The organism is Shewanella sp. 38A_GOM-205m (genome assembly GCF_000518445.1).
In the GTDB taxonomy this organism is placed as follows: domain Bacteria; phylum Pseudomonadota; class Gammaproteobacteria; order Enterobacterales; family Shewanellaceae; genus Shewanella; species Shewanella algae.
The window spans coordinates 57,672-115,342 of sequence record NZ_JADP01000003.1 but is presented as its reverse complement, the minus strand read 5'-3'; the positions used below and the strand labels follow the sequence as shown (position 1 = coordinate 115,342).

Annotated in this window: 43 protein-coding genes, 1 pseudogene and 1 riboswitch (2 of these 45 cut by a window edge); of the genes and pseudogenes, 20 read left to right on the top strand and 24 right to left on the bottom strand. The window is 55.1% G+C overall.

Annotation, left to right across the window (positions count from 1 at the left end; translation table 11 throughout):
- On the top strand, positions 1 to 1,256 hold the 3' portion of the coding sequence (locus N512_RS0103660; protein ID WP_028779443.1) for a methyl-accepting chemotaxis protein. Its footprint begins 403 nt before the window's first position; the window shows 1,256 of its 1,659 coding nt (coding positions 404–1,659); its start codon lies off the left edge, out of view; it ends in the stop codon at positions 1,254 to 1,256.
- A gap of 283 nt (positions 1,257 to 1,539) precedes the next feature.
- Positions 1,540 to 3,204: a methyl-accepting chemotaxis protein gene (locus tag N512_RS0103655; protein ID WP_028779442.1), complete on the top strand. Its 1,665-nt coding sequence runs from the start codon at positions 1,540 to 1,542 to the stop codon at positions 3,202 to 3,204.
- 87 nt (positions 3,205 to 3,291) lie between these two features.
- Here N512_RS0103655 and fdhF read toward each other — a convergent pair whose 3' ends face one another.
- Positions 3,292 to 7,545, bottom strand: a complete 4,254-nt coding sequence (gene fdhF / locus N512_RS0103650; RefSeq protein ID WP_028779441.1) for a formate dehydrogenase subunit alpha — start codon at positions 7,543 to 7,545, stop codon at positions 3,292 to 3,294.
- Between the two features lie 187 nt (positions 7,546 to 7,732).
- Complete coding sequence (locus tag N512_RS0103640; protein ID WP_028779440.1) at positions 7,733 to 8,710, bottom strand: ion channel; 978 nt, start codon at positions 8,708 to 8,710, stop codon at positions 7,733 to 7,735.
- A 272-nt stretch (positions 8,711 to 8,982) separates the two neighbouring features.
- Between N512_RS0103640 and prfB the strand changes: the two genes are divergently transcribed.
- A protein-coding gene (gene prfB / locus N512_RS0103635) for a peptide chain release factor 2 (protein WP_162206727.1) occupies positions 8,983 to 10,081 on the top strand; the annotation gives its coding sequence in 2 pieces (ribosomal slippage) (positions 8,983 to 9,057 and positions 9,059 to 10,081; 1,098 coding nt in all).
- A 17-nt stretch (positions 10,082 to 10,098) separates the two neighbouring features.
- Positions 10,099 to 11,601 (top strand): lysine--tRNA ligase, encoded by a 1,503-nt coding sequence (gene lysS / locus N512_RS0103630; protein ID WP_028779438.1) that lies wholly within the window; start codon positions 10,099 to 10,101, stop codon positions 11,599 to 11,601.
- A 78-nt stretch (positions 11,602 to 11,679) separates the two neighbouring features.
- Here lysS and N512_RS0103625 read toward each other — a convergent pair whose 3' ends face one another.
- Positions 11,680 to 12,609, bottom strand: coding sequence for a GGDEF domain-containing protein (locus tag N512_RS0103625; protein ID WP_025008955.1), 930 nt, complete (start codon positions 12,607 to 12,609; stop codon positions 11,680 to 11,682).
- 136 nt (positions 12,610 to 12,745) lie between these two features.
- On the opposite strand from N512_RS0103625, the gene N512_RS0103620 reads away from it, so the two are divergent.
- Positions 12,746 to 13,285, top strand: a complete 540-nt coding sequence (locus tag N512_RS0103620) for a hypothetical protein (RefSeq protein ID WP_028779437.1) — start codon at positions 12,746 to 12,748, stop codon at positions 13,283 to 13,285.
- A 36-nt stretch (positions 13,286 to 13,321) separates the two neighbouring features.
- On the opposite strand, the gene N512_RS0103615 is transcribed toward N512_RS0103620, so the two are convergent.
- Both N512_RS0103615 and N512_RS0103610 read right to left on the bottom strand, forming a co-directional pair.
- Positions 13,322 to 14,488 (bottom strand): AAA family ATPase, encoded by a 1,167-nt coding sequence (locus N512_RS0103615; protein ID WP_028779436.1) that lies wholly within the window; start codon positions 14,486 to 14,488, stop codon positions 13,322 to 13,324.
- Positions 14,489 to 14,519: 31 nt separating this feature from the next.
- Positions 14,520 to 15,377, bottom strand: coding sequence for a DUF72 domain-containing protein (locus tag N512_RS0103610; RefSeq protein WP_051472653.1), 858 nt, complete (start codon positions 15,375 to 15,377; stop codon positions 14,520 to 14,522).
- Between the two features lie 333 nt (positions 15,378 to 15,710).
- On the opposite strand from N512_RS0103610, the gene N512_RS0103605 reads away from it, so the two are divergent.
- Positions 15,711 to 16,148 carry a hypothetical protein gene (locus tag N512_RS0103605; protein WP_025008957.1) on the top strand — a complete coding sequence of 146 codons (438 nt, stop codon included), beginning with the start codon at positions 15,711 to 15,713 and terminating at the stop codon, positions 16,146 to 16,148.
- Positions 16,149 to 16,238: 90 nt separating this feature from the next.
- Here N512_RS0103605 and N512_RS0103600 read toward each other — a convergent pair whose 3' ends face one another.
- Both N512_RS0103600 and N512_RS22150 read right to left on the bottom strand, forming a co-directional pair.
- Positions 16,239 to 17,444: an aromatic amino acid transport family protein gene (locus N512_RS0103600; protein ID WP_028779434.1), complete on the bottom strand. Its 1,206-nt coding sequence runs from the start codon at positions 17,442 to 17,444 to the stop codon at positions 16,239 to 16,241.
- A 369-nt stretch (positions 17,445 to 17,813) separates the two neighbouring features.
- Positions 17,814 to 18,703: pseudogene (locus N512_RS22150) on the bottom strand (LysR substrate-binding domain-containing protein).
- 99 nt (positions 18,704 to 18,802) lie between these two features.
- Here N512_RS22150 and N512_RS0103590 point away from each other — a divergent pair.
- From N512_RS0103590 to N512_RS0103570, 3 genes are all read left to right on the top strand, one after another.
- The gene (locus tag N512_RS0103590) at positions 18,803 to 19,270 is read left to right on the top strand and encodes a CidA/LrgA family protein (protein WP_051472633.1); all 468 of its coding nucleotides are present in this window, start codon (positions 18,803 to 18,805) and stop codon (positions 19,268 to 19,270) included.
- 4 nt (positions 19,271 to 19,274) lie between these two features.
- Positions 19,275 to 19,964, top strand: coding sequence for an LrgB family protein (locus N512_RS0103585; protein WP_025008959.1), 690 nt, complete (start codon positions 19,275 to 19,277; stop codon positions 19,962 to 19,964).
- A 733-nt stretch (positions 19,965 to 20,697) separates the two neighbouring features.
- Complete coding sequence (locus N512_RS0103570; RefSeq protein WP_028779431.1) at positions 20,698 to 21,942, top strand: dicarboxylate/amino acid:cation symporter; 1,245 nt, start codon at positions 20,698 to 20,700, stop codon at positions 21,940 to 21,942.
- Between the two features lie 31 nt (positions 21,943 to 21,973).
- Here the strand turns inward: N512_RS0103570 and N512_RS0103565 are convergent, their stop codons facing one another.
- The 3 genes from N512_RS0103565 to N512_RS0103550 form a co-directional block, all read right to left on the bottom strand.
- Positions 21,974 to 22,420: a hypothetical protein gene (locus tag N512_RS0103565; RefSeq protein ID WP_028779430.1), complete on the bottom strand. Its 447-nt coding sequence runs from the start codon at positions 22,418 to 22,420 to the stop codon at positions 21,974 to 21,976.
- A gap of 436 nt (positions 22,421 to 22,856) precedes the next feature.
- The gene (gene ppa, locus N512_RS0103560; RefSeq protein WP_025008962.1) at positions 22,857 to 23,384 is read right to left on the bottom strand and encodes an inorganic diphosphatase; all 528 of its coding nucleotides are present in this window, start codon (positions 23,382 to 23,384) and stop codon (positions 22,857 to 22,859) included.
- 207 nt (positions 23,385 to 23,591) lie between these two features.
- Complete coding sequence (locus N512_RS0103550; RefSeq protein WP_028779428.1) at positions 23,592 to 24,581, bottom strand: class 1 fructose-bisphosphatase; 990 nt, start codon at positions 24,579 to 24,581, stop codon at positions 23,592 to 23,594.
- 183 nt (positions 24,582 to 24,764) lie between these two features.
- Between N512_RS0103550 and N512_RS0103545 the strand changes: the two genes are divergently transcribed.
- Positions 24,765 to 27,002, top strand: coding sequence for a S9 family peptidase (locus tag N512_RS0103545; protein WP_028779427.1), 2,238 nt, complete (start codon positions 24,765 to 24,767; stop codon positions 27,000 to 27,002).
- A 59-nt stretch (positions 27,003 to 27,061) separates the two neighbouring features.
- On the opposite strand, the gene N512_RS0103540 is transcribed toward N512_RS0103545, so the two are convergent.
- Complete coding sequence (locus tag N512_RS0103540) at positions 27,062 to 28,258, bottom strand: cation:proton antiporter (protein WP_028779426.1); 1,197 nt, start codon at positions 28,256 to 28,258, stop codon at positions 27,062 to 27,064.
- Positions 28,259 to 28,366: 108 nt separating this feature from the next.
- Between N512_RS0103540 and N512_RS0103535 the strand changes: the two genes are divergently transcribed.
- Positions 28,367 to 29,236 carry a universal stress protein gene (locus N512_RS0103535; RefSeq protein WP_028779425.1) on the top strand — a complete coding sequence of 290 codons (870 nt, stop codon included), beginning with the start codon at positions 28,367 to 28,369 and terminating at the stop codon, positions 29,234 to 29,236.
- Between the two features lie 12 nt (positions 29,237 to 29,248).
- Here the strand turns inward: N512_RS0103535 and N512_RS0103530 are convergent, their stop codons facing one another.
- A complete protein-coding gene (locus N512_RS0103530) occupies positions 29,249 to 30,130 on the bottom strand; it encodes a LysR family transcriptional regulator (RefSeq protein ID WP_025890103.1) in 882 nt (293 codons plus the stop codon).
- Between the two features lie 95 nt (positions 30,131 to 30,225).
- Between N512_RS0103530 and N512_RS24315 the strand changes: the two genes are divergently transcribed.
- On the top strand, positions 30,226 to 30,366 hold the full coding sequence (locus tag N512_RS24315) for a hypothetical protein (RefSeq protein ID WP_156018842.1): 141 nt from the start codon (positions 30,226 to 30,228) through the stop codon (positions 30,364 to 30,366).
- A 110-nt stretch (positions 30,367 to 30,476) separates the two neighbouring features.
- Positions 30,477 to 31,505, top strand: coding sequence for a GGDEF domain-containing protein (locus tag N512_RS0103520; protein ID WP_028779424.1), 1,029 nt, complete (start codon positions 30,477 to 30,479; stop codon positions 31,503 to 31,505).
- A 9-nt stretch (positions 31,506 to 31,514) separates the two neighbouring features.
- Here the strand turns inward: N512_RS0103520 and N512_RS0103515 are convergent, their stop codons facing one another.
- Positions 31,515 to 31,775 (bottom strand): DUF5062 family protein, encoded by a 261-nt coding sequence (locus tag N512_RS0103515; protein ID WP_025008966.1) that lies wholly within the window; start codon positions 31,773 to 31,775, stop codon positions 31,515 to 31,517.
- Positions 31,776 to 32,113: 338 nt separating this feature from the next.
- On the opposite strand from N512_RS0103515, the gene acnA reads away from it, so the two are divergent.
- Both acnA and N512_RS0103505 read left to right on the top strand, forming a co-directional pair.
- Complete coding sequence (gene acnA, locus N512_RS0103510; protein ID WP_028779423.1) at positions 32,114 to 34,786, top strand: aconitate hydratase AcnA; 2,673 nt, start codon at positions 32,114 to 32,116, stop codon at positions 34,784 to 34,786.
- A 121-nt stretch (positions 34,787 to 34,907) separates the two neighbouring features.
- Positions 34,908 to 35,381 (top strand): hypothetical protein, encoded by a 474-nt coding sequence (locus N512_RS0103505; protein ID WP_025889971.1) that lies wholly within the window; start codon positions 34,908 to 34,910, stop codon positions 35,379 to 35,381.
- Between the two features lie 63 nt (positions 35,382 to 35,444).
- Here the strand turns inward: N512_RS0103505 and N512_RS0103500 are convergent, their stop codons facing one another.
- Entirely contained in the window at positions 35,445 to 36,377 is a 933-nt protein-coding gene (locus N512_RS0103500; protein WP_028779422.1) for a LysR family transcriptional regulator, read from the bottom strand.
- A gap of 96 nt (positions 36,378 to 36,473) precedes the next feature.
- Here N512_RS0103500 and N512_RS0103495 point away from each other — a divergent pair, with 96 nt between their 5' ends.
- Entirely contained in the window at positions 36,474 to 37,466 is a 993-nt protein-coding gene (locus tag N512_RS0103495; protein WP_028779421.1) for an aldo/keto reductase, read from the top strand.
- Positions 37,467 to 37,730: 264 nt separating this feature from the next.
- Here the strand turns inward: N512_RS0103495 and N512_RS22145 are convergent, their stop codons facing one another.
- Positions 37,731 to 38,234, bottom strand: a complete 504-nt coding sequence (locus N512_RS22145) for an imm11 family protein (RefSeq protein WP_197021425.1) — start codon at positions 38,232 to 38,234, stop codon at positions 37,731 to 37,733.
- An 848-nt stretch (positions 38,235 to 39,082) separates the two neighbouring features.
- Between N512_RS22145 and N512_RS0103485 the strand changes: the two genes are divergently transcribed.
- Positions 39,083 to 39,718 (top strand): class I SAM-dependent methyltransferase, encoded by a 636-nt coding sequence (locus N512_RS0103485; protein WP_028779420.1) that lies wholly within the window; start codon positions 39,083 to 39,085, stop codon positions 39,716 to 39,718.
- 102 nt (positions 39,719 to 39,820) lie between these two features.
- Here N512_RS0103485 and N512_RS0103480 read toward each other — a convergent pair whose 3' ends face one another.
- From N512_RS0103480 to N512_RS0103445, 8 genes are all read right to left on the bottom strand, one after another.
- Positions 39,821 to 40,261 carry a nitrate reductase cytochrome c-type subunit gene (locus tag N512_RS0103480; RefSeq protein ID WP_025889974.1) on the bottom strand — a complete coding sequence of 147 codons (441 nt, stop codon included), beginning with the start codon at positions 40,259 to 40,261 and terminating at the stop codon, positions 39,821 to 39,823.
- Positions 40,258 to 41,190 carry a quinol dehydrogenase ferredoxin subunit NapH gene (napH, locus tag N512_RS22140; RefSeq protein ID WP_037474093.1) on the bottom strand — a complete coding sequence of 311 codons (933 nt, stop codon included), beginning with the start codon at positions 41,188 to 41,190 and terminating at the stop codon, positions 40,258 to 40,260. The genes N512_RS0103480 and napH overlap by 4 nt, the downstream gene beginning before the upstream one ends.
- Complete coding sequence (napG, locus tag N512_RS0103470) at positions 41,187 to 41,930, bottom strand: ferredoxin-type protein NapG (RefSeq protein ID WP_028779419.1); 744 nt, start codon at positions 41,928 to 41,930, stop codon at positions 41,187 to 41,189. The genes napH and napG overlap by 4 nt, the downstream gene beginning before the upstream one ends.
- Before the next feature lie 10 nt (positions 41,931 to 41,940).
- Positions 41,941 to 44,424: a nitrate reductase catalytic subunit NapA gene (napA, locus tag N512_RS0103465; protein ID WP_028779418.1), complete on the bottom strand. Its 2,484-nt coding sequence runs from the start codon at positions 44,422 to 44,424 to the stop codon at positions 41,941 to 41,943.
- Entirely contained in the window at positions 44,421 to 44,720 is a 300-nt protein-coding gene (locus tag N512_RS0103460; protein WP_025889977.1) for a chaperone NapD, read from the bottom strand. Before N512_RS0103460 ends, napA begins: the two co-directional genes overlap by 4 nt.
- Before the next feature lie 257 nt (positions 44,721 to 44,977).
- Positions 44,978 to 46,156 carry a lipocalin-like domain-containing protein gene (locus N512_RS0103455; protein ID WP_028779417.1) on the bottom strand — a complete coding sequence of 393 codons (1,179 nt, stop codon included), beginning with the start codon at positions 46,154 to 46,156 and terminating at the stop codon, positions 44,978 to 44,980.
- Entirely contained in the window at positions 46,156 to 48,741 is a 2,586-nt protein-coding gene (locus tag N512_RS0103450) for an FtsX-like permease family protein (protein WP_028779416.1), read from the bottom strand. Before N512_RS0103450 ends, N512_RS0103455 begins: the two co-directional genes overlap by 1 nt.
- Positions 48,734 to 49,399, bottom strand: coding sequence for an ABC transporter ATP-binding protein (locus N512_RS0103445; RefSeq protein WP_028779415.1), 666 nt, complete (start codon positions 49,397 to 49,399; stop codon positions 48,734 to 48,736). The genes N512_RS0103450 and N512_RS0103445 overlap by 8 nt, the downstream gene beginning before the upstream one ends.
- Positions 49,400 to 49,754: 355 nt before the next feature.
- Positions 49,755 to 49,855, top strand: a riboswitch (glycine riboswitch).
- A 117-nt stretch (positions 49,856 to 49,972) separates the two neighbouring features.
- Between N512_RS0103445 and N512_RS0103435 the strand changes: the two genes are divergently transcribed.
- On the top strand, positions 49,973 to 51,340 hold the full coding sequence (locus N512_RS0103435; protein ID WP_028779413.1) for an alanine/glycine:cation symporter family protein: 1,368 nt from the start codon (positions 49,973 to 49,975) through the stop codon (positions 51,338 to 51,340).
- On the opposite strand, the gene N512_RS22135 is transcribed toward N512_RS0103435, so the two are convergent.
- On the bottom strand, positions 51,325 to 52,233 hold the full coding sequence (locus N512_RS22135) for a LysR substrate-binding domain-containing protein (protein ID WP_051472632.1): 909 nt from the start codon (positions 52,231 to 52,233) through the stop codon (positions 51,325 to 51,327). The two genes, N512_RS0103435 and N512_RS22135, sit on opposite strands and share 16 nt — an antisense overlap.
- 90 nt (positions 52,234 to 52,323) lie before the next feature.
- Here N512_RS22135 and N512_RS24310 point away from each other — a divergent pair, with 90 nt between their 5' ends.
- Together N512_RS24310 and N512_RS0103425 are read left to right on the top strand one after the other, a co-directional pair.
- Positions 52,324 to 52,473: a hypothetical protein gene (locus N512_RS24310; protein ID WP_156029044.1), complete on the top strand. Its 150-nt coding sequence runs from the start codon at positions 52,324 to 52,326 to the stop codon at positions 52,471 to 52,473.
- A gap of 249 nt (positions 52,474 to 52,722) precedes the next feature.
- Positions 52,723 to 57,671, top strand: partial view of a PAS domain S-box protein gene (locus N512_RS0103425; RefSeq protein ID WP_028779412.1) — the 5' portion only. The gene runs 355 nt beyond the window's last position; 4,949 of the gene's 5,304 nt are visible here — the first part of the coding sequence; the start codon lies at positions 52,723 to 52,725; its stop codon lies beyond the right edge, outside the window.

Sequence of the window (57,671 nt, the reverse complement as noted above, 5' to 3'; positions counted from 1 at the left end):
GCAGTGGTGACGGTATTCTCACCTATTACTACCAAAAACCCGGCACCAACGAGCTGGTGGAAAAGATAGGTTATGCCGCCATGGTTCCAGGCACCGACTGGATCATAGGCACCGGCGCCTATGTGGATGATATCGAAGCCTCAGTGGCCGAATATCGACAGACCGCATTGGAAGACATGGAAGGTAAGCTGTGGCTGACGTTGATGATAGTCATAGTCATCACTCTGGTCACCGCAACGCTCATATTGTTTGCTGCTCAGCGCACTGTGACTCCTATCCGCAACATGCTGGATAACCTCAACGATATCGCTCAGGGGGAAGGGGATTTAACCAAGCGTTTGCAGGTGCACGGTGAAGATGAGATTGCCCAGCTGGGGCAGGCATTCAACCGCTTTGTCGACAAGTTGCAACACATCATCCGTGACGTGACTACCGCTACCCACGAGGTGCAGGATGCCTCTGGTTCCATTCATGCCCAGACTCAGGCGATAGCGGCGCAGTTGGCCAACCACAACAATGAAACCGATCAGGTGGTGACTGCCATCACAGAGATGTCTTCCACTGCCCAGGAAGTGGCGATGAACACCACCCAGGTGGCGGAGGCGACCCATGTGGCGAGCGATGAAGTGGCCAAGGCCCAGGAATGCGTTGATACTTCGCTGACCGAGATCTCCACTCTGATGGCGGAAATCAACAGCGCCGCCGACCATATTCAGTCGCTCAACGAACAGTCGCAGAAGATTAACAGCGTGCTGTCTGTCATCGGCGGCATTGCCGAGCAGACCAATCTGTTGGCACTCAATGCGGCCATTGAAGCGGCTCGTGCCGGTGAGCAGGGGCGCGGTTTTGCCGTGGTGGCCGATGAAGTACGCAGCCTGGCGAGCCGCACTCAGGCCAGCACGTTGGAGATCAACGAGATGCTCAGCGAGCTGCATCGTCTGGTGAGCCAGGCGGTGAGTGCCATGGAAGAGAGCCAGCAAAGCTGCCATCGCAGTGTCGAATCTTCCAGGCTGATTTCCGAGAGTCTGGGAGCCGTCACCAGCTCTGTCACCTCCATCAATGATATGAGTACCCAAATCGCCACCGCTGCCACAGAGCAGAGTTCGGTGACCGAAGAGATCAACCGTAATATCTACGCCATTCAGGAGATAGTCGCCGAGCTGTTGCACTCCAGCGAAGAAGCGGCCAGAGTCAGTCAAACCGTGTCTCACAGTGGTGATAATCTGGGGCAACTGGTCAATCAGTTCCGGGTTTAATCATTCAATATGAAGAAAACAGAAACAGCGCCATTTGGCGCTGTTTCTTTATCTCGACCGTCCAGCACAAGATTCCGTACCGCTTATGACGTTTCCCAGTAACCATTCCCCGGCAATCGTGGAACCTTTCGGTTGGTCGTAAGGTAAAAAAGTAATTTGTGTAACATTTTGAATCATTTGTTTGTTAATTGTTTTATTTGTAATCATATTGATATTGCATGTTGGGGCGCGGGACTATACTCAGTAAAGAGTGTCTGACAGCTACTGGGGGGAAGTTATGTCCTTGTCTGCTCTGAGCTTGAGAAGCAAATTCTTGCTGCTGGCTTTACTACCTTTAATTCTGACTTTGATATTGGTGATGGGGTATTCCTATCGTGCCGAACATCAATCACTGGAAAATTCGATCGCTTTGTTCAAACAAAAGTTGATCGATGAACGAAAACAGCAACTCAAGGATGCGACAGGGCTGGCTTTGGAAAACATCAACTATCAACTCGGTCTGGGAGACAGAGGTGATGTCAACGCGGCATTGCGGCAACAGAGGTTTGGCAGCGCCGGATACTTCTTCATTTATGATTTCAATGGGATCAGTGTATTTCATGCGGTTAAGCCTGAGCAGGAAGGCACAGATCAAAGCGGCATGACAGACCCCAATGGTACACAAATTGTGCGCGGTCTTATCGATGCCGCCAGAAGTGGTAAAGGCTTTATCAACTACTTCCATGCCAAGCCCGGAGTGACTGGCCTGGTGGAAAAGATAGCCTATGCCATCCGGGTCCCCGGGAAAGACTGGTTGGTAGGCACAGGTGTTTATGTGGATGACATAGAGGCGGCTGTTGCCGCTTATCGACAAACCGCCACCGAGGAGATGCAGGCCAAGACCATAGGGGTGCTGTTGATGTCGCTGGTGCTGACTCTGGTTACTGTGTTTGCCATTCTCTTTACTGCTCAGCGGATGATAATCCCTATCCGCAATATGTTGGATAACCTCAACGATATCGCTCAGGGGGAAGGGGACCTGACCAAGCGCCTGCAGGTGCGCGGTGAAGATGAGATTGCCCAGTTGGGGCTGGCGTTCAATCGCTTTGTCGAAAAACTGCAGCACATCATCCGCGATGTCACCACGGCCACCCATGAAGTGCAGGATGCCGCCGGTTCCATCCATTCCCAGACCCAGGCGATAGCATCCCAGTTGGTGAACCACAACAATGAAACCGATCAGGTGGTGACCGCCATTACCGAGATGTCTTCCACCGCTCAGGAAGTGGCGATGAACACTACCCAGGTGGCTGAGGCGACTCATGTGGCTACCGACGAAGTGGCCAAGGCCCAGGAGTGCGTCGATACTTCGCTGACTGAGATCTCCACCCTGATGGCGGAAATCAACAGCGCCGCCAACCATATTCAGTCGCTCAGCGAGCAATCACAGCGGATCAACAGCGTGCTGTCTGTCATCGGCGGCATCGCCGAGCAGACCAACCTGTTGGCATTGAATGCTGCCATTGAAGCGGCTCGCGCCGGTGAGCAGGGCCGAGGTTTTGCCGTGGTGGCCGATGAAGTGCGCAGTCTGGCGAGTCGTACCCAGGCCAGTACGTTGGAGATCAACGAGATGCTCAGCGAGCTGCATCGTCTGGTGAGTCAGGCGGTGAGTGCCATGGAAGAGAGTCAGCAGAGTTGCCACCGCAGTGTCGAGTCGTCAAAGCTTATCTCCGAAAGCCTGGGAGCTGTGACCAGCTCTGTCACCTCCATCAATGATATGAGTACCCAAATCGCCACCGCCGCCACAGAGCAGAGTTCGGTGACTGAGGAGATTAACCGGAACATTTACGCCATTCAGGAGATAGTCGCCGAGCTGCTGCATTCCAGCGAAGATGCGGCCAGGGTCAGTCAGACTGTGTCCCACAGTGGTGATAACCTCGGCAAGTTGGTCAATCAGTTCAGAGTCTAATCTTGCTTGAGAGCTCAGTTGCAGGAATGAGCAACTAAAGAAAAATAAAACGGCGCCAATCAGGCGCCGTTTTTTATGGAACTCAGTTTAGGTTTCGGAAGCCAAAGGCGCCTCGGCGCGCTCTGCCTTGACGGCACACACCTTGAACTCAGGAATATGGGCCACGGGATCCAGCGCATTGATAGTCAGCTTGTTGGCCGCGGCTTCCACGAAATGGAATGGCAGGAACAACACCCCAGGCTGGGCCCGGCGGCTGACAAAGGCCTGAATAAAGATTTCACCGCGGCGGCTTTCCAGTTTGAGCCAGTCGCCCTTGCCGACGCCCAAACGTTCGGCATCCTCAACCGAGATCATCACTCTGGGGGAGCCGAGTTCGTCCAGCCCGGCGGTTTTACGGGTCATGGTGCCTGTGTGGAACTGCTCCAGCAGGCGTCCGGTCGACAGCATCAAGGGATAGTCATGGTCCGGCAGCTCAGCCGGTAAACGATAATTGACCGGCTGCAGTCGCCCTTTGCCATGGGTAAAGCTGTTGCGGTGCAATACTCGGGTACCCGGATGTTGCTCATCTGGGCAAGGCCACTGCAACCCGGCCGGATTATCCGTGGTTCTGTGCCAACTGATCCCGGCGTAGCTGGGGGTCAGGGCCGTGACTTCCTGCCAAATTGCCTGTTCATCGCTATAGTGCCAGTCGGCGCCCATGGCATTGGCCAGCAGCTGCAGTATCTGCCAGTCCGGACGGGCACTACCTGGCGATTGCAAGGCGACTTCCAGTCGTTGAACCCGGCGCTCGGTATTGGTGAAGTGGCCGCGCTTTTCGGCAAAGGCCGCTGCCGGCAATACCACATCGGCCATTTCGGCAGTTTCGGTGAGAAAGATATCCTGCACCACCAAAAATGGCAGCTTTTTCAGCGCCTTGAGCACATGTGCCTGGTCAGGGTCGCTCAGTACCGGGTTTTCGCCCATCACAAACAGGCTCTGCAGCCGGCCATCCAAAATCGCCTGCATCATATGAGAGGCCGGAATGCCTGTCTCAGGGCTCAGCTTATCTGTGTCCCAGGCCCGCGCCAGTTTCAGCCGCGCAGCATCGTCATCCAGACGTTGATAGCCACTGAAATAGTTGGGCAGGGCGCCCATATCACAGGCACCCTGGACATTGCTCTGGCCGCGCAAAGGGTTGATCCCGGCGCCGTTGAGCCCGAGGTTACCCAGCAATAACTGCAAGTTGGCAATGGCGGTGACATTGTCATGGCCTGTGGTGTGTTGGGTAATTCCCATGGCGTAGTAAAGGGCGGTCTGTTGGGCGGTGCCCAGCATCTCGGCCATGGCCGCTATTTCGCTGCAGCTGACGCCTGTCACCCTGGCGGCCTGCTCCAGGCTGTAGTCCGGCCGCAACAGCTCTTCGCGCAAGGCCTCAAAGCCTGTGGTGCGGCTGCGGATATAGGCCTTGTCATGCCAGCCGTTGAGTAGTATTTGCTGCATGATGGCGTTGAGCAGCATCACATCTGTGCCGGGGCGATGATGCACAAACAGCTCGGCACTGTCGGCTATGCTGACCCGCTTGGGGTCGGCGACCAGGAGCCTTGCCTTGCCGCGGCTGACGACCGACTTGATCCTCGAGGCTATGATGGGGTGGGCGCAGTCGGTATCCGAGCCCAGGATAAAGATGAGATCTGAATCCTCTATGCCGGGAATATCATTGGTCATGGCGCCGCTGCCGAGGGCATCGTAGAGCCCGGTCACTGTGGAGGCATGGCACAGGCGGGCGCAGTGATCTATGTTGTTGCTGCCGATAACGGCTCTGAACAGCTTTTGCAGCAGGAAGTTCTCTTCATTGGTGGCCTTGGCGGATGCCAGTGCGCCGAATGAACTCGGGCCAAACTGTTCCAATTGTTCTTGCCAGTGGGCGGCAATATAGCTGATGGCCGTTTGCCAGCTACAGGGTTCCAATTTGCCGTTACGGCGAACCAGCGGCTGGGTAAGGCGCTCTTCACTGTTGATAAAGTCAAAGCCGAAGCGGCCCTTGACGCAGAGCATGCCCTGGTTCACAGGTGAGCGCACATCGCCCTCGGCCGCAAGGATACGATTCTGGGTGGTGTCGACCTTGAAACGGATGCGGCAACCCACGCCGCAATAGGTGCAGATGGTGCTGGTCACCTTGGTGTCGGGGGCTTGTCCTTGGGTCTTGTGGCGGGCATCGACCAGGGCGCCGGTCGGGCATACCTGCAGGCAGTTGCCGCACTGAACACAATCGCTGTCGGCCATGGAGACGCTGAAACCGGCTCTGGGGGCCCGGCGTTCGCTACTGCCTCCCGGCAGCGCCGAGAATTGGTTGGCCTCAAAGCTGATGGCCTTGTGGCCACTGCGGCGGTGGCAGATGTCAACGCAGGCACCGCAGCTGATGCAGCGGTTGGCATCGAAACGGATAAAGGGTGTGCTCAAATCCTGGGCAAAGTGTCTGGCCTGCAGCGCCGATTCGCCACAGGCATCCTGCTCAAGCAAGCCCTGGCTGCCGACCTTGTATTCACTGGCGTAGTCCCGCAGGCGACAGTCCATATTGGCCTGACAACCACATTCGAGGCAGCGTTTGGCCTCGGCTTCGGCCATTTGCGGCGTCAGTCCCAGCTCTACTTCGGCAAAGTTACTCAGGCGCTCGGCTACAGGTAACTCCGGCATCTTGACCCTGGCACTTTTGACCTGTGAAGGGAAAAGATCTTTGGGTAAATCCTGTTGGGACTTGAGCCCTATCGCCTTGCTGGCATTGAACGCCACCGGCGTCAGTGGGCAACTGAGCCCCTGATTGAACAGGGCGTCTATAGCCTCGGCGGCGCGGCGACCATCGGCGACCGCTTCCACAGCAGTGGCGGGCCCACGGCGCACATCACCGATAACAAACAGTTTTTCCAACCCGGTGCTCATGCTGATGTCACAGCCGTTGATTGTATTCCAGCGACTGAGCGCCGGAGCGCCTTGCAGCAGACGGTTTTCGGCCTGTTGCAGAAAGGCCAGATCCGGTGATTGGGATACGGCGGCGATCAGGGTATCAAACTCGCAGTCGAAGGTTTCGCCGCTGGGCTGCGGTCGGCGGCGGCCGGAGGCATCCGGTTCGCCTAAAGACATTTTTTCCAATGTGACTCGTGCAAGACGGCCGTCACTGCCGGCATGGTTGGCCACAGGATTGGTCAGTAGCAGGAAGTGGATACCTTCCTGCTCAGCTTCATGAATTTCAAAGGCTTCGGCCGGCATCTCCTCTTTGGTACGCCGGTAGATCAGGGTTACCTCGGCGCCGAGGCGTCTGGCGCTACGGGCACAATCGATGGCGGTATTGCCGCCGCCGACAACGGCTACCTTCTTACCTGTGACCAGCTGGTGGTCCATTGCCAGATCTTTAAGGTAGTCGACCCCGAGATAGCAGCCGGGCAGGTCGCTGCCGGGATAGTCGAGTGGCACAGCCTTTTGCGCGCCCATCGCCAGACAGAGGGCATGATACTCCTCGGCCAGTTTCGGCAGCAGAATGTGCTCGCCTATGACTGTGTTGGTGTGAATGCGGATGCCGCTGCGCTCCAGCAGAGCTATCTCTTTATCGAGTATCGCCTTGGGCAGACGATATTCTGGAATGCCGTATCTTAGCCAACCACCGGCCTTGGGAGCGGCCTCAAAGATGTCCACTTCATGGCCCTGATTGGCGAGGAAAAACCCGGCGCTTAGCCCGGCTGGCCCGGCGCCGATTATGGCCACCTTCTTGCCGCTGGGGTCGGCCTTGGGCGGCTGATAGGGCTCGGTATCGGCCAAGTCCAGATCGGCGGCGTGGCGCTTGAGCTGACGTATCGCCAGTGGTTCATCGATCAGGGCGCGGCGACAGGCACTTTCACAAAATGCCGGGCAGACCCGACCGATAGACAGAGGCAGAGGCAGGGTCTGCTTGAGGATCCGCACCGCTTCTGTATGGTTGCCCTGACCTATGTGATACAGATAAGACTGCACATCGACGCCTGCCGGGCAGGCTTGCTGGCAGGGGGCTTCGCAATCGGCGAAGTGATCTTTCAATATCCGTTTCAGCGTCTGCTGCCGATGGCTGTGCACTGCCTGGGTATGATTCTTGAGCTGCATTCCGGCAATTGCCGGAGTCGAGCAGGCCAGCAGCGGTCTGTCACCATCGGCCATTATCTGGTCGAGCCGGGTCAGTTGGCACAGGTGTTCATCGGCGCCTTCTGTGGTAGCCGAACCGGGGTCTGTATGGTGACACAGACAAGGAATGTCGATGCCGGCCCGATGGGCCGCCTGCAACAGGGTCTCGCCCTCAAAGGCGCTGACGGCCTGGCCGTCGATATAGATCTCAAACATGGGCAGCCTTGTTATTTGCTCACCTTGATGGGGGTGAAGTAGGGACTAATTAAGCTGATAACCATGCAGTATATCGATCGCAGGGTTCGCTTCATTGAGCTGGAACAGGCTTTTGCCGGGGAATTCACAAAGCCTATCGACTATGTGCACTCATCTGAAAAATGGATTTTGGCCAGTGTGATCTGGCTCAGCGGGTCATCTTCTTGACAAACACCACCACAAACAGGGCTATGGTGAAACTGCCGGTGAAGGCTTCAATGGCGGCCACGGCGCGGGAAAAACCCACAGGGGTGAAGTCGCCGTATCCCAGGGTTGTGAAGGTTACCACTGAGTAATACAGGCAGTTGCCGAACAGTGACAGATAGTCTGTGATGGCGCGGCCCGGGGCAAACTGATGGATTCGGCCATCATAACTGACGCCGGTAAAGCAGTAGATGAAGGCACAGACAAACACCAAAGCCAGCGAGAAAATCACCACCCTGAGCGGGTCTTCGCCATAACCGCAGAAGAGATCGATCAACTTGGATAACATCCTTCTGCCGCTCCATTTGGGTAGCAGATGGCGCCGCATGGTGAGCTCGCGGCGAATGTAGAGGCCGGCCATGGCAAACAGGCCTTCACGCTCGGCCGCCTTGCGCAGATCCCGGTAGATCTCTTCGGCCTGTTCAAAGTAGTCGCGGGCGATTTCACGTTCACCGACTCTTTCTGCCTGCAGTGCCATGCGTTCCTGACGCAATAGCTTGCCAGTGTAGATATTCTCGATGCGGGCACCATTCCATTTGGCTCCCAGCAGATTGCAGTTGTTGAGCTTGGCGCAGTGCAGGTTGGCGTCACGCAGGTCGGCCTTCATCAGGCTGGCGTTATCCAGAGTCAGATTGAACATGTGGGCGCCTTGAAGGTTGGCCCGATACAGCTCGGCATAGCTCATGTCATAGCCGGTTTTGGAGTGATGTTTTACCAGATCGATACCGGCCAGTTCAGCACCCTTGAGGCAGATGCCTCTGAGCATGCCGCCGCCGCGGGCGAAGGCTTCGAGCCTGGCCCTGTCTTCGGGGTGGTTTTTGACGATTCTCGGGTCGTGCCAGTAACAGAGGCCTGACTCACCGGCCGGTTCCTCACAGCAAAAGCCCTCGTCTTCCTGATAACAGCAATTTTTCTGCTCCATGGTTGCAAGTATAGCCTGTCATTGAAAGCTGCTGATCGGCATGCTCGTCTGGTTTATTTACTGATTGAGTTGGCATATTTGATTTTTTGTCACAGTTTTTTCACCGCGGAATTGGCTAGAGTGTGTCAGATGCTTTATCGGAACAGACGCGGAATACGGCGCCGACGAAAAAAAAACAAGCTTCTGCCCGCTGTGGCATAGGTTTCAGCGGCTGCTTGGGTTAAAATCCCTCGTTTGCATACGTCCTTAACACCAAAGAAAGTTGAAATCGCATGTTTGAAGTCAATCCGGTAAAAAACAAAATCAAGGAGCTTGCCGACCGCACAATGCTCCTTAGGGGGTATCTTTGACTATGACGCCAAGAAAGAGCGTCTGGAAGAAGTAAGCCGCGAGCTGGAAAGCTCCGAAGTATGGAATGAGCCAGAGCGTGCTCAGGCCCTGGGTAAAGAGCGCTCGGCGCTGGAAGTTGTGGTTAAGACCATAGACGATATGGATGCGGGCCTCGAAGATGTCGAGGGGCTGCTGGAGCTGGCCATTGAAGAGGAAGATGAAGAAACCTTCAATGATGCCAACAGTGAACTGGGCGATCTGGAAAAGCGCCTGGAAGAGCTGGAATTCCGCCGTATGTTCTCGGGTCCACAGGACGCTTCCGACTGCTATCTGGACATTCAGTCCGGCTCCGGCGGTACCGAAGCACAGGACTGGGCCAACATGGTGCTGCGCATGTATCTGCGCTGGGGTGAAGAGCATGACTTCAACCCTGAACTTATCGAAGTCTCAGACGGCGATGTGGCCGGTATCAAGAGTGCCACCATCAAGTTCAGCGGTGAATATGCCTATGGCTGGCTGAGAACCGAAACCGGCGTGCATCGTCTGGTGCGTAAGTCGCCCTTCGACTCGGGTGGTCGTCGCCATACCTCATTCTGTTCTGTGTTTGTTTACCCTGAGATTGACGATTCCATCGATATCGACATCAATCCGGCCGATCTGCGTATTGACGTGTACCGCGCCTCGGGTGCCGGTGGTCAGCACGTTAACAGAACCGAATCTGCGGTGCGTATTACCCACCTTCCGACCAATACCGTGGTGCAGTGCCAGAACGACCGTTCACAGCACAAGAACAAAGACACGGCTATGAAACAGCTGAAAGCCAAGCTGTTTGAGTTGGAGATGCAAAAGCAAAACGCCGAGAAGCAGGCGGCGGAAGATGCCAAGTCGGACATAGGTTGGGGCAGTCAGATCCGCTCCTACGTGCTGGATGATTCCCGCATCAAGGATCTGCGCACCGGGGTGGAAACCCGTAATACCCAAGCCGTGTTGGACGGTGATCTGGACAGATTTATTGAAGCCAGCCTGAAGTCCGGGCTGTAACAGAGAAGAAGCGGAAAATGACTGAACAAGTATTGGATGAGAACAAGCTGATCGCGGAACGTCGCGCCAAGCTGGAACATGTACGCCAGGGCTGCCCGGCCAATGGTCACCCTAACACTTTCCGTCGCAGCCACAAGGCTGCCGAGCTGCAGGCGCAGTTCGCCGATAAGAGCAAAGAAGAGCTCGAGTCTCTGGGCTTCAAGACCGCCATTGCCGGTCGGATCATGGCCAAGCGTGGCCCCTTCCTGGTTTTGCAGGACGTATCCGGTCGCATTCAGGCCTATGCCGGCAAAGAAGTACAGGCTGATCTGAAAGAACGCTATCAGGGCCTGGATATCGGCGACATAGTTGGTGTTAAAGGCACTCTGCACCTGTCCGGTAAGGGCGACCTGTACGTTAATATGGAAGAGTATCAGCTGCTGACCAAGGCGCTGCGCCCACTGCCTGAGAAGTTCCACGGTTTGACCGATCAGGAAACCCGTTACCGTCAGCGTTATGTTGACCTGATCGTCAACCAGGATTCCCGTGATGCCTTCGTCATGCGCTCCAAAGTGGTTTCAGCCATACGTAACTTCATGGTGAAAAAAGAGTTTATGGAAGTGGAGACCCCTATGATGCATGTCATCCCGGGTGGTGCTTCCGCGCGTCCATTTATCACTCACCACAATGCGCTGGATATCGACATGTATCTGCGTATTGCGCCTGAGCTGTACCTCAAGCGTCTGGTTGTCGGTGGTTTTGAGCGAGTGTTCGAAATCAACCGTAACTTCCGTAACGAAGGTCTGTCGCCACGCCATAACCCTGAATTCACCATGATGGAATTCTATATGGCTTATGCAGATTACCGCGATCTGATGGATCTTACCGAAGAGATGCTGTCTTCCATCGCTCAGGATCTGCTGGGTGATACCAAGTTGCCTTACGGTGAGCACAGCATCGATTTCGGCGGCCCTTACGCCCGCATGAGCATGTTGGAAGCGATTCAGCACTACAACCCAGACAACGCCACGATTCAGGCCATGACCTATGAAGAGGTCAAGGATCTTGAGTTTATGCGTAAGCTGGCCAAAGACGTAGGGCTGGAAATCGAATCTTTCTGGACCTGTGGTCAACTGCTGGAAGAGATCTTCGGTGAAACCGCCGAGCCTAAACTGATGCAGCCTACCTTTATCACCGGCTACCCAGCGGACATCTCGCCACTGGCCCGTCGCAACGATGACAACGACTTTATCACTGACCGCTTCGAGTTCTTCATCGGTGGTCGTGAAGTGGCCAACGGTTTCAGCGAGCTCAATGACGCCGAAGATCAGGACAACCGCTTCAAGGCTCAGGTTGAAGCCAAAGATGCCGGTGACGATGAAGCCATGTTCTATGATGCCGACTATATCACGGCGCTGGAGCATGGCCTGCCACCGACAGCCGGTCAAGGCATAGGTATCGATCGTCTGGTGATGTTGTTTACCAACACTCACACCATTCGTGACGTGATCCTGTTCCCGGCCATGCGCCCACAGGCTTAAGTTCAGTCGCTCGAATTAGACGAGTCAATTCAATGAAGAAGCCGGCCAAGTGCCGGCTTTTTGTTTTGACCGTGTTTTTTAGGGCGATTCAGTGCACTCTGGCCCCTTGGCCAGCACAATCCGGTTGCGACCCTGTGCTTTGGCTTGGTAAAGGGCGCCATCGGCCCTGGAAACCACGGCATCTATGCTGGTATCACTGCATTGAAACTCGCTGAGGCCGCCGCTGATACTGGCGCATTCAGCGGCAATCCCCAAGGCTCTGAGGCGCCGGGCACACTCGCTTCGTAGGCGCTCGGCTATGGGCAATGCCTGCTCTGCAGCAGTGTGGGGCATAAGAATGACAAATTCATCGCCGCCGTAACGGGAGGCGATATCCTGAGTTCTGAGGCTGGCCAGGCAGACCTCTCCCAGAGTAACTATCGCCTTGTCGCCCATCAGATGGCCAGAGCTGTCGTTGAGCTTCTTGAGGTTATCGAGATCGAAGATCAATATGCTGGTCGGGGTTCGGTAACGCTGAAACAGGGTTAGGTTTTCTGTCAGCAGTTTGAGCAACTTACGGCGGTTGTAGAGCTGAGTGAGCGGATCGCGCTCGCATCTTTCCCTGAGCTCCTGCTCCAATTGATGGCGGCGGGTAATATTGCTGGCTACCCAGACCACGGCATCTTCACCCTCTATTTGAAAATCCAGCGCCTGTACCCGACCTTCAAACCAGATGGGCTCTGCGGGGCCTTGCTCTGTGAGTCCCTTGACGTCGTTGCCGCCAAGGCTGTATTCCACCACCCAGAGACGGCGGCTCAGCAAGGCTTGCGCTATCTGGCTCAGAAACCATTCGCACTTGGGCTGCTGGATGACCTGGGAGATGTATTGCCCTATCAAGGTTGTGCCGTCGTGATAGTAGCGACTGTCGGAACCTCCCAGTACCGCGGCATAGCGGCCACTGCGGGTCAGAATAAACACCGGATCCGGTAAAGCGGCGAAGATAGATAAGGTCTGGGACAGAGAAAACATTTTGTCTCCTCATGGGGTTTTGGTTTTATCTTAGTCCAATATATTGAATTTACGGGGCAAAATCGATTTTTTCTGCAGAAACTATACTGGAGATCTCGGTGTTGTTGTATCCTAGTTCAACCTGGAGGCTGATTTGATGAAAACTTCGGCTCTAATTTTGACTTTGACCCTATCTTCCTTCGCCAGTGCCACCCATGCCGCACTCACTGAAGCACAGCAGATTATGTTGGATGACGCCCTGAATGCCGCTCCGCCCACCATACGTGCCAGTGTTACCGTTGTTGATTGGAACAAGAATGTGCTGCAACAAGGTGATGGCAGCTACACCTGCTTTCCAACTCCGCCACAGCTCAAGGGAACGGCTCCCATGTGTATGGATGGCCCCTGGATGGAATGGGCACACGCCTGGATGGAGAAAAAACCATTTCAAGCCAAAGCGATAGGTATTTCCTACATGCTGGCCGGTGATGGTGGGGCCAGCAATATCGACCCTTATGCCGAAATGGAAACCGCGGATAATCAATGGATAGTCGAAGGGCCGCACCTGATGATTCTGCTGCCGGATCCTGCCATGCTCGACAGTTTGCCGACCGACCCGGCTCAAGGTGGGCCCTATGTGATGTGGAAGGGCACGCCCTATGCCCACATAATGATCCCGATCGGTGCCAGGAAGTAAGGATTCGAGTTACTCACCTTAGCCCGCAATCGCGGGCTAGTTATTGTGCCAGCGCCACGGCGGAGTTGAGAGCAAATCTTGCCCCTGGACACAAGTGGCCCCCAGCTGTTTATCCAGCTGTAATGTGTTGCAGTCTCCCTGGGTTTCCAGCGCATGGATTAATCTTGCGGCGTGTGACACTATCCAGAGCTGACACACAGAAGAGGCCTTGATGATTAAACGCGCCAGCGCGGGCAAGAGATCAGGGTGCAGGCTGGTTTCAGGCTCGTTAAGCACCATTAATTCCGGTGGTCTGGGAGTCAGTAAGGCTGCCACCAACAGTAAGTACCTTAAGGTACCGTCCGACAATTCACTCAGCGACAGGGGTCTTAGCAGGCCTTGTTGGTGAAATGCCAGTTGCAGCATGCCGGCACCCGTGGCCACTATGCTGATAGTGGCACCGGGAAAGGCATCTTTGATCGCATGATGGAAGGCTTCGGCATCACCTATCTCGAAAATAGTTTGAATCGCCGATACCAGATCGCGACCATCATGGTGCAGCACTGGGGTCAGGGTCGCCAGTTGCGCTCGACGGGCCGGTGCTTGTTGATCGCTGCGGAAATGATCGTAGAAACGCCAGGCTCGAATTCTATCCCTGAGGGTGAGGATCTCTGGGCTGCGTTCAGGATCGGCCAGTTGGCTGAGCATGCTGTCGCCGAGATGGAGATGGTTGTCCAGTAGTTGCCAGCCATGCTCCCCGCGTCTTTTCACCAGGGCACCGCGGCGCTCGACCAACACAGAGGCAGGCCGATAGAGGGAGCCGCACCAGATGGCTTCGCGTTTGATTTGGGGATCCAGGCCAAATAGCGTCGTAGAGTCAGGTTTGGGGAGTCCAAGCTCGATGAGATAACTAAAGTCATCGGCGGCAAAACCCAATTTAAGACGTTTGCTCTGGTGGCGCACGGTTCCTTCTATGTTGGCCGTACCTGCCAACATATCGCGACTGAACTTTTCCGGACCGGCCCAGAAACTGGACTCCAGGCCGCCTTCTTTTGCCAGTGCCTTGACCACGCCACCATCAGCTGTTTGCGCCAGCAGTCTCAACGCCTTGTAGAGATTGGACTTGCCGCTACCGTTGCTGCCTGTCACCAGGTTCAGGCGCTCCAGCGGCAACACCACTTCACGTAACGAGCGGTAATTTTCTATCGCCAGACAACTCAGCATAAGGACCTCGCGGATAAATAGCTTGTGCCGGTCACAGTGCCAGACCCAGCTGTTGGTTTTGGGAGTCAGCCTGTTCAACCAGCTGAAACGCCTGAAGAGGTTGGCCGTGTTTGGCTTGCCAGCGAGTGCTCAGCAGACGCTGCAGGCTTATGGCCAGCTCGGGTGCTTGGGCATTATCCGGGGTGTGGATGAACAGATAGGGTTGGCGCTCCTCTTCCAGCCATTGGCATAGCTTGTCCAGCCAAGGCTTGAAGAAGCCCTGATTGGCCTCAAGCTCAGGGTGGCCGATAAAGCGCACTGTGGGATAGCGGCCGGTGGCTATGGCATGTACCGGTACTTTGGGTTTCTTTTCATGGGCGTCGATGACGGCGGCACTGTTTGGCGGCGCGGCAAATACCGGTCGGGTGTCCATTATGATGCGGTTGACCGAGCGCTGCAGCAGCAAGCGGTTGAGTTGACGCTCGGCTTCCCCTTTGGCAAAGAAGGCCGGGTGGCGCACCTCAACCCCAAGAGGCAACTCGGTTGGCAGTTTGCCAAGAAAGGCGTCCAGTGCCCCAAGGGCTTCTGGGCCAAAATAGGCGGGCAACTGAATCTTCCACAGACCTGTCTTGGCAAACAGTGGCGACATCACCTGCAGGAACTGCCTGAGTTCATCGTCACAGTGCCTCAGTTGCAACTTGTGAGTGATCTCCTGTGGCAGTTTAAAGGTAAAGCGAAAGTCCTCACCCACGGCATCGCGCCAGTTACTGACGCTGTTTGCTGACGGGGTGGCATAAAAGCTGGTGTTGCCCTCCACCGTATTGAAAACCTCGGCGTAGCGCGCCAGACGCTCGGCTTGAGGCGTCCCCTTTCCATAAAGGCTTTGCTGCCACTGGTTATGGGACCACATGGCCAGTCCCAATTTCAGCTCTGGTATCTGTTGCTGACCGCTCACCACGTGCTCCGTCAAATGAGTCTCCGGCGCTATTGTGTCTGCCGTCACTATCGGGGTCAAGTTTGCCAAGTGTGTACAACAGGCGCTGTTGCCGCCACAAAATGCACAGATTTCCAGCAGAGTTCAAATTGATAACACATTGAGTTTGCGACGCTTCTTGATGCTTGCGTATAATGAACCGGCCGTTGTGAACGGCAGTAACCACAGACATAAGGACAAGATGTCGTTAAATTGGGTTGAAGCCGACCCGCGTGTTTCAGCCCATTCCATTCAAATTAAGGATGATTTATGCCCGATCCCCAGAGTGCCTCAGCGCAGGACGAGCCGTTACCCCAGACAGTAACCCTTGCAGACTTACCCGCCGATATCCAATTGGTATTGCCGATAGACAATGCGCCGAGCGCGATAGCCAGGTTGGCCTTTGGGGTATTACTGCTGAGTGCCTCCATTCTCTGGTGGTTGCTGGATGACGCCAGTGCGCTGCAAATAGGCAATCCCATGGTGGCCAATCTGCTGGCGCTGGTTGGAGTCTTGCTTGGCGGCGCCAGTTTTATCAGTGGCAGGAGCGCAATGCAGCAAAGGCAGCAGCGGCGCCAACAGGCCCTGGAACAGCAGCTGGATCAGCGAGTCGTCATCAGTGAGCAAGAGATCCCGGAAGGGTTTGACCTGGTTTTTTCCCAGCTGTCAGCCAGTCGCTTCAGAGTATCGTTGGAACCGATAAACTGAAGGATGAACCAAAATAAAACGCAGCCCGAGAGCTGCGTTTTACTTTAAGAATGGACGGCGGCCAGTTTGCCTACTCCATACAATCCCTTGTTAGCCTACCTTGGTCAGTATCCCGGCCATTTGCAGCAGTTGGCTGAGAATAATCACCACCCCGCACAGCGCAGCCAGCATGAGTGCCGCTTTGCCGCCGCCAACCCGGTAGCTGCCCTCGGACATTGGCTGGCTCCTTTGCTTCCAGACCATGGCGACGGGCAGGAACACTGCCAGTATCACCAAAGCTATCGAGGCATAGCCCAGGGCGGCCATAAATCCCTGAGGGTAGAAGAGGGCAAATCCCAGCGGGGGCAGGAAGGTGATGGCCGCCGTTTGCAGCCTGTGGCCGGCACTGTCGTTGCGGCGCAGAATATCGCCCATAAAATCAAATAGCCCCAGGCTGACTCCCAGGAAGGAGGTGGCCAGTGCCAGGTCGGCAAATATGGATACAGTCTGGCCTATCATGGGGTTATGCAGCAGTTGCCCCAAGCCATTGATGAATTTGGGGAGCTCCTTGGAGGCCATCAATTCACTCTGGCTCAAGGCGCCCTGACTGGCCAGTTGCCAAAGCAGGTAAACCAGCAGCGGCAGGGCCGAGCCGACAATCATGATCTTCTTCAGCGCCTTGATATCCAGCCCCACATAGCGCACCACTGAGGGGATAGAGCCGTGAAACCCAAAAGAGGTGAAGATTACCGGCAGGGCAGAGATGACCAAACCTTGCTGCAACGGCAGCTCCAGCAGGTATCCGCCTTGGGCGTGGGGCAACAGCAGCGCCAACATGATGACCAGGGCAATAATCTTCAAGGCAAATAACACCCGGTTAATCATATCGACCGAATGAGTGCCTATGGCGACCACCAGGGCTATCAGCAGGGCAAAGCCAATGGCACCCACCTGGGGGGGCAGAGTTAAATCCGCATAGCGAACCAATTTATCGTTGAGCTGGGCACCACCACCGGCAATATAGGCGGCGCACAGGGCGTACAGCAGGAACATCATCGCCAGGCTGGCCAGCAACTGCCCCTTACGGCCGAGCAACTTGTGCGCCAAGGTGTGCAGAGTGGCATGAGCCGGGGCATGTTGATGCACTTCCAGCATTAACAGCGCTGTGTAGCTCATCAATCCCCAGAGCAGTAGCATCAGTATTGAGGCGACCCCGAAACCCAGGCCGGCAGAAGCCAGCGGCAGTGCCAGCATCCCGGCGCCTATCGTGGTGCCTGCAATGATCAGCATGCTACCGAAGGTTTTGTTGTTCTTCATTTTATTACTTTCTCAACAAGCATTTTCGTACTGGGTCCCCAGGGTTTTGGTTTGAGGGGGCCCCAAGAGAGCCGGATAACCGGTAACGAAACCTGACAACAAAGCCACAATGGCTCACAGGAGAGGGAAGTTCAGGTCATTATCCCCATCAAAGCCACTGTGGCTTGGGATAGAGATAAAGCTTGTGTATTGGCCGCATTGCGAACCTCGGGTTGTGTAAATGAACCCCGGGCCCATTGGGCCCGGAAAAGTGTGATTCACCTTAGCGGCGCGAAAAGAGGGTGTCAATGAGTTTGTACTGTTGTAACGGTACGCTGTGACTCGGTTGGCAAAAATTAACTCGGCTGCAGCGCTTGAAGCGTCGGGATTTCAGCTCAGCGCCAGCCGTTGTCTGACCAGCTCGACCATGGCCTGGGCGGCAAAAGACAGTGGTTGCCCCCGGCGCCAAAACAGCGACAGCTCCCAGATCAGATCTGAAGCGGCCAGAGGAATACTGATCACCCCGGCCACCGCGTGGCGCTCGGCAATAAAGCTTGGCAGTATCATGGCGCCTGTGCCTGCTGCCACTAGGGCGATACCAAAGTCGGGATGACTTACCCGGGTCACATCTTTGGGGCTGAAGCCGGCTCTCTGACAGGCATTTATCACCAGCTCATGCAGGGCATATTCGGGTTCGAACAGTATCTGTGGAATATCTGCCAATGCCTTGAGGGTCAGCTCTTGGCTATTGGCTAAAGGATGTTGTCTTGGCAATACCACCACCATTGGGTCGCGGCGGATCCTGATGCCATCAAACTCATCCTCAAAGGAGATGATCCCGGTTGCCAGCTCGATTTCCCCCTTCTTGAGGGCCGCGGTTTGCTCTACGCCGCCGCGAACCAAGAGATGCATCTGCACCTTGGGATAACGGCTGCGAAAGCGGGCGATGACAGGAGCAAAGAGTTCGGCACTGCCGAGGGGGGCCAGTCCCAGATGCAGTTCACCCGAGTTGAGACTGCGCTGCGCCGCCAGCTCTCTGAGCATGTTGCGACGTACATTCAATAGTTCCTGGCCGTGACGGTAGACGACCTCTCCGGCTGCTGTGGGACGTAACTGGCTGCCGCGTTTGCCCTTTCCAAGAGCACAAGATCCAGATCCTGTTCCAACTGGCGAATAGACTTGGACAGCGCAGGTTGGGTCAGGTGGATCTTTTCCGCCGCTTTGGCAAATCCGCCGGCATCCACTATCTCAATAAAGTAGCGAACAACTTTCAGATCCAATTGAATAACTCTATGGAATGCAAACTATGCTTAATATTCATTTTTTTTATTGATATTGCAAGCCTAGAATAAACCCCAGTTAAGTTATTCGGTAAAGATATGCACTCCCTCAGCAAACGCCCGACTTCTCCTCACAGAGTGGCCAAAGTCATTTGGCTCCAAGGCAAACACATAAGCGCGACCTTGCTGCAAATTGCGGCTATCTGTTTGCTGGCATGGGCCACTCATGCCTTGGCCGCCGCTTTGCATTCTCCCATTCCCGGCAGTGTACTTGGGATGCTGGTAGTGTTGTTGGCGCTCGGGCTCAAGCTTATACCGGAAAAGGCGTTGCAACTGGGAGCGGCCTGGTTGATTGGCGATCTCTTGCTGTTTTTTATTCCACCCGTGATTTCAGTACTCAAGTATGAAACCCTGCTGGAGGAGTATGGTTTCAATATTATGCTGACCCTGGTGCTCGGCAGCGCTTCGGTATTGCTGGGAACCGGTTTTGTGGTGGATAGAGTGTTTCGCTTCGAGCGGCGCCTCAATTTGAAACGCCAACTGGCCAAACATGGAGTGCAAGGGTAACTCTATGTCTCATACCTTGCTTGCTCTCTTGAGTCTGCTGATCACTCTTATCTGTTATTACGGCGCCAAGGCTTTATATCGCAGGCATCGTAGCTGGTGGTTGGCACCGATATTTTTGGCGCCTTTGGCTGTGCTGGCCGTGGTGCTGCTGTTGGCGATCCCTCTGCCGACCTATTTTGAGTACACCCATTGGCTGATGGCATTACTGGCTCCGGCGACCATAGCTTTCGCTGTACCTATTTACCGCGAGCGCAAGTTAATCCGCCGTTATCCGATCACCATTAGCCTTGGGGTTATGGCCGGACTCATGTTGGGCCTGGTGTCATCCTGGCTGTTGGTCAAGTTGGTGCCTCTGCCCAGTGAACTGAGCCACAGCGTACTGGTACGCTCTGTGTCGACTCCATTTGCCATGGAGGCCACTGGTGCCTTTGGTGGCGTGCCGGAATTAACCGCCATGTTGGTGTTGCTCACCGGCGTGATAGGCATGCTGGTGTGTGAGCCGCTGTTTAAATTGGCGAGGATAAAAACATCTCTTGGGAAAGGGGTGGCACTCGGTGCTTCTGCCCATGGGGCCGGCGCCGCCAAAGCCAGTGAGTTTGGTCAGCAGGAAGGCGTGATTGCCAGCTTGACGATGATCTTTACCGGCATTGCCATGGTGCTCGGCGCGCCCTTATTTGCGTTGATTTTTGTTTGATTTAACCGAATTTGATTCAAGTAGGTGACCTGGCCACAAGGGTTACTGCCGTTTTTGAGTCTATCCATCACCCGATGGCCTTTTCTTGTGGTGACCGCCTGCATCGTCAGGCGTTTTTCCTGAGCCTCTCAGGTAATATGTTGCTTGATTTGCCGGTGCGCCCCACCGGCTTTTTTTTGTCCATTTTTTAGCTAGATGACTATCTTTTCCGATAGCGCACTTATGCTTCCCCTGTCCCGTATTTGTGGTTTCCTCCTTCGCTGTTTATCTCGTATTTTTATGCGTGGTTTGCTCTGTGGCTGCTTTTGTGCCTGAAGCTGTGCAGGCAGGAAATGCCGGTTTGATGGCGAAATTAACAAGCAGGATCTGCAGTAAAATAGCGGCTTGGCTAATTGGCTCACTGCTATTTCTATATTTATTGGTTTTTAATGCTTCTTTGTGTGACTTTTTGGAGTTATTCACTGTCAAGTATTTTGTATTTGTTTGCTATTTGTTTCTGATTTGTGCTTTTGTAAACGCGCCATTCTTGAGTGAATTTATTTGATAAGTTTAAAAATCATTTAAAAACAGGGTGTTCTGCATTTTATTTGACAGCTGCTGCATGTTGCCCAGGCGAGTTTTGATCATTTTGTCATTGAATTTTTGAGTAGCATGTTTCACTATCCCTTCCCAGAGCGAACAGGGAAGACAGTTGTGCATCAGGAACGATGCCGAATTGGAACGTACAATGGCGATACTCAAATCTCTTTCCGGACGGATCTTTATGGGTCTGTTCAGCGGCCTGTTGTTGGGCTCTGTGGTGCAATATGGGCTGGGCCATATCGGCTTCTTTTCCGGCACCCTGGTCGAGGTAGCCACCGCGGCAGGTACCATGTTTGTCAATATGATCATGATGCTGGTGATGCCGCTGGTGTTTGTCAGCATAGTCTGTGGTGTCTGCGAGTTGCAGGATCTCAAGAGCTTCGGCCGCTTGGGCGGCAAGACTTTCAGCTTCTATATCATCAATACTCTGGTCGCCATCTTGGCGGCGGTGTGTGTGTCACTATTGCTGCAGCCCGGTGTCGGGGTTGATATGAGTGGTGGCACGGATGTGGCCATTACCGCGACTGAACTGCCCAATTTGATGAGCCTGATTGTCGGCATAGTGCCAAGCAATCCTGTCGATGCCTTTATGTCGGGCAACATGTTGCAGGTGATCTTTATGGCGCTGCTGCTGGGCGGAGTTATCAAGTCGCTGGATGAAGCCGGCAGCTCAGCTGTCAGAGGCTTTCAGGTCGCCAATAGGATCATGATGAAGCTCATTATGACTGTGATGCAGTTGGCGCCATTTGGTGTGTTTGCGCTGATGTTCAAACTGGGTGCCACCCTGGAAGCCAAAGTCTTTCTCAGTGTGCTGGGTTATATGGCGATTATTCTAACCATGCTGCTGCTGTGGATTTTCATTGTTTATCCTCTGGCTGTGGCTGTGTTCACCCCGGTCAGTGCCAAGAGTTTTCGTGCCAAGACCCAAGAGCAGATCCTTTTCTCTCTGTCGACTGCCAGCTCCAATGCCACCATCCCGGTGACCATGCGAACCTTGACCGAAAAGCTCGGGGTTAACAAAGCAGTGGCAGGGTTTGGCGTGCCTCTGGGTGCCACCATGAATATGGGCGGCGTGTCGATTTATATCACTATCGCCATCTTCTTTGTTGCCAACGCCTTTGGTCAGCCAATCTCCAGCGAACAGCTGCCTACTCTGATATTCAGTATCTTTCTGCTGTCTGTGGGCGCCGGCGGCGTTCCCGGCGGCGGTATGGTGATGATAGGTGTGCTAATCCATCAACTGGGCTTACCCGTAGAAGCTTTTGCGATAGTGGCGGCGCTGGACAGAATCATAGATATGGTGCTGACTTCCTGCAATGTGGTGGGCGACGCTGCAGTGCTTACCATAGTGGACCAAACAGAGAAGGTACATCAGACAGAGGCGGTTAACGCCTGATAAAGAAATCCGGCCACTGGCCGGATTTCTTTTATGGCTGACAGTTGGATTTGAGCTGTGCCAGACTGGTTTGGAAATCACTCATCTGGATAGCCGATGAAAAAGAGCCACCGGAGCGAAACGAGATAACTTCAAGCGAAATTGGCTCACTGTGAAGAGAGGTCAGTTCGGCCCAGAGATCTTCATCGGCGCGGGCCTGGGTGGTGAGTGTCGTCAACGAGCTCACGCTGGCCAGTTGCAGGATCTCACCATCGGCGGTTCTTAACACCAAGACACTGGGATCCTGACTATAGGCATAAGACTGAGGCACCCTCACTATCAATCTCGGCTGGGGTTGTTGCACTGAGCACTGTATCTGCAGTTGAGTCGCATCCTGATGGAAGGATATCTGGTGGAAATGTTCTACATCACCCCGGCAATGAAATGCCATCAAAGCCAACGCGCTTAGCAGAGGTGCAGACAGCAGCAACTTATTCATAGTGTCTCTTGGAAAGGTTAACTAACGGCGTCAAATTAAGTACTTTTGTCAAAAGCTTGGCGATTTTATAGCAGAGGTTGTTTTTGGGGTAATTATTATTGTTTCGTTTGCTGGTAACTTCTCATTTGTATGACTTTAGGTTTACATGCCGTACTGTATATGGCTTTTGTCTATTTATCCTGTTTGAAACTCATTGCCTGTAGTCTGGAAGTTTGGCCCTGAGAGACGGTTTTCACTAATGGCCATCAATTGGGCCAAAGCTGGATGGAATAGGGCTGATGACTCGGGAGCAGCGGAGCCTTGATATGCGGGGGATTCTTCCTGGTAACCAACTTAAACCTATGCACTTAAACCCATGCACTTGAAGCTGTGAAATGCCAATAAAAAAGCCAGCAGTTGGCTGGCTTTTATGCTTATCCTCGGGTTACAGGGCCACTTAGCCTTTGTAACGCTCGGCGCTTGACAGGATTTCGGCGCGGGCGGCTTCGGCATCTTCCCAGCCATCAACTTTAACCCACTTGCCGGATTCTAGATCCTTGTAGTGTTCGAAAAACTGTTTGATCTGGGCTTTCAGCAGCTCAGGCAGATCGTTCACATCCTGGATATGACCGTATTCTTTGGAGATCTTCTCGTGTGGTACGGCAACAATCTTGGCATCTTCACCTGACTCGTCGGTCATTTTCAGTACGCCAACTGGACGACAACGGATAACGCTGCCTGGCTGCAGTGGGTACTGAGTAGGAACCAGTACGTCTACCGGATCACCATCCAGGCTCAGAGTTTGGTTCACATAGCCGTAGTTGCAAGGATAGAACATAGGCGCAGTCATCATGCGATCCACAAACAAGGCACCTGTGTCCTTGTCCACTTCATACTTGATAGGGTCGTGGTTTTGTGGGATTTCGATGATCACGTAGATGTCATCTGGCAGGGATTTGCCCGCAGGCACTGCATTTAAGCTCATGGAAGTATCCTTAGACTGTGTATTAATCTATTTCAGGTCCGGCCTGAAGTTCAGTGTGGCGCGTATTATAGCGCGATTTGACGGCTTGCCAATGAAAGGCCGCAGTCTTAAGACTAATTGCCAACAGTTCATCCCAGGCTATCTGTCTCAGGCCTTGAATTGTACCGTCAATTCAGGGCTGCCGACCCCGGCAGCCCCAAGCGGCGTTTAGAGTTCAGGCTCGCCGCTGTAATCCTGCTGATGGTACTCGAGGCAGGCATCGACTTCATTGGCCGAGCCCAGGATGACAGCTACCCGCTGGTGAATTTGCTCCGGTTGGATGTCGAGAATGCGCTGATAACCTGTGCTGGCCTTGCCGCCGGCCTGTTCAACCAGCAATGCCATAGGGTTGGCTTCGTACATCAGTCTCAGCTTGTAGGGCTTATCCGGGTTCTTGTTGTCAGTTGGGTAGGTAAAGATGCCGCCGCGGCTCAATACTCTGTGTACATCGCCCACCATGGCGGCAATCCAGCGCATGTTGAACGACTTCTCTCTCGGGCCTATTTTGCCGAGCAGCAGATCTGCAATATAGGTCTGCATCGGCGCTTCCCAGAATCTCTGGTTGGACATATTGATGGCGAACTCGGCGGTGTCTTTGGGAATGTTCACTGCTTCATTGGTCAACAGATACTCGCCGCTGTCCGGGTTCAGGGTAAAGAGTTGTACCCCTTGGCCTGTGGTCAGGGCCAGCATGGTCGATGGGCCATAGAGCACATAGGCAGCCGCCAGTTGCTCGCTGCCTTTTTGCAGGAAACTCTGCTCGCTGATCTCCCCCTCGGGTGCCGGCAGTACAGAAAAAATGGTGCCCACTAGTGAGTTGATGTCTATGTTGGAAGAGCCATCCAGTGGGTCGAAACACACCAGAAACTCACCGATGTCACCGACTTCAACAATATGATCTTCCTCTTCCGATGCCAGGGCGCGCACTGTGCTTTCGGCCTTGAGGGCATCTTTGAGCATTTCGTTGGTGATCACATCCAGTTTCTTTTGGGTTTCACCCTGAACGTTTTCCTGGGTGGTGGCGCCCAGTACACCGGCCAGTGCACCGTGTCTTACCGCCTGACTGATGGCGACTGAGCTTTGGGCCAGAGTGAGGAGCAATTGGGACAAGGCTGGGCTGACAGCCTGCTGTTTGAGGGTTTGGGCCAGAGTCTGCATCTTGTTTCCTTAAAAGAGGTCTGAGCTTTTTCTGGGACAGGATCATAACCGAGAACCGGCGATATTTCAGCGGCCAATTGCACGGGTTTGCCGATCCCTTGTCAATTGGGGCAGAATGAGGGCTGTTTTTTGGGCTGTGGCCGGATGCCAAAGCCCCTGTATCCTACAATTCCGGAAATAATAATGAAAAAAACTTGGATGGCTTCGGCGCTTATGGCAATACCTTTGACACTGGCCTCCGGCCAGTCTTTCGCTCTGGAGGGTGGCAAAACCCCTTTGACGGTTGAGCGTCTCTATTCTTCACCGGCACTGGCCGGTGCCAGTCCCCGAGGGCTGAAACTGTCTCCCGACGGCAAGCGGGTTACTTACCTGGCGGGCCGTAAAGACAATCAGTATTTCTACGATCTTTGGCAGATGGATGTCGCCACCGGCCAGGTCAGTTTGATGTTGGACGCCTCCAGGCTTGAAGCCGGTGAACTTTCCGATGAAGAGAAGGCCCGCCGCGAGCGGCAGCGAGTGTATGGCCAGGGGATCATGGAATACTTCTGGGCCGACGACAGTCAGGCACTGCTGATCCCGGCGGCCGGCAAGCTCTACTACTTCAGCCTGGCCGATGCCAAGGTGACTCTGCTGCCGACAGGGGATGCCTTTGCTACAGATGCCAAACTGTCGCCTAAGGGCAATTTTGTCTCCTTTGTGGCCGAACAAAACCTCTATGTTCTCAAGCTGAAAGACCATAAGCTCACTGCGCTGACCCAGGATGGTGGCGGGGCCATCAAGAACGCCATGGCCGAGTTTGTGGCTCAGGAAGAGATGGACCGTATGACAGGTTACTGGTGGGCACCGGATGAATCGGCCATCGCCTATACCCGCATCGATGAGTCGGGTGTAGAGCTGGTGACCCGCAATGAGATCTATGCCGATGGCATCAAGCTGACCGAGCAGCGTTATCCCTATGCCGGCAAGCCCAATGTCGAGATTGCCCTGGGGGTAGTATCGCTGGCGTCCGGGAAGACCCAATGGATGGATCTCGGCAGTGAGAAAGATATCTATCTGCCGCGGGTGAAATGGCTGCCGGACAGCAAGCACTTGTCGTTCCAGTGGCAGAATCGCAGTCAGCAGCAGTTGGATCTGCGCCAGGTAGACAGCCGCGAGGGCAAAGGCGCCGTGACTCTGGTGTCCGAGCGCAGCGATGCCTGGGTTAACCTCAACCACGACCTCTATTTTCTCAAGCAGCAGCCCGGCTTTATCTGGGCATCCGAGCGTGATGGCTTCAACCATATCTACCTGTTTGATGACAAGGGCAAGGTCAAACGGCAACTGACCCGGGGAAGATGGGCGGTCGATGAGATAGAACACCTAGATGAAAAGCAGGGCTGGGTTTATTTCAGTGGCCGTAAAGACAGTGTGGTCGAGCGCCATCTGTATCGGGTCAGCCTCAATGGCGGTGAGATAGAACGGATCAGCCGGCGTGGCGGCATGCACAATGCCGTGTTTGCCGATAAGGAGTCTGTTTACCTCGACTATTTCAACAGTCTGTCGCAGCCTCCCCAGGTGAGTCTGCACAACCAAAGCGGTGAGCATCTGGCTTGGGTGGAAGAGAACGCCGTCAAGGCAGGACACCCTCTGTATGACTATGCCGGGCTGTGGCAGTTGCCCGAGTTTGGCACCCTCAAGGCCAAAGATGGCAAGGCGCTGCAATACCGCCTGTTCAAGCCGGTGAATTTCGATAGTAAGGCCAAATACCCCGTGGTGGTGCGGGTTTACGGTGGGCCTCACGCCCAGTTGGTGGTCAATAGCTGGAGTGAGCAGGATTACTACACCCAATATCTGTTGCAGCAGGGCTTTGCCGTGTTCCAGTTGGATAACCGGGGCTCGGCGCATAGAGGCACGGCCTTCGAGCAGGTAATCTACCGCCATCTTGGTGAGGCCGAAGTGGAAGATCAGAAGACAGGTGTCGATTTCCTGCGCACCCTTCCCTGGGTCAAGGCCGACAGCATTGCCATCTATGGCCACAGCTATGGCGGCTATATGGCGCTGATGAGCCTGTTCAAGGCGCCTGACTACTTCAAGGCGGCCATCAGTGGCGCCCCTGTAACCGACTGGGCCTTGTACGACACCCACTACACCGAACGCTACCTCGGCCATCCTGACGACAACGCCAAGGGCTACGAGGCCAGCAGTGTCTTCCCCTATGTGAGCAAGTATCGTTCAGGCTTGCTGATGTATCACGGCATGGCCGATGACAATGTATTGTTCGAGAATAGCACCCGGGTATACAAGGCGCTGCAGGATGAAGGCAAGTTGTTCCGCATGATAGATTACCCCGGCTCCAAGCACTCGATGCGGGGCGATAAGGTGCGCACCCATCTGTACCGTTCGCTGACCGACTTCCTCGAAACAGAGCTGAAAGGTAACTGAGCCGGTAAGCTGAAGTTATCTGGTAGCTGAAAATGCCGCGCCTCATATGGCGCGGCTTTTTATGCTTCGCCCTCCTTGGGCAACAGGCGTCTGAGTAGTAAGGGGCCGAGCAGGGTGGTGATGGCTATTACCAACACCAATTCGGTAAATACCTTGGCCGGAATGATATCCAACTGCCGCCCCACTTCTGCAAAGACCAAACCGACTTCACCTCTGGGCACCATGGCACTGCCGACTATCAGCTTTTGCCGCCAAGTGCCGCTAACTACCAAACCGGCCGCCAGCTTGCCGATAAATGCCAGCAGTATCATCGCCAGCAAGAGTAACAGGCTGTAGGGGCTGAGGTTCAACTGGCTCAAGTCGAGGCTGATCCCCACATAGACAAAGAACACAGGCGCGAACACATCGGTCAGTGGTTGCATCGATTTTTCCAGCTTGTGGGTAAAGGGAAAGGGGTTTTGCAGATACTTCTGCCAGGGCCAGATAAACTGCCTTGATAGCGCCAAACCGGCGGCAAAACCGCCGAGCAGTGCCGGAGCGCCGAAAAGGTGTGCCAGCCAGGCAAACAGGCAGATCAGTGTCAGCATAACCACGGCTTCATAGCCGGGTGTCTGGGACTGGTAGCTGAATACCCGCAGCAGATAGACCAGCATTCTGCCAAGAGGCGGCGCCAGCAGCAGAAACAGCAGCAGTAAGCCACAGAGTTTGATAATTGCCAGCGGTGCCAACTGGCCTTCGCTGGCAAAGTTGAACAGCAAACTGAGCAGTATTACCCCGGCAATATCGTCGAATACCGCCGCTCCCAGAATCAAATGACCGGCACTGGATTGTTGCTGGCCACTGTCGCTTAGCACCCTGAGGGAGATGCCTATGCTGGTAGCTGTTAGGGTACAGCCGTAGAAGAGGGCGGCAAACAGCGACAGCTCCAGCCAGTAAAAGGCGGCCAGGCCGGTGAGCAGCAGCGGCGCCACTATGCCGATAACGGCCACCGCCGCCACCTGGCGCCCGGCGCTGTAGAGGCGTTTTATCGAGGTTTCGGCGCCGATGGAAAACAGCAGCAGTATCACCCCGAGTTCGGCGATATTAGCCAGCACCTGGGTCGGCTCCAGCCAGCCCAGCACTGAAGGGCCAAGCAACAAGCCTGCACCTATTTCCCCCACCACCGGCGGCCAACCGATACGGTTACAGCACTCTCCCAGCACCCGGGAGAACAGCAAGATCAGGAACAAGGCGATCAACAGGCTATCTATCGACATTGAGTATCCCCCATAGGTGCAATTGTTGATCGGGATCAGTATGGTTTATTCTGCATCAGATTAGAGTCTAAAAAATAGCCGATTACCAGAAAAATCCGGAGAAAACAAATGGGTAAGCTTTTTATCATCGAACAACATGAAGAGGCTAACACTGATGCGATTGCCAAGGGACTGGAAGTAGCGGAACTACTAGGTAAGCAACCACAGGTATTTGCTTATTGCTACGAATATTTTTCCGGTGATGATTATTATAGCCCACGGCTTGCCGGGGCCGCCCAGCAGCGGCTGATGAAGGAGAAGCAAGCCGTGGTGTCGGCTCATCTCAAGGAGTTGGATGCCGAAGATGTACCGCTGCATATCATCTGGAGCAAGTATCTCTACGAGCATGTCAGCAACCATGCCGGCCGCTATGGTTTTGATATGGTGGTCAAGACAGTTCACCAGAGCGAGCACTTTCTGCCGACCGACTGGCATCTTATTCGCAGTACCAAGGTGCCCTTGATGCTGCTCAGCGACAATCCGATCAAGAAGGCGTCAAGTATTCTGATGGCGGTGGATCTCGATGCCAGAAGCCAGCAAAAACAGCGCCTCAACCAACTGGTGTTGCAACATGGCCGCCAGTTGGCCGAGGCCAGCGGTGCCAAGTTGCATCTGGCGCATATCATCCGGGTACCCAAGGTGATCCGCGATCTCGAGGTGCTCAACCTGCATGAAATGGTCAAGTCGGCCTGGCGTAAGCATCAGGCCATGCTGGACCAGACCGGGCTCCCCAAAGAACAGATCCATATCATTGCCGGCGATCCGGATCTTTGTCTGTATCAGTTGTCCTGCAGGCTCAAGAGCGACTATCTGGTGATAGGTGCTCGTCAGCGCCAGGGCTTGATGGGACGGGTGATAGGCAATACCGCCGAGCAGATCTTGCGGCGCGTGCGCAGCAATGTGCTGGTGATCCCAACCGATGAGGAACAGGCAAGCTGATAGCTTGCCTGCTCACAAGCCCTTTTGGCTGAGGGCAACCAAGGCCTCGGCGGCCGGGGTCAAGGGTAGGTTGTTACGCCAAATCAGCCCTAGCTGCCAGGTGATTTCACTCGCCATGGGCCGATAGCTGAGGGTTTGCTCGCCGAGCTTGTCGCAGATGGGCTCCGGCAGCAGCGCCAGCCCCATTCCGGCCTGTACCATGGCGCCGAGAAAGTCCCATTGACCACTGCGAAAAGCGATATTCAACGTGACCCCGGCTTCGCGGCTCAGGCGGGTCAATAACTTTGCCAGTGAAAAGTCCTCGTTGTAGAGAATGAAAGGATACTCGGCCAGATCCCGCCATTCTATCGCCTGCTTGCTGGTCAGTGGGTGACCTACCGGCAGGCAGACCTTCAGCGGATAACCCTGCAGCGGCGATGAAGATAGCTGCTCTCCATGGGTGGCCGGCAGCGCCGTGAAGGCGATGTCCAGAGTGTCGGCCAGCAGTGCCTGCTCGCAACCAAAACCACCGTATTCATGCATCTGCAACTCGACCGCCGGATAGGTGCGGCGAAACTCGGTCAACAGATCTATGGTCAAACTGCTCATCATGGGGCAGACCCCGAGGCGTAGGTGGCCGGATTTGAGGCCACTCAAGTTACTCAAGTCCTGCTCCATTCTGTGCCATTGACCTATTATCTGGCAGGCGCTGGCATGGAATATCTCTCCGGCCTGAGTGAGCTCTACCTTCTGATTGCTGCGGATCAAGAGCTGTTGATCCAGGGATTCCTCCAGACGTTGGATCATCTTGCTCAATGTCGGCTGAGTCAGGTACAGCTGCTCGGCGGCGCGGGTAAAGTTGCCGGTTTCCACCAGGGTCAGAAAGCAGTGTAAGGTCTTGATAGGTACGTTCATGCTTATTTGGAATTCTCGCTATGGAATTAATTCATTTTACTAATAGTCATGGCGGCGTTAATTTGATCAGCATCCCAAGTAAAGAGGAAAAATCGATGAAAGCCTATCAAGGTTTGTGGGTCAGCTCTCTGTGGCAAACCGCCACTGAAACTCAGGAACACAAGGCCAAGCCTGCCAAAGCCAAGTCCCAGAGTTTTTGGAAGCTGATGTTCCACAAAAAAGCCAAAGCAGTCTAAAGTTACCCGGCCCGTGCCGGGTTTCTTTTATCCCGCCAATACCCCTTCCTTTGTTTTGCCCTGTTGGCCCTTTGGGTTAGTATTTGCCTGATTAATTCAAGGGGAAGCTTGTGGATCTCAGCCAGATATGGACGGACGAATCCGAGTACCGTCGGGTTGCGCTCAAAGTCAGCGCATGGACTATTTTTTGCCTCGGGGTACTGTTCAGTGGCTTTAACTGGTATATGGGGTTGCCATTACTGTCTTTGATGGAACTGGCCATGGCCGGTTTCTGTCTGTTGTTGCTCTACCGTTTGCCCACAACCTCCAGGCTGAAAGAGTGGTCGTTATGCTTTCTGTCTTTGCTCTTTTTCATCGTGCTGCTGGGAATTTGGCAGGCGCGCTTGAGCTCAATTCTCTATAGCTGGTTATTTATCTTTCCGCTGCTTTCTTACCTGCTGCTGGGTAAACGTTGGGGCGTGGGTTTTAACGCGGTATTTATCTTTGGTGGTATGAGTTTATTGCTGCTGCGGCTGGTTATGCTGGAGTCGGAGCTGCATTTTTCCTTATTCATCAACGTGGGTCTGTGTCTGTCTACTTTGTGGATCATGAGTCATGTGTTTGAGAGCAAGCGGGCCGAAATGGTTGAACGTTTGCAACTGATGGCGGCGCTGGATCCACTGACCTCTGTCTACAACCGCTTGCATCTGGAACCGGTATTCAATCTACTGCAGCAACAGATAACAGGGCGTTTGGCACTCTTGCTGGTGGATGTCGATCATTTCAAGCAGATTAACGACAATTTGGGCCACGATGCCGGCGACAGGGTGTTGCAGCAGTTGGCGCGGCTACTGCAGGAGTTTGTGCCGTCCCCTGAGCATGTTTTTCGCGTCGGCGGTGAAGAGTTTTGTCTCTTACTGCCGGTGGTGGACATGGCCGAGGCGCAGAGGCTGGCAGAGTCTGTCAGAGCGGCGGCTGAGTCTCTGCCCCTGGACTTGGCCACAGCACAGGGCCTAAGCGTCAGTATTGGCATAGCCTTGTCACCAGAGCCGAGCTCTAGGCCAAAACCTGAGCTGCGCCAGGTGTATCGTCAGGCTGATGAGCGCCTGTATCAGGCCAAGCTCAATGGCCGTAACCGAATCGAACCGCCGCAGTCCTGAGTGCTGCGGCTACTGTAGCAGTGGATGCTCCTTGGGCAACTTGCCGCTGATCCACATTACCAACCTATGTTTCATATTGGGGCCATCTTCCTTGTCCGATGGCAATGGCCCTATCAGTTTATCCTGCACCAAGAGGCGATAGACGCACTCGACTTTCTCTTTCTCCGGCACCTTGTCCCCAAGCGGGGCAAAGCCACGCTTGAGCGAGTATCCCAAACCTATCTCCAACGCCAGTTTCAACAGAGCCGCTTCATTCTTGTGTTTCTTCATCTGTATCGCTCCCAGCTTGTGCCTGCTCCTAAGCTAACGCAAAGTGACTGAGATTACACTTAAAAATCCTTCGACAGCCTCAGCTGCCCTTGTACCTTATTTGAGCATACTTTAAGCTGGTCGCTGGAACGACAAGGATTAATACCATTCCCGATAGAAGGTGGATTTTCCAACAAGCTTCCCTGAGGCGTGTTGAAAAGGTGCTTGTACGGCGCAGGCCAATGTCGATTTATCCCGATGAACTTTCCATTGTCCTACTTGCCTCCATACCTTTTCATTCTCGCTCGGTGAGCCAGCTTCTGCACGGAATGGCGTACCTCAACGTAGGGAGAGAAGTGATGTCCAAAGTCAAATATCAAGCCAAGGCGCAACGCACCTTGACCGTCAAAAACACCTCATTCCAATACTACAGCCTCAATGAAGGGCCCTTGGCGGAAATTGCCGAGGTTGCCGCATTACCCAAGAGTTGCAAGGTGCTGCTGGAAAACATTCTGCGGCATCTGGATACCGACCATTGTGATATCGACGATCTGCAGGCGCTGGCCAAGGGGCGCGGCCGCGGCAGCCAGCAGGAGATCGCCTATCATCCGGCGCGGGTATTAATGCAGGACTTTACCGGCGTCCCGGCGATAGTCGACCTGGCCGCCATGCGGGCGGCGCTGGTGGCCAAAGGGCGTGATCCGCAAAAGATCAATCCTCTGTCCAAGGTGGATCTGGTGATTGACCACTCGGTCAGCATCGACAAGTTCGCCAATCCGGATGCCTATCGGGACAATGTGGCGATTGAGATGCAGCGCAACTTCGAGCGTTATCAATTTCTCAAGTGGGGCCAGGGCGCCTTCGATAACTTCTCCGTGGTGCCACCGGGTACCGGCATTTGCCATCAGGTAAACCTCGAGTATCTGGCCAAAGGTGTCTGGCAGGGGCTTGACGAAGAAGGAGCCACTTGGGTCTATCCAGATACACTGGTGGGCACTGACAGCCACACCACTATGATCAACGCCCTAGGGGTACTTGGCTGGGGTGTCGGGGGTATCGAAGCCGAAGCGGCCATGTTGGGGCAACCCATCTCAATGCAGATCCCGGATGTGGTGGGGTTCGAGCTCAAGGGGCAGCTCAGTGAAGGCATTACAGCCACCGACCTGGTGCTCAGAGTCGTGGAGATGCTGCGCCGCCAGGGGGTAGTGGGTAAATTTGTCGAATTCTATGGTGATGGCCTGGATCAGTTGCCGCTGGCCGACCGAGCCACCATTGCCAATATGGCACCGGAATATGGTGCAACCTGTGGCTTCTTCCCGGTGGATGCGCAGACACTGGAGTATCTGCGCCTCAGTGGCCGAGATGAACAGACGGTTGCCTTGGTGGAGGCTTACACCAAGGCGCAAGGGCTGTGGCGAGAGACTGGCGATAGCGCCCCCGAGTTTGCCGATACCCTGAGCCTGGATCTTGCCAGTGTTGAACCCAGCCTGGCCGGGCCCAAGCGGCCCCAGGACAGAGTCGCCGTCAGTCAGCTCAAGCAGGCGGCCGAAGATGCCATTCGTCTCTCGGGGCGCAGCGAGCTTGAGCAGGCGTTTGTACTCGAAGGCAGCGAGCTTGCCATGCACCATGGCGATTTGGTGATTGCCGCCATTACCAGTTGTACCAATACTTCCAATCCGGCGGTGATGCTGGCAGCCGGGTTGCTGGCACAAAAGGCGGTGGAACTGGGATTGGAGCGTAAGCCCTGGGTCAAGACTTCGTTGGCCCCAGGCTCCAAGGTGGTGACCCAGTATCTGCAACAGGCCGGACTGCAAACGGCACTCGATAGCCTGGGCTTTAACCTGGTAGGTTATGGTTGCACTACCTGTATAGGTAACTCGGGCCCCTTGCCGGAGGCGGTCACCAAGGCGGTCAGCGAACAGAAGATCCATGTGGGTTCAGTGCTTTCCGGTAACCGTAACTTCGAAGGGCGGATCCACCCCTTGGTGGAGTCCAACTGGCTTTGCTCGCCTCCTCTGGTGGTCGCCTATGCGTTGGCGGGAACCAGCCGTATCGATCTCAGTCGCGATCCCATAGGCCAAGGACGCGATGGTAAAGCGGTCTTCCTTAAAGACATTTGGCCCAGCAATGCCGAGATAGCCGCTGTAATGGGCAAGGTGAGTCGCAGCCTGTTTCAGCAGCAGTATGCTGATGTGTTTCATGGCGATGATGCCTGGCGCGCCATCGACTCGGGCTCGGGCAAAACCTATGCCTTCGATCCCGCCTCCACCTATATTCAGTTACCGCCCTTCTTCGAAGCCGAATACGGCGGTAATGCGGATGACATTAAGGGGGCCGCGATTCTGGCGCTATTGGGAGACTCTGTCACCACAGATCATATCTCCCCGGCCGGGGTGATCCCCAAAAACAGTCCGGCGGCCGATTATCTGCGCGGTCATGGTGTAGCTGACAAGGACTTCAACTCCTACGGTTCACGCCGCGGGAATCACGAGGTGATGATGCGCGGTACCTTCGGTAATATCCGTATCCGCAATGAGATGGTGCCCGGGCATGAAGGCGGTGTTACCCGGATGCAAGGCGAATCTGAGGTGCGCTTTATCTATGACGCTGCCATGGCCTATCGCGCCAGAAAGCAGGCTAGTGTGGTTATTGCCGGTAAAGAATATGGTACAGGTTCCAGCCGTGACTGGGCCGCCAAGGGTACGCTGTTGCTCGGGGTCAAGGCGGTCATAGTGGAGAGCTTTGAGCGTATTCACCGCTCCAACTTGGTGGGTATGGGCGTGCTGCCATTGCAGTTTCTGCCCGGGGAAACCCGTCAGACTCTGGGCCTGACTGGAGATGAGACAGTGGATATTCTCGGCCTGGATGGCGAGCTTAAGCCAAACCAGAAGCTGCAGGCGCAGATCCATTATCCCAATGGAGAGTCCAAAACCATAGCGCTGCTCAGCCGCCTGGATACCGGCATGGAGGTTGCCTACTACCGTGCCGGCGGTGTGCTGACGTATGTGCTGGAGCGTTTGGCCGCCGAATAGCCCAGCTGCTTCAGGCAAAAACCGCGCCTTTGGGGTGCGGTTTTTTATTGGGAAAAGCCAAGTGGTGCCACAGCGATCCATGTTTTAAAATGCCGCATAATCTCAAGTGGCAGGAGCGCCCATGTACCAAAACAAACAAGCCGTAGCCCTCGGCAGCCTGGCTCTGATGACAGCCGTTGCCATACTGCTGATCTTACTGGCCTTTTGGGCCTGGCCTAAATACAAGGTCTATAAGCTGGAGCTGGACGGCATCGCCGCTTTGAAGGAAGCAGAGTGGAGCAAGCAGATCCTGATTGAGGAAGCCAAGGCTCGGGAACAGGCGGCCCTGATGCAGGCCAAGGCCAAAGTCACCCTGGCTGAAGCGGAAGGACGGGCAATGATCGCCAGAGCCAAGGCCGAAGGGCAGGCCGATATCGAGCGCGCCAAGGCGGCTGCCGAGGCCAACAAGATTATCGGCGAGTCACTCAAGGGCAATGAAGCCTATCTGCGTTACGTGTGGATCAAGGGGCTGCAGGAAGGCAAGGGCGAGCGCATCTATATTCCAACTGAGGCCGGCTTGCCTTTGCTGGAAGCGGGAAAAGCCCCCGGGAAATAGCCTGTTGCCCGGCAAGCCGCTCGTTACTTGAGTCTGAGTGCGGTTTAGCTGAACTGAGGCAAGTCAGTTGTCCCAGGTTAGCGGTACCGAGTCGGCCTCATGTGGTAACTTGTCGCCGAAGCGTTGCACCAGCCAGTCGATAAACAGCTTCAGTCTGTGGCTGGGGTGGCGTTTGCGTGGATAGATAAGCGACAGTGGCATGGCTTGCGGCGGATACTGCTGTAACACTGGCACCAGAGCGCCACTTTGCAAATGTGGCGCTATACCATAAGTGGGTACCTGGATAAGACCAAAGCCTGCCAATCCGGCGGCAATATAGGCATCTGTACCATTGGTTCTTATGCTTTGGGGCAAGGTGTATTGATGGTATTTCCCCTCTTGCCTGAACTCCAGCGGCTCGATACGACCACTTGCGGGTAACAGATAGCCCACCATCTTGTGGTTACTGAGTTGCGAAGGCGTTTGCGGAACTCCGAAGCGCGCCAGATAATCCGGGCTTGCCAGCGTGACTATCTCAAAGCATCCCAAACTTCTGGCAATAAGGTTGCTGTCCTCCAGTGTGCCGGCCCGCAGTGCCAGATCGACCCCTTCACCTATGATATCGATGCGCGGATCCGAAACGCCAAGCTCCAGCTCTATGTCCGGATAACATTGATGAAATTCCGGTAATGCCGGCAAGATAAGCAATCGGGCGAGTCTGGCGGGCATGTTGATCCTAAGCAGCCCCGCCGGGCAGCTTTCTTTGGCAAATAGGCCCTGAAGATCGTCCCAGTCTGCCAGCAGCGCCGAGGCCTTATCCAACACCTGTTCGCCCTGCTCGGTCAACCTGACCTGTCGTGTGGTGCGTACCAGCAACTGTACCTTGAGTTGCTGCTCCAACCGCTGCACCGCCTGGGTTACGGTCGAGCGTGGTAGATTGAGTAAAATGGCGGCCTTGGTGAAACTTCGCGTCTCGGCGACCCGGCGAAAGATATTCAGGGTTTGCAGTCTATCCATGATTGTTCGTGATTTTGGAATACACTGGCTGTTATAGCGTTATTTATCCCAAAGATAAAAACAAAGATGCTGTTGGCAGTTCAATGGAGGTAACAGATGAAAACACGAAAACTGGGTAGCAAGGGACCGGAGGTATCGGCGCTGGCGCTGGGATGCATGGGAATGAGCGAGTTTTACGGTCCGGCCAGTGATGCAGAATCCTTGGCGACGCTGGATCTGGCGCTGGAGCGCGGCGTCAACTTTTGGGATACCGCCGATGTTTACGGACCTTTTCGCAATGAAGAACTGTTGGCACAAGCGCTCAAAGGCCGTAGGCAGCAGATCTTTCTTGCCAGTAAATTTGGCATAGTCAGGGATGAAACAGATGTGCACAAGCGCGGCGTCAACGGCCACCCCGAGTATGTCCGCCGCTCTGTGGAAGCCAGTCTCAAGCGTTTGGGGACAGATTATATCGATCTCTATTACCAGCACAGAATGGATCCCGAGGTACCGATAGAGGAAACTGTCGGTGCCATGGCCGAGTTGGTGCAGCAGGGCAAGGTGCGCTATCTGGGTTTGAGTGAAGTGGACAGCGACAGGTTGCGCCGCGCCCACAAGGTGCATCCCATTACAGCGGTGCAGAGCGAATATTCTCTCTGGAGCCGGGATCCTGAAAGCAAGGTATTGCCGCTTTGCCAAGAGCTGGGAATAGGTTTTGTTGCCTACAGCCCTCTGGGGAGAGGTTTTCTCAGCGGTGCTATTCGCAGCATAGACGACTTTGCTGCCGATGATTTCAGGCGCTCTCATCCCAGATTTCAGGGGGAGAACTTTGAACGTAATCTGGCGCTGGTGGATGCCATCAAGGCACTGGCTGAAAGCCGAGGTTGCAGTTCGTCACAGCTGGCGCTGGCATGGCTGCTCAGCCGCAATGAGCATCTGATCCCTCTATTTGGCACCAAACGGCGGCGTTATCTTGAGGATAATATTCAGGCTTGCACTTTGACTCTTGGCCGAGAGGAGTTGGCGGCCATTGAAGAGGCGTTTCCCATCACAGCAGTAGCTGGGAGCCGTTATGGCGCACAGATGATGCCGCTGTTACCCAATGAGTAGTGGGGTTAACTTGAAGGGAACCTTACACAAGTTCAATTGTGCCTAACCCTTAACCATAGGTCAGGGCCGCTACGTCACTGAGTGCAGGGGGGGGAGGTTTGGAAAGGGGCGAGTGGATACCGCCCCATTTCTACCGATCCATTCTACCGAACCATGCCCTCGGGAGCGGCGAGTGTCTTGTAGCGACTGGCTACGAGCAATAGCCAGGAATGGTAAGCCACTCTCTACAAAAGAAAAGGCCACGAGGACTTATTCGCACCTTCCCTAATATTGATCACCATCCACGAATTCACTGACTTTAAAGAAATTTATTCCTTTTACATTATGTTCTTTAAATATATCAACCACTTTTTGATGGACGAATATTTCCCCCAATGATGTACCCGCAACTTGGAAAATCAATCGCTCAGATTCTGGTATTGCATCTAAGACATCTTCACGGAAACGATAGTTATCCATATCTGCATGAATCGTAAATCCATCAATGTTAGTCGAGCCATTACCTGGCATGTAGAATTTACTTCTATTCAGGTCAATACAATTTAACGTCTTAAATGTATTGAGTGCCCACAGCCCTTTAACAGAGTTGTTTTGCTTGTCCTGAATAATTGCTGGGACAAACTGGCTACCATAAAGACCTGATTCAATAAGCTCTTTAAGTTTTGATGTCACTATGAAGTTTTGAACACTAAACGCCAAGGCGTAATCTTCCTTTAAGAAACTTAAGTTATCATTTTTTGATACAAAAGAGAGGGTTTCCGACTCCACATTTAGCTTTTCAAAATCCCAGTTAGTATTGGCAGTATATTATGTTGGGATTAAGTCAGTTTTATATTCATCAAATTCATAGTCTGGGTAAACAATGTAATAAGATTCTTCATGAATATTCAAAAAAGTTCCTCTATCTAAACTGTGCGACAATTATTTCCATGGAAATTCGGACAATTCCCTTTTTATTCAATTCAGTAGACACGCATGGTCATGTAACTCATTTTTCCAAAAACTATCAGATACAGCACCATGCGCGATGCCCACATCTTACAGGATTTGTGCAACGGATAATGCCCAAAATTATTTTCTATAACAGATTTTATTAAAAAAATATTATCTATCATATGGTTGTGGTGATTTTGTGGAGTGTAAACCTAAGGTCGCGTGCATGTTTGACAGTATGTTCGCCGGGAATCATCCGTAGGACGCTGAGCCACTCTTGGGCGCGTAGTGACAGGCTTACGAGAGAGGCAGGGATGCCAGAGTGGCGCCATCAGGGATGATTTTATGGCATGCCGAAAAGTCGCCAGGACGAAAGCCCGCGGCAGCTGTGGGGTGAAACTCTATGACTTTCGCCAGTGCCTTGGAGAAAAGTGGTTCTTGAGTCTTGCCGATTAAGCTCTAGGAGCCTGGGGTGGGGTTTGTTAGAGTAAGCGCAGTTTTTGGCGGCGACTGTTGCGGGAAAGTATCCCGATAGCCAACCGCCGAGTCAAAGTAATGAGCTAGGAACTGAGCTAAAGCTCTGAATTAGAGCTATGAGTTAAGGCTCTGAGTTAAAGCCTTTAGGCCAAGGCTGTTAAACCAAAGTCGTTAAACCAAAGCCGTTAAAGTGAACCGAGTCATAGATGAATCCATGTCCCTTGTGTGCCAACACCCAGCCTAAACAGACAGTTCCCGCCAGGGTTGCCAGACGTTATTTTCTCTGCCCTGAGTGTCGGCTCATCTTTCTCGACCCTGTGCATTTGCTGCCCTTGAATGAGGAGCAGCAGTTTTACGATACCCACGAGAACAGCATTGACGACCCCGGCTATGTGGGCTTTTTGCAACGCCTGTTGACGCCGGCGATGACCTTTCTGCGCCCGGGCATGCAGGGACTGGACTTTGGCTGTGGCCCTGGGCCGACACTATCAAAACTCCTGGCGCGGGAAGGGATAGCGTGTGACGATTTCGACCCGCTGTTTTTCCCCAATCCATTGCAGGCGCAGTATGACTTTATTCTCTCCAGCGAGTGTTTCGAGCACTTGCACTGGCCTGCCGCCGAGATAAGCGCGCTGCTGGCACATCTGGTTCCTGGGGGCTATTTAGGCATAATGACAGACCGCTGGCAGAGTGAAGCTCAGTTTTTTGACTGGCACTATACCCGGGATCCTACCCATTGCAGCTTCTTCCATCGAGCAACATTGGACTGGCTCTGTGAGACGTTTGCTTTGAGCTTATGTTTTGTCGATGAGCGGCGGATTGCCATCTTTCAGAAAAATTGAGGCATTAAAGGGAAGGAGAGGGCAGGCAAGCCCCAATCCCTTTGGGGCTGTACCTTGAAACCGGGGCGCCTCCAGGAAGCAGCGACCCGGTTTTTCTCGCTATCAGTTGGCAGCGCCAGTGCTGAAGTTATTTTCCACCAGCGGCTGCTTGTTATCGGCCTGAGGCACATGGCACTGGGTACAGAAATAGTTCTGTCCATTGAGGGTGCCCTTGTCGTCGATAACATGGGACTTGGCCACAGGCGTTGCCTTCATGCGCTTGGCCTTGCTCCAGTCATGGCAGTTCATGCAGCTGTTTTTCTTCAGGCTGATGGGGTAGTCGGCCTTGTGAGGAATGAGCGGCGGCTGCTCGGCGTAGTTGCGCTCTATGGCATTGCCACGCATTGGATAGGAAGGCATGGCATCGGCCGGGCGTACAGAGCTAATCTCTGCATCGCCACCGCCAAGAGAACTGACGTTAACCGGCTGAGCCGTTTCTGCCTGCTGTCCTGAGCAGGCGCTGAGTGCCAGCAGCATCGCGGCTGCGCTGAGTGTTTTTTTCATTGCTTGTTCTCCGCCTTGGTGGCAATTCGGTTGCAATCTATTTTGTTGGATTTGTCTTTGGCTTCACCCTTGGGCGAGAGCCGGGTTAATGGAGTATCAAACTCAAAGACCTTCTTGGCACAGACATCGATACAGCGGCCGCAGAGGGTGCAATCGGTACTGGTTATCGTTGGGTTGCTTCCCTTGAGGGCGGGTTTGAGCACCTGCCGTTCGGGACACACGGTAAAACAGTCCATGCAGTTGTTGCAGTCGTTGGCTCTTACCGCCTCGATATTGACCAGTCGCAGCTTGCCCAGCAGGCTGTAGAGGGCACCACTTGGGCACAGGTGGCTGCACCAGGCGCGTTCGCTGACGAACAGGTCCAGCAGCAGTATCGCCAGCAGCAGCCACAAGCCACTGAAACCACCGAACAACAAGGCTCGGTAGGCCACGGGAACCGGGTTGAGCCACTCCCAGGCCAACAGGCCGGTCAATGGGGGCAAGAGCAACACCAATACCAGCAGATAGTAGCGCAGCGACCTTGGTAGCTCGGGCAATCTGGGCAGGCCCAACTTGCGTCTGAGCCAGGCGGCCGTATCTGTCACCATGTTGACCGGGCAGACCCAGCTGCAGAACACCCGCCCACCCAGCAGGCCATAACCCAGGGCGACAATGGCAGCGCCGAGCAGCAGGCTCAGTTCCGGCAGATGGCCACTGGCCAGGCTCTGCAGCGTCACCAGCGGATCGGCCAGCGGCACTGTGTCCAGTAACAGACTGGCCGACAGGTTGCCTTTCAGCAGCCAGAGGCCAAACAGTGGCCCTATGGCAAACAGCAGCAAAACGCTCAGTTGCGACAGGCGTCTGAGCAGCAGGAACCTGTGTGCCTTCCACCAGCCCAGGGTAGCGATGGCATCGGCGGCAAAGGCGTCTGAGCTTTTTTTCCGACTCATATTTCGCCTCCGTTACCCAGTCCGGGCAGCCCTTGATTGAGCATCTCCAGGGTGGTCTTTTCCGTGTCTATGTAAGTGTCGTGCTCGGCTGTCTTGCCGCTGGCGAGCTTCTGCGGCAGCACCTTGATCGCCGGTTCTTTCAAAACGCAGGCATGTTCACACTTGCCGCAACCGGTACAGATATCGGCATGCACGGTAGGAATAAACATGGCGTGGTGGCCACTGCGCTCATTGCGGGCACGCTCAAGGGTGATGGCCTCATCGATGAGTGGGCAGACGCGGTAGCAGACATCACATCTCAGGCCTTTGAAGTTAAGGCAGTTTTTCTCATCGATCAGTACGGCTGTGCCCATTCTGGCATCCTCGATTTTCTCGAGGCCGGTATCCAGTGCCCCACTGGGACAGGCGCGGGTACAGGGAATGTCCTCGCACATCTCGCAGGGGATACTGCGGGCGCTGAAGAAAGGCGTGCCTGTGGCTGCCCCTTCAAACCAACGCGCCAGTTTCAGAGTGTCATAGGGACAGGCCTCGACACAGAGGCCACAGCGAACGCAGGCCGAGAGAAAGGCGTCCTCAACGAGAGCGCCCGGGGGACGTATCGCCTGGGGCGCCAACGACTGGGACTTGGCCAGCGCTGAAATCCCCAGCCCGGCCAACCCCATCACACAGCCGGCTTTGGCCGTGGTCGCCAGAAACTGGCGACGATTGATGTTATTGACACTATTGCGTTTGTCACCCATTACTGCTGCCTCAGGCCTTCATCACTTTGACCGGACACTTCTTGAAGTCTGTCTCTTTGGACAGAGGGTCGGTGGCGTCCAGTACCAACTTGTTGACCAATTGACGGGCATCGAAGAAGGGCATGAACACCACACCTTTGGGCGGCTTGTTACGGCCCTTGGTTTCAACCCGGGTCTTCACTTCGCCGCGAGGCGAGGCGACGATGACTTCATCACCACGCTTGAGGCCACGGCTCTTGGCATCATCAGGATGCATGAAGATCTGCGCATCCGGATAGGCACGGTACAACTCGGGCACCCTGGCGGTCATAGAGCCTGTGTGCCAGTGCTCCAGCACCCGGCCTGTGCTCATCCACAGATCGTATTCGCTGTTGGGCTCTTCGGCGGCCGGTTCATAGGGCAGGGCGAAGATCACCGCCTTGCCATCCGGCTTGCCGTAGAACTGATAGCCTGAACCCGGTTTAACGTAAGGGTCAGAACCTTCAACGAAGCGGCGCAGGGTTTCCTTGCCATCCACTACCGGCCAGCGCAGACCACGGGTTTCGTGGTAGCGGTCGAACTGGGCCAGGTCGTGACCATGGCCGCGACCGAAGGCGGCGTATTCTTCGAAGATCCCCTTCTGCACATAGAAGCCGAAGTGTTCAGATTCATCGTTGAGCTCGGCCTGACAGTCGCTGGCGGGGAACTTGTTGATCACGCCATTGGCGAACAGCACTTCATAGAGGTTCTTGCCGGCGTATTCAGGTTTCTTGGCAATCAGCTCGGCGGGCCAGACTTCCTCGACCTTGAAGCGCTTGGCGAACTCCATCAGCTGCCACAGATCCGACTTGGCACCTTCAGGGGCTTTCACCTGCTGGTGCCACATATGGGTGCGGCGCTCGGCGTTACCATAGGCACCTTCTTTCTCGACCCACATGGCGGTAGGCAGGATCAGGTCGGCCGCCATGGCGGTTACTGTTGGGTATGGATCTGACACCACGATAAAGTTTTCCGGGTTACGGAAACCGGGATAGATTTCATCGTTGATATTGGGGCCGGCCTGCATATTGTTGGTACACATGGTCCAGTAGCAGTTGAGCTTGCCGTCTTTCAGCATCCGGCTCTGCAACACGGCGTGGAAACCGGGCTTGGGCGGAATAGTGCCTTCAGGCAGCTGCCAGGCCTTTTCTGTGATGGCGCGGTGTTTGTCGTTGTTGACCACCATGTCGGCGGGCAGACGGTGGGCAAAGGTGCCGACTTCACGGGCGGTACCACAGGCAGAGGGCTGGCCTGTGAGAGAGAAGGGGCTGTTACCCGGAGTGGCAATCTTGCCGGTCAACAGGTGCAGGTTATAGAGCATGTTGTTGGCCCAAACCCCACGCACGTGTTGGTTGATACCCATGGTCCACAGGCTCATCACCTTGACCTTGGGATCGGCATAGGCCTTGGCCAGCTCCAGCAGGCGCTCTTTATCCACGCCGCTCATCTCGCTGGCGTATTCCAGTGTGTAGCGGCTGACAAACTTGGCGTACTCATCGAAGCTGATATCGCTGAACTTGCCGTTACCCGGATTCTTGGCTTTTTTCTCCAGCGGATGATCCGGACGCAGGCCATAACCTATGTCATCCACACCCAGAGCAAACTTGGTGTGCTTGTTGACGAAGTCCTTGTTGACCGCGCCGTTTTGGATGATGTAGTTGGCGATATAGTTGAGGATAACCAGATCGGACTGAGGCTTGAACACTATCGGGTTGTCGGCCAAATCGAACGAGCGGTTCTCGAAGGTAGACAGTACATGCACCTTACCGTCGGGGTGGCTCAGACGGCGATCCGACAGGCGGGCCCAAAGGATGGGGTGCATCTCGGCCATGTTGGCGCCCCAGAGCACAAAGTGATCGGCGGCTTCCAGGTCGTCATAACAACCCATGGGTTCATCGATACCAAAGGTACGCATAAAGCCGACCACGGCCGAGGCCATACAGTGGCGGGCATTGGGGTCGATATTGTTGGTACGGAAACCTGCCTTGTGCAGCTTGGAGGCGGCGTAGCCTTCCCAGATGGTCCACTGGCCTGAGCCGAACATGCCCACAGAAGTCGGGCCCTTGGTGTTGAGCGAGTGCTTCCACTTTTCTGCCATCACATCGAAGGCCTTATCCCAGCTCACGGGGGTGAACTCACCGTCTTTGGCATACTGGCCGTCTTTCATCCGCAGCAGTGGAGTGGTCAGACGGTCTTTTCCGTACATGATTTTCGACAGGAAGTAGCCCTTGATGCAGTTCAGGCCCTTATTGACCGGACTCTCAGGATCGCCCTTGGTGGCGACGACCTTGCCCTCTTTTGTGCCTACCAGCACAGAGCAGCCGACACCGCAGAATCGGCAGGGGGCCTTGTCCCATTTGATGTTGTCTTTCTGCTCAGCGGCTTCGACGACTTTCACTGGCAGAGTGACTCCAACGGCCGTGGCGGCGGCAACGGCGGCGTTGGCTTTAAGAAACTCGCGGCGGCTTATGCTCATGGTGTTTCCTCACTCTTTATTTCTTTTGTTTGACTGACAGGCTCAGAATCGACCTGATGATAGATAAGACTGCTGGACAGTATCCCGGGCAGACGGTTGATTGCTTCGACGTTATCCAGGATCTCGCCCTGGCTTTCGCCTTCGAGGGTGACTACCAATTTGCCTTCTGGGCTGCTGGCGTGGACTTCGGCGCCTTCAAGGGCCTGGATGGCAGTGGTCACCGCCTCCAGGGTTCCCGGAGCGGCATGCACCACCAGACTGGTGACATGGTATTCCATCTCTGTTTGTTGCTTCATTGAGGCTCACCTCGACAGGTAAGGGCGACTGGCACGGCATGGGCCGAGTCACCGGAACTGAATCAAAGTCTAGACCTCATTAAAAATGTGGGTATACCTCTTGAGAGGTAATGAAAGCGATTGGCGATCCGGATCAACATTTTCAATGTGATCTGAATCCAAGTTTGAAATTTAAACAGATTAGCCGCTTGACTCCTGCAATATTAATGCAACGTCATTTTGAGAATAGTTCTTGTTTACTACCTAAAGTGGGTTATTCAATAGCCGGTCAGCTCCATATAACCCACGCCGGTTTGTGTGCCTTTGATGGTGATTGGCCCCTCCCAGTAGGGGATAGACAGGTTCATGGCGGCATTGGGATTGAGGGCTTCCAGAGTCAGTGACAGAGACTCTCCCGGCAGCTCCAGTTGCCAGGCTACAGGGTAGCGACCGCTGGCCGTTTGTTGCCAGTTCTTGACGCTGAGGCTGATATCATCGAGCGCCAGCAGGTGGCCGCTGCCGTCGGGATACATGCGCTTGCCGCTGAAAAAGGCTTTATTTTCCTGCTCTCTGAGCTGAAACAGCATCAAGGCCGAGCCATCATCGAGCCGCAAGGCGAACCAGTCCCAGCCCTGTTGGCCGCGACTGAGAAATTCTGAGCTCCACTCCCTATCGAGCCAGGCATTGCCGGATACCTGCAGCCATTGCTCCTTGTGGCGCACTCTGCCTTTGACTCGAATAAAGGGCTGGCTGTAGTAGTAAGAGGCTACAGTGCCGGCGGCATTTTTACGGCTGAAACCCTTGTCTCCCTGAATCTGCAGCTCGGCCTGGCTATCGAGTTGTAACTCGAAGGCAAAGTCCTCTTCGCTGACCTGTAACCTGGCGGGAAACAGCCCGCTATTGGGGCCGCTTGCCGCCTGACTTTGCCAGCGCCAGTTATCGAGCCAGACCCTGAGCGGCAAGCCCATGGCTCCGGCTTGAGCTCCCTGGGGATGGGCTGCTTTGCCTTGGGGCGCGGCAAGCGCGCCCCTGGCCCAGCGCTCGGCACTTTGGTGACTGTTTTGAAAACTCAGTGCACTGTGAGCCATATAAAGCTGATTCGTCGCCCAAGGAGAGCTGGATTCAGGTTCATCCGGGGAGAGGGCGATACGAAACTGAGTCCATTGCAGCCCGAGGGGCTCACCGCTTTGCGTGGTCAGATTGGCGGTCAGATACCACCACTCCTGACGAAACCTGGGGTGGGGCAGGTGATCTTCCGGAAACTGCAGCGCCGCACCGGGCTCGACTTTGGCATAGCCTTCGCTCGCTGTCCCCATCACCCGGCTCATGGCCCGTGAGTCTTGCTGCAGAGCCTGATCTTGATAACCCTTATTGCAGCCACTCAACACAGCGCCGCCCAGCAGTAGACCCGCTAACAAGGGCGCTACGGCACGCCACCGCATTGTAATCAATCGCATTAGAGCACCTCCTGTTGCAGGCTGGAGACCAGAGAGCGGCGGCTCTGCCAGTAGAGGGGAACTATCACCGCCAGGATGCAGCACAGCAGCGACAAAAGCACCACCCGGCCATAGGCCAGCCAGTCCCACTGCATGGCTATGGTCCAGCCGAAGGCCTGCAGCGTCACCTTATGGATAAGCAGGTAACCGAGAATCGCCCCCATGGGCAGGGCCAACAGACAGGTGAGCAGCACTACCAGCAGCATCTGCAATAGCAACATAGACAAAAGCCGACCACGGGTAAGCCCGAGTGAGCGTAACATGGCGAGGCTCGCCTGGCGGGACTGGGTCAGCATCAGCACTGCACTGAAAAGCCCCACGGCGGCCACCAGTAAGGTCAGGGTGTTGAGCACCAGGGTAATGCTGAAGGTCTTGTTGAAGACCCGAATCGCCTCGTCGCGAATTTTTTGCTGGCTGTAGACCTGTACCGGGCTGAGTCCGAGCTCTTGAATGAGGGCGCGCTCGAGGGCGGCAATGCTTGTGAGTCCTGCCCCCTTGGCCCTTTCTGCACTTGTTGCTATGCCGCTCACAGCCAGGCTAACGGCTTCAGTTGGCAACTTAAGCCTGTGCCAGAGGGATTGCGCCAGCAGGACCTCACCCTTGGGATTGCCATAGTCGTAATAGATGGCGCTGATGGGTAGGGTCAGTGGTGTCTTACATTCCTTTTCCGGGCAGAGGCTGAGCTTGTCGCCCGGCGCCAGCCCCAGCGTCAGGGCCAAGGGCTCGCTGATAGCCAGAGCCTGGCCTTGGATCACCGTCAGCAGCGCTTGCTGTTGCTTGTTTTGGGCTCCTTGCACTTGTTCCTTGGAGGCAACTTGGGCTGGGGTCTTCAGCGCCGTGGTGCGCGCGATAGAGTCGGCGTCCCGACTGATAAGGTTTATCTCCAGCGCATTGCCGCTCCCCTTGGCATAGAAGGGCGCCTGCCATTGGTAGAAGTGAGCCAGTCCGGGGGCTTGCTGCTCAAGAAAATGCTCCAGATTCGCCATATTGCCGGCGCCCGGGCGGATATAAAGCTCGGCATGCAGGCGGGTGTCGAGCCAACTTCTGAGGGTCTTGTCAAAGCTGCCTACCAGGGTATTCATGGCGATATTGGCACACAGGGCCAGTAGCAGCGCCATCATGGCCAGCGCCAGCGGTGCCACCAGCTCTCGGGTATCGGCGATGGCGTACTTGCTGAGCCCGGACGGAAACAGCCGCGCCAATAGCCCGAGTAAAGACTGCAACAGTTGCGGCAACAGCAGCGGGATAGCCAGGGTCAAGAGCCCCATCAAGCCCAGGCTGTGTTGGTGGGTTTGGCTCAAGGGGTAAAGCAGCGCCGTCAGGGCAAGCAGCGCAACCCCGATGAGAAACAGGCGTTTATGCATGCTTCTGTGCCTGTGGGCATGCCATTGGCTCTGGGTATTTTGCGCCAGGCTCTGATGACACAGCTCAAGATACAGGGGCACGCAGGCCAGCAGTGCGGCGATAAGTGTCAGACCGGCGCCTTCGGCCAGCCATTGCCAGCGCCAGTTCCCCGGCAGCAGAGTCGCGCCATAGAGCTGCTCCAAGGTCAGCGCCACCATGGGCTGCAGCCACTGGCTGAGCTGCAGCGCCAGAATAAAGCCGCTGGCCGAGCCAATGAACACCAGCAGCAACAACTCCAGCAGCAGCGCCAGCATCAGGGCGCGCCGTCCCAGGCCCTGCTTGAGCAACAAGAGCAACAAACGGCGGCGTTTCATTAGGCTGTAGCGCACGCCGTTGTAGGCGATAAACAGCCCCACCACGAAGGCCAACATCCCCATGGCGTTGAGGTTCAAATGAAAACTGCGGGTGAGCGCGGTCAGGGCGGCGCCCTTGTCCTGCTCGCTGATATTCAGCTTATCCAGCGGCAGTCCGCTTTGCTTGAGCCGTTCTTTGAGCCTTTGCGGCTCGCCAAAGAGGGCGATATAGCTGAGCGAGCCCTCGCGCTTTAACAACTGCTGGGCCAGCGAGATATCCAGATAGAGGCGGTTGCCGAGCAGCTGTGAGTCGGCGAGCGCCAGCACTTCGAGCGCGCGCCCACTGAGGGATAGGGTTGGCGGCGCCTTGAGTCCTTGATGCAGACTGTCACTCATGACAATAATGGGCTCACCGGCGAGCAGTCTATTCAAAGGCAGATGGTTGCGGCCATTGCCCCTTTGCTCGAAGGTGCCGAGGGCGGCAATGATATCGCTGCCTTCCACTTGCCATTGGCGACCCTGAGCGTCGTCAAGGACGCCGCTGATCACCGGCAGTGCCTGGATGCCGCTTTGGCGCAGTTGAAAATAGAGTGCTTCATCGAGGCTGGCCCCGCGGGCCTTGGGGGTGATAAACAGGCTGGCCTGTTGTCCCAGGGCTTCGCCCGCCTCACGGTAGCTGTTGATGGCGTTGTCGTTGGTGGCCTTGACGCCAATCAGCAGAGTCACCGCCAACACCACTCCCAGCAGTATGGCGCCGGCTTGCAGTGGTGCCTTGCGATAGTGGGCCAGGGTGACTTTCAGGGCCTGCCAGGCCAACTTGATTGTGGTCAGCGCCCCTGTGTCATTCATGAATGCGCCCTTGCTGCAGGTGCCAGCGGCGCTGCATATAGGCGGCGGCCGTTTCGCTGTGGGTGACCATAAGAATGGCACTGCCGGCATCGGCGGCGAGAGCGCACAAAAGCTGCATCACCTCATCACCGGCGGCGGCATCCAGGTTGCCTGTCGGCTCATCGGCCAGCAGTAATTCAGGCCTATGGGCCAAGGCGCGGGCAATGGCGACTCTCTGCTGTTGACCACCACTGAGGCTTTCGACTTCCCGGTTCAACAGTGGCGTCAGCCCCAGCGCCTGCACCAGGTGATCGCACCAGGCTTGCCAGCCTTCACCGAGCAGCGACAGGGGAAAAAGAATATTGTCGCGAACATTGAGCGGCGTCAGTAGGTTGAATTGCTGGAACACCACTCCCAGATGGCGGCGGCGAAAGGCGCTCCACTGTTTGTCCTGCCAGCGGCTGCTGTCTTGACCTGCCAGCAGAATGCGGCCCTGATCCGGGTGCTCAAAACCGGCTATCAGATTCAGCAGTGTGCTCTTGCCGCTGCCACTGGGGCCGGTCAATGCCACCGTCTCGCCGGGTTTGATCTCCAGGCTGAGATTTTCCAGCACCCTGTGGGGGCGATCGCCGTCCAAAAATCCTTTGCTTACCCCTTCCAGCAACACCTGGCTCTGCATTTGAACTCCTGTGAACCGCAGTAATCTGCTACAGCATAACAAGTTTTTTCAATCGGTGAACTCGACTTTCAGCTGTTGTTACCGCGTGAACCGAACCCGGTTCGGTCGCTCGGGGTGTAGGCCAAGGTCAAATTTTTTGCAGCAAACAGGGCGCGAGTCGGCTTTGCCCCTTGAGCCGGGGGCCATTTAGGCGCAAACTGTGCCACCTGCCACAAATAACGTGGCAATCCGTTCGGATGAAGGTAGCAGGAGAGTGGGGAATCGCCCCCACACCGACGAGGCAATTTCCACCGGTTAACCCGGTTGGAGGTACTCTTTCAGGTGCCGGTCAGCATTGACGGCGTGGACTGTTACTGGACGAGCCTCTGGAGAGACCGGGAATGCCCCGGCGCCGAAGGCGAAAGTGCCGGCTTAGGCCAGCGCGAAACGCTCAGGCAAAAGGACAGAGGAGAGGATGATTGCACCGCCGTGCCTCTGGTGACCTTTCGCCTTTGGCCTCTGCTGCCGCGGTTTCGCAGCCATTTCTTTTCCTCCTCCGTTTATTAATTTTGATGTTTAATAACTGAGGAATCTATGGATTTTCATGCACTTCTTACCCAGATAAACGCTATTGTCTGGGGACCTGCCACCTTACTCTTGTTGGTGGGAACCGGTATTTATCTGAGCTTCAGACTGGGATTCATTCAACTGTTGCGTCTGCCGCTGGCGCTGCAGTTGCTGTTCAAACCCGCCAATGGCAAGGGGGAACTCTCCTCTTTTGCCGCTCTTTGTACCGCGTTGTCGGCCACCATAGGCACGGGCAATATTGTTGGGGTGGCTACTGCCATCAAACTCGGTGGCCCCGGCGCCCTGTTCTGGATGTGGATTGCCGCCTTGTTTGGCATGGCCACCAAGTACGCCGAGTGTCTATTGGCACTTAAGTTTCGCACCACAGATCGCCACGGTAACATCGCCGGTGGCCCCATGTACTACATAGAAAAAGGCCTGGGACTCGGCTGGCTGGCCAAGCTGTTTGCGGTTTTCGGTGTCGGTGTCGCTTTTTTCGGTATCGGGACTTTTGCCCAGGTCAATGCGATTTCCGAAGCCCTGACCATCGCCTTTGATGTGCCAGCCTGGAGCACGGCCGTGGTGCTGACCTCGCTGGTGGCTGCCGTGACCTTAGGGGGTGTTAAACGGATTGCGGCTGTGGCACAAAAGTTGGTGCCCACTATGGCTATAGGCTATGTGGTTGCCTGTCTTTGGGTGCTGCTGAGCGCCAGCGAGGCGATTCCGGATGCGATAGCGCTGGTGTTGCATTCCGCCTTCAATCCAGTGGCGGCCACCGGTGGCTTTTTGGGGGCCGGTATTGCCCTGGCGATTCAAACCGGGATTGCTCGCGGAGTGTTCTCCAACGAGTCGGGTTTGGGTAGTGCTCCGATAGCGGCGGCAGCCGCCAAAACCAAGGAGCCGGTTGAGCAGGGACTGGTGAGCATGACGGGCACCTTCTTCGATACCATTATCATCTGCACCATGACCGGCTTGGTGCTTATTCTTACCGGTGTCTGGAATGGCGATACCGCCGGGGCCGGCATGACCAGTGCTGCTTTTTCCAGTGCCACCACGCCGCTGATTGGCCAGTATTTGGTGACTGTGGCGCTGGTGTGTTTCGCCTTTACCACCATTCTTGGCTGGAACTATTATGGCGATCGTTGCTGGAGCTATCTCACCAAGGGCCGCTGGATCCCGCTCTATCGCTGGGTTTTTCTCGGGCTTATTGCCTCGGGCGCATTTATCACGCTGGATCTCATCTGGCTGCTCGCCGACATAGTCAATGGCTTGATGGCGATACCCAATCTGATTGCCATTATAGGTCTGCGCCACCTGGTGCTGGCAGAAACCCGCAGTTATTTTCAGCGTCTGCGCGGCTGCGGTGATGAGGCCCTGCCTCAGGCCGATGCCTGAGTCTTGAGCGAAGCAATCAAGGCCTGTAACCAGTCTTCAAACCGCCTTATCCTGGCCAGTTTTGGGGAGGTGGCGTGATACAAGAGGTGATAGCGGATCCCACCCGGCAGCACCTGCGGCAGAGGCGCCGTGAGCGTACCGGCGCGGATATATTGCTGGGCCATCAGGCGGGAGCCTAAAAACACCCCGTGGCCTGACAGCGCCGTGCTCAGTGCCATATCCAGATTGGCGACCCGCACCCAATTGAGCGCCTGGGTATCCGGCGTGATACCTGCCGCCGCAAACCAGGCCAGCCAATCCTGTCCCGGCTTGTCGTCGGCATCAATAAGCCAGCATTGGCTCAGTTGCGAGGCTTGGGTGAGTGCTTGCTCCTGTGCCAGTTGGCTGGAACACAGGGGCACAGTGTCATCGTCGAACAGGTGACGACAGTAAAGCTCACCCGCGTCAATGTCACCAAAACGTATCCCGATATCCATCTCTGCGTGTTGGAGATCTTCCAGCTGACTCGAGGCCCAGACCCTGACCTTGATTTCCGGATGCAGCCGATTGAACTGCCCAAGATTCGGCAGCAGGATCAAGGAGGCAAAGGACTGAGTTGTCGTGATGTTGAGCTCTCCTGGAACCCCCTGACATTGTATCTCTTGCCAGCAGGAGCCGATGGAGCCGAATGCCGCCGTCAGGGTATCGGCCAACTGCTGAGCACGGCTGGTGGGCTGCATGCTGCGACCGCGGCGAATAAAGAGTTTGATCCCCAGGTGAGCCTCCAGCAAGCGTAGCTGTTGGCTGACCGCCGCTTGGGTGATATGTAACTCTTCTGCGGCTTGGGTGTAGCTCTTGTGCCGCGCCGCCGCTTCCAGGCAGCGCAGTCCCTTGAAGTGATCTAAGTGTTCCATAAGCTGTGCTTATTTTAATGGTAAGAAATCATCGTTGGTTTTACGGTGGGCGCCGCGGCAGAATGCATTTGGTCACCACAGGAGCTCGCCATGAATTCAGCCACTCAAAAACCTTGTTTAAACCCAGATAGTAGAGATTCTGCTGCCAATAGCAAGCCGCTTGAAAAGGGGCGGTTTCAGCGCTGGCTTGCAGCTATTGGCCGTTCTCTTTCTCTGCAACATAAGAGTTTATTTAAATAATTCCAGCTTATCTTTTTCTGTGTGTTTTATGTCAGTTGGCTGCAGCTGACTTTTTTGTGAAATTTGCTCCGCTTCACTTGTTTAACCGCATGGCTAATGCTTAAATAACAAGGTTGATTTTTGACCTTTAATCAGTTAGTTGACTTCAGTCGCCTGATGTACTTCGGCATTGATTGCCCAAGAGAGTGTGTCTGACAATAGGACTTTGCAGTTGCAGAGTCGCAAGGAAATCGTCAGAGAGGCAGAGCTATGCCGGATACCGCGACACTCAGAACTTTTCGCAGCCGTATTCTGTTGCAGATAGCCATTCCCTTAATCAGCATCATGACTGTGATTTCGGGGGTTACCGGCTGGTATAACTATCAGGAAGAAGAGAAAGCCTTCTTTGCCGACTTGGCTGAAAAGGCAGACTTCGCTGCTAAAAGGCTCGAGTTTGAGCTGTCTTTGGCACAAAGGGATAGCCAGACACTGGCTTACAGCCTGGGGAATCTGGAGTCTTTCGAACGTCTGCAACAAGCGGACAATCTCTATCAGCTGCTCAGGGACAGGTTGCAGCGCAACCCCAACTTTTACGGCAGCGCCATCGCCTTTCAGCCCGGGTTTCTGCCCGGGCAAAAACGCTTTGCTCCCTATGCCTTTCGTCAGGACCTGTCGATTGTCACCATGGACATAGGCCAGGAAGCCTATGACTACACCAGTGGCGAGTGGGACTGGTGGACCGAAGCACTCAAACATGCCGAAGGCTACTGGACGGCCCCCTATTTTGATGAAGGTGCCGGCAATGCACTGATGATCACCTTCTCGCAACCCTTTGGCAGCGAAGGGGCGCCGCTGGGCGTGGTTACCACAGATCTGGCACTTTCCAGCCTGCCGATACGTTTGGGGATAGATCCCAAAAAGCTGTTGGTATTGGATAACCAGGGCAGGCTCATCTATCACCCGGACAATAATCTTACCCGCAACGCCAAATTGGAAGACTGGCTGGCTAATACCGCCGCCGGCAAGGAAGCAGCGCAGCATATCTATGCCGCCGACACCCCCGAGGTGGCCCTGAGCGATCTCAACGGCGTGCAGTACCTTGCCAGTGTCGCCAGGGTTGCACCACTGGAGTGGCGGGTGTTGGTGATCACGCCGCAAAAGCAGTTGCTGCGTTCTTTCCTGCAGGATTTCAGCTCCTTGACGCTCAACCTGTTGTTGCTGGCTATGATACTGCTGGTCACCAGTTACTGGAGCGCCAAGCGTCTCACCCAGCCTCTGGAGCAGTTGGAAGCCGGGATAGTGGACTTCAGCAAGGGGTTGATCAAACGCTTGCAAAAACCCGAAGGTGTGGTGCGGGAGATTGCGACTCTCAGCAATAAATTCAATGAGATGGCTGAAATTCTCGAAGAGAGGGAACAGGCGCTGCTCGACTCCCGCGGCAACAGGTTTGCCAAGCTTATCGACGGCATGAGTGATAAGTCCTTCTACTGCTCCATGGATCCCAACGGCGCTATAGTACAGGCGAGCGAAGGGGTGAAGAAGGTCTTGGGTATCACTCCTGAAGTGCTCAGGCGTAAGTATCAGCGGCTGTTTTCCAGCAACAGTATCAATGAAGCCAACTGGCAGTATATGGAACAGGCGCTGGCCGGCGAGTCGGTGCCGCCGCATCAGGTGGAGTTGGCCGATGCCGAAGGTGGCTTGAGGCGTTTGGATCTGTTTATGCAGCCTCTGCTCGATGATGAAGGCAAGCTGATTTCGGTGGAGATGCTGTTTAATGATGTCACCGAGCAGTTTTCCGCCGCGGCCTGGTCCAACGCCGTGCTGGAGGCGGCGCCGGAGGCGATGCTTATCGTCGATGAAGGCGGCATGCTGGTGTTCTCCAACAGCCGCTGTCAGGAGCTGTTCGGTTATGCCGCCGAGGAGATGCTCAAACTCAATATCGACCAACTGTTGCCGGAAGTGGACCGGCTGGAACACGCAGCCAAGCGCCATGCCTTCGTGACCGACGGCAAGGATCGCATGATGGCCAAGGGCAAGGCGCTGCAGGCACTCAAGTGCGATGGTTCCCAGTTCCCGGTGCAGATAGGTTTGAGCCTGTTGCCGGCCGATCACAAGGGCAAACGTCAGGTGGCGGCATCGATTCGGGATCTGACCGAGCAACTGGCGGTAGAGCGTAAAATTCGCGAGAGCGAGAGCCGTTTTCGTGGGCTGGTATCCAACATCCCCGGCGCCGTTTATCGTACCCGGGTCGATGAACAGTGGACCATGGAATATGTCAGCGACAATATCACTGAGATAAGCGGCTATCCGGCCTGGCATTTCATCGACAGCAAGAAGCGCAGTTATGGTTCCCTGGTCATAGATGAAGACAAACAGCTGTGTATCGACACCATCAACTCGGCCCTGGCCGAGCAGCAAGCCTTCGATGTCGAGTACCGTATTCGCCATCGGGATGGCAGTGTGCGTTGGATCCATGAAAAGGGTAAGGCCAGCTATGATGAAGACGGTAACCCGCTGTGGTTCGATGGCAGCCTCAATGACATCACCGACAGCAAGCTGGCTCAAGAGAAGATGGAGCAGTCACGGGAGCAACTGGAAACCATCACAGAGTCTGTGCCCAGCACTGTGTATCAACTGTTTTGGCAAAGCCCGCAGCAACGCAGATTCACTTTCCTTTCCAGTGCAGCCATCGCCACTCTTGGCCACCACAAGAATGAGGTGATGGCCGATTTTGATCTGGTGGCCGAGCGGATCGTTGCCGAAGACAGGGGCAGCATTATTCGCCTGCTTTCAGGTGAGAGTGGACTGCAATGGATTAAAGAGTTCCGCTACCGGCATCCTTCCGGTGAGGTGCGTTGGTTAGAGGCCGGTGCCAAGGGCAGTAAACAGCAGGATGGCATGCTCTGGAACGGTTATCTTACCGATATCAGCGGCCGTAAGGAGATGGAAACCGAGCTGGCCCAGAGTGAGGCCCACTTCCGGGCCCTGTTTGATAACGCAGGTATAGGCATAGTCAACCTGGACGATCGCGGCACCATAATGGATTGCAATGGCCAGTTCTGCAGTGACATGGGCATGAGTGCCGAGCAGCTCAAACGTCGCTCGTTTGCCGACTTGATGGCGCCGGAAGACAGAAGCAATGCCAGCGAGCTGTACGAGCGCCTGAAGCGAAGTGACGATCACAGTGTCAGCGGCGAGTGGCGCCTGCTCAGTGCCTCCGGCGAGCCGATGTGGATGGCAATCAACGCCTCCGAGCTTGAAGAGGAAGAGGGCCGTGAACGTTCTGTGGTTATGAGTATCGCCAACATTACCCGCCTCAAGCTCTTGTCCAACGAACTGATGGCTGCCAAGGAAGATGCCGATGCCGCCAACAAGGCCAAGAGTGACTTCCTTGCCAATATGTCCCATGAGATCCGCACCCCGATGAACGCCATTATCGGCATGTCTCAGCTGTGCCTGCAGACACAGTTGGATCGCAAACAGCGTAACTATGTGGAAAAAATTGAACGGGCTTCGCAATCCCTGCTGGGGATCATCAATGACATTCTCGACTTCTCCAAGATTGAGGCCGGCAAACTGGATATCGAAGTGGTGCCGTTCCAGCTCGACAGTATTTTGGAAGATCTCGGGGATATGTTCTCTGAGCGCGCCGCCGACAAACAATTGGAGCTGCTGTTTGCCGTGGCCCCCAGCGTACCCAGCCACCTGGAAGGGGATCCGCTGCGTCTCGGTCAGGTGCTTATTAACCTGATGAACAACGCCATCAAATTCACCGAACGGGGTGAAGTGATGCTGTCGATAAGTGAGCTCAGCCGCGAGCAGGATGAAGTGATCCTGAGATTCGCGGTGCGCGACAGTGGCATAGGTCTGACGGCCGAGCAGCAAGCCAGATTATTCAAGTCTTTCAGCCAGGCAGATACCTCGACCACACGTAAATACGGCGGTACCGGGCTTGGGCTGGCGATTTCCAAACAACTGGTAGAACTGATGGGCGGTGAAATCGGCGTCGAGAGCCAGTTTGGCAACGGCAGTTGTTTCTTCTTCACTGTGCGGCTCAAGGTTGCGGAAAACGACAAGCTGAATGTAGAGCAGGAACTGGAGGGCATGCCCATTCTGGTGGTCGATGACAACGGTACCGCCAGAGATATATTGCGGACCACGCTGGAGAGCATGGGCTTTACCGTTGACTGTGCCCGCAGCGGCATGGAGGCGCTGGATAAGGTGAAGCGCAAGTCCTACAAGATGGCCTTGATCGATTGGAAGATGCCTGAGATGGACGGCATGGAAACCGCGCGGCAGATACTGCAGGTAAAAGAGCCGCCGCTGATCCTCATGGTGTCGGCCCACGCCAACAGTGGCTTTATCGAACAGTTGGAGCAACTCGGGATCAACGGCTATATCACCAAGCCGGTCAGTGCCTCCAGGCTGCTCGATGGCATTATGCTGGCTCTTGGGCGTCAGGGCCATATTCCTGTCAGGCGCAAGGCGTTGGATCTCGAATCCCTGCAACTGGCAGCTCTTGCCGGCAAACGTGTGTTGCTGGTGGAAGACAACGAGATGAATCAGGAGGTGGCGACCGAGTTTCTCGAACAGGTAGGCATAGACTTATCCATTGCCGAGAATGGCCAGATAGCACTGGAGAAGTTGGCGCAGCAGCAGTTTGATCTTGTATTGATGGACTGCCAGATGCCTGTGATGGATGGATATCAGGCCACAGAGGCACTGCGCAAGATGCCGGGGCTTGAGCAGTTACCTGTGGTTGCCATGACGGCCAACGCCATGGCCGGTGACAAGGAGATGTGTCTGCGAGCAGGCATGAATGATCACATCGCCAAGCCGATAGAAGTCAGCCTCTTGTATCAGGTGTTGTTGCAGTATCTGGGAGGTGGGCAAGTCCCGGCCGCTGCAGGGAATAATGATGCCGGTATGGCCGATGGCGATGCTCCTGAGAATCTGGTGAGCTGGCCGGAACACGAGAGCCTGGATATCGATCGGGGACTGCAGCTGGTACAGCATTCAGAGCGCCTCTATCGGCGCATCTTCGAGCGTTTCCTCGGTAGCCAGGGCAATGTCGGCAAACGGATTCGCAAGGCGCTCAAGGAACAACAGCAGGAAGAAGCGGTCAGGGCGGCGCATACCCTTAAGGGGCTGGCAGGTAACCTCTGCTCCGAGCCTTTGGTGGAAGAGGCCAGGCAATTGGAAGCCAAGTTGGCGGCCGG

What these genes read in the sequence shown, in the direction of transcription:
- fdhF (WP_028779441.1), bottom strand. Translation starts at nt 7,545, where the DNA reads ATGTTTGAGATCTATATCGACGGCCAGGCCGTCAGCGCCTTTGAGGGC.
- N512_RS0103640 (WP_028779440.1), bottom strand. Translation starts at nt 8,710, where the DNA reads ATGGAGCAGAAAAATTGCTGTTATCAGGAAGACGAGGGCTTTTGCTGT.
- lysS (WP_028779438.1), top strand. Translation starts at nt 10,099, where the DNA reads ATGACTGAACAAGTATTGGATGAGAACAAGCTGATCGCGGAACGTCGC.
- N512_RS0103625 (WP_025008955.1), bottom strand. Translation starts at nt 12,609, where the DNA reads ATGTTTTCTCTGTCCCAGACCTTATCTATCTTCGCCGCTTTACCGGAT.
- N512_RS0103620 (WP_028779437.1), top strand. Translation starts at nt 12,746, where the DNA reads ATGAAAACTTCGGCTCTAATTTTGACTTTGACCCTATCTTCCTTCGCC.
- N512_RS0103615 (WP_028779436.1), bottom strand. Translation starts at nt 14,488, where the DNA reads ATGCTGAGTTGTCTGGCGATAGAAAATTACCGCTCGTTACGTGAAGTG.
- N512_RS0103610 (WP_051472653.1), bottom strand. Translation starts at nt 15,377, where the DNA reads ATGTGGTCCCATAACCAGTGGCAGCAAAGCCTTTATGGAAAGGGGACG.
- N512_RS0103605 (WP_025008957.1), top strand. Translation starts at nt 15,711, where the DNA reads ATGCCCGATCCCCAGAGTGCCTCAGCGCAGGACGAGCCGTTACCCCAG.
- N512_RS0103600 (WP_028779434.1), bottom strand. Translation starts at nt 17,444, where the DNA reads ATGAAGAACAACAAAACCTTCGGTAGCATGCTGATCATTGCAGGCACC.
- N512_RS0103590 (WP_051472633.1), top strand. Translation starts at nt 18,803, where the DNA reads ATGCACTCCCTCAGCAAACGCCCGACTTCTCCTCACAGAGTGGCCAAA.
- N512_RS0103585 (WP_025008959.1), top strand. Translation starts at nt 19,275, where the DNA reads ATGTCTCATACCTTGCTTGCTCTCTTGAGTCTGCTGATCACTCTTATC.
- N512_RS0103565 (WP_028779430.1), bottom strand. Translation starts at nt 22,420, where the DNA reads ATGAATAAGTTGCTGCTGTCTGCACCTCTGCTAAGCGCGTTGGCTTTG.
- ppa (WP_025008962.1), bottom strand. Translation starts at nt 23,384, where the DNA reads ATGAGCTTAAATGCAGTGCCTGCGGGCAAATCCCTGCCAGATGACATC.
- N512_RS0103550 (WP_028779428.1), bottom strand. Translation starts at nt 24,581, where the DNA reads ATGCAGACTCTGGCCCAAACCCTCAAACAGCAGGCTGTCAGCCCAGCC.
- N512_RS0103545 (WP_028779427.1), top strand. Translation starts at nt 24,765, where the DNA reads ATGAAAAAAACTTGGATGGCTTCGGCGCTTATGGCAATACCTTTGACA.
- N512_RS0103540 (WP_028779426.1), bottom strand. Translation starts at nt 28,258, where the DNA reads ATGTCGATAGATAGCCTGTTGATCGCCTTGTTCCTGATCTTGCTGTTC.
- N512_RS0103535 (WP_028779425.1), top strand. Translation starts at nt 28,367, where the DNA reads ATGGGTAAGCTTTTTATCATCGAACAACATGAAGAGGCTAACACTGAT.
- N512_RS0103530 (WP_025890103.1), bottom strand. Translation starts at nt 30,130, where the DNA reads ATGAACGTACCTATCAAGACCTTACACTGCTTTCTGACCCTGGTGGAA.
- N512_RS24315 (WP_156018842.1), top strand. Translation starts at nt 30,226, where the DNA reads ATGAAAGCCTATCAAGGTTTGTGGGTCAGCTCTCTGTGGCAAACCGCC.
- N512_RS0103515 (WP_025008966.1), bottom strand. Translation starts at nt 31,775, where the DNA reads ATGAAGAAACACAAGAATGAAGCGGCTCTGTTGAAACTGGCGTTGGAG.
- acnA (WP_028779423.1), top strand. Translation starts at nt 32,114, where the DNA reads ATGTCCAAAGTCAAATATCAAGCCAAGGCGCAACGCACCTTGACCGTC.
- N512_RS0103505 (WP_025889971.1), top strand. Translation starts at nt 34,908, where the DNA reads ATGTACCAAAACAAACAAGCCGTAGCCCTCGGCAGCCTGGCTCTGATG.
- N512_RS0103500 (WP_028779422.1), bottom strand. Translation starts at nt 36,377, where the DNA reads ATGGATAGACTGCAAACCCTGAATATCTTTCGCCGGGTCGCCGAGACG.
- N512_RS0103495 (WP_028779421.1), top strand. Translation starts at nt 36,474, where the DNA reads ATGAAAACACGAAAACTGGGTAGCAAGGGACCGGAGGTATCGGCGCTG.
- N512_RS0103485 (WP_028779420.1), top strand. Translation starts at nt 39,083, where the DNA reads ATGAATCCATGTCCCTTGTGTGCCAACACCCAGCCTAAACAGACAGTT.
- N512_RS0103480 (WP_025889974.1), bottom strand. Translation starts at nt 40,261, where the DNA reads ATGAAAAAAACACTCAGCGCAGCCGCGATGCTGCTGGCACTCAGCGCC.
- napH (WP_037474093.1), bottom strand. Translation starts at nt 41,190, where the DNA reads ATGAGTCGGAAAAAAAGCTCAGACGCCTTTGCCGCCGATGCCATCGCT.
- napG (WP_028779419.1), bottom strand. Translation starts at nt 41,930, where the DNA reads ATGGGTGACAAACGCAATAGTGTCAATAACATCAATCGTCGCCAGTTT.
- napA (WP_028779418.1), bottom strand. Translation starts at nt 44,424, where the DNA reads ATGAGCATAAGCCGCCGCGAGTTTCTTAAAGCCAACGCCGCCGTTGCC.
- N512_RS0103460 (WP_025889977.1), bottom strand. Translation starts at nt 44,720, where the DNA reads ATGAAGCAACAAACAGAGATGGAATACCATGTCACCAGTCTGGTGGTG.
- N512_RS0103455 (WP_028779417.1), bottom strand. Translation starts at nt 46,156, where the DNA reads ATGCGATTGATTACAATGCGGTGGCGTGCCGTAGCGCCCTTGTTAGCG.
- N512_RS0103450 (WP_028779416.1), bottom strand. Translation starts at nt 48,741, where the DNA reads ATGAATGACACAGGGGCGCTGACCACAATCAAGTTGGCCTGGCAGGCC.
- N512_RS0103445 (WP_028779415.1), bottom strand. Translation starts at nt 49,399, where the DNA reads ATGCAGAGCCAGGTGTTGCTGGAAGGGGTAAGCAAAGGATTTTTGGAC.
- N512_RS0103435 (WP_028779413.1), top strand. Translation starts at nt 49,973, where the DNA reads ATGGATTTTCATGCACTTCTTACCCAGATAAACGCTATTGTCTGGGGA.
- N512_RS22135 (WP_051472632.1), bottom strand. Translation starts at nt 52,233, where the DNA reads ATGGAACACTTAGATCACTTCAAGGGACTGCGCTGCCTGGAAGCGGCG.
- N512_RS24310 (WP_156029044.1), top strand. Translation starts at nt 52,324, where the DNA reads ATGAATTCAGCCACTCAAAAACCTTGTTTAAACCCAGATAGTAGAGAT.